The organism is Campylobacter concisus (assembly GCF_002913545.1).
GTDB lineage: Bacteria > Campylobacterota > Campylobacteria > Campylobacterales > Campylobacteraceae > Campylobacter_A > Campylobacter_A concisus_AV.
Window position 1 is genome coordinate 1 of record NZ_PPBR01000007.1, and the last position, 57,671, is coordinate 57,671.

Below are 57,671 nucleotides of genomic sequence, written 5' to 3' on the forward strand. Positions count from 1 at the left end.
TAGCTCAATCAATAAATGAAATGAGTGAATCAATCAAAGAGCAAAGTGAAGGCATAAATATGATAAATCAATCAGTTGCTCAAATAGATAATCTAACAAAAGAAAACGTGGTAATTGCTAATAAAGCCAATGAAGTAACATCAGAAGTAGATGAGATGGCTAAAGCTATAGTTGAAGAGGTTAGGAAGAAGAAATTCTAGCTTTTTTATCCAAAGGGGGACAAGGGGACTCGAGTTACGAAGCCGTCCCCTTATCCCCCTTTTTAAATCCCCTAAACCCCTCGCACGTTCAAGGTGCATGCGATAGCACTATCGTGCCGCATGCGTTTTAAAATCTCTGATAAATTTTAGATACGCTCGCTCATAAATTTTAAAATTTGATTGAAATCTTTCTAGAGCACTTGCCTATACACTTTACAAGCTTGTGTAAATTTCTGTCATTGCGCTAAATTTAAACAAATTTTAATAGATAAATACCGATAATTAGGGCTTTAAATCACCTTAAAGGATAGACATGAAAAAGATCTTTGCTCTTTTACTGACAGCGTTTGTTGCTCTTTGTGCAAACGAGCTAAAATTTGGTACAGCGGCAAACTACCCGCCATTTGAATACATCGATGAAAACAACAAAATAACAGGCTTTGACATCGATCTGATAGACGAAATTTCAAAGCGTGCTGGCTTTTCATATAAGATCATAAATATGAGCTTTGATGGCCTCATCCCAGCGCTTAAAGCTGGCAAGATAAATGGCATCATAAGTGCGATGAGCGCGACTCCTGATAGACTAAAGTCGATTGACTTTACAAAGCCATACTACCTAACTGAAAACATCTACCTAAAGAAAAAAGGCAACGACGCTTTAAAAGCTAAAGAAGAGCTAGCTGGCAAAAAAGTAGGCGTGCAACAAGGCACCATCCAAGAGCTAGCTGCAAATGCGATAAATGGCGCAAAAGTAGTGCCTTCAGAAGATACTGTGCCACTCATCATGGGGCTAAAAGTTGGCAAATTTGACGCAGTCATCCTTGATAGCTCGATCGGCTATGGCTTTATCAAGAAAAACCCTGAAGTAGAGGCATTTTTCAAAGAGGTTGATGGTAGCGAGGGCTTTTCAATTGCTTTTGACAAAAATAAAGAGAGCGAGCTTATCGCTAAGATAAATCAAATTTTAGATGAGATGAAAAAAGACGGCAGCTACGACGCACTGCTTAAAAAATACGAATTAAAATAACACCTCCCAACTAGCCTGCAAATTTAGCAGGCCAGCTTTATCTTGCATTTTAAAATTTATACTAAAATCCGCTTTTACATAGAAATTTAAAGGACGGATTATGAGAAAAATTCTGCTACTTTTATGCCTAGCACTTAGCCTCTTTGCCTTGCAAAATGACAAAGACATGCTAAGTGGCGAGCTAGAAAATGGGTTAAAATACTATATAAAAGAGAATAAACTCCCGCAAAAAACGGCCATCTTTTACCTAGTCGTAAATTCAGGCTCGACTGATGAGAGAGATGGCGAGCAGGGGCTTGCGCACTTTTTGGAGCACATGGCGTTTAATGGCAGCCGCGACTTTAGCAAAAATGAGCTTATCAAGCAGCTTGAGAGCCTCGGGGTCAAATTTGGCGCTGATCTAAACGCACAAACCAGCTACGATCAGACGAGCTACACGCTAAGCATAAATGTAAATGAGAAAAATTTAAAGGATGTTTTTAAGGTCTTTTCAAACTGGATCGATGGCGTAAAGATCGATGCAGGCGAACTTGATAAGGAGCGTGGCGTCATAATGGAAGAGGAGCGCCAGCGAAACACGCCAGCTTATAGGCTCTATCTTACCCAGAGCAAGGACATCTTTGCAGGTAGCATCTATCAAAAAAGAGTGCCTATAGGCGACATGAACGTGATAAAAAGCGTAGATGCTAAGCACATGCAAGAGTTTTACGAGAGGCTTTATCAGCCAAGATTTATGAGCTTTGTGGCAGTTGGCGACTTTGATAAAAACGAGATAAAAGCCCTGATGGAAAAAAGCTTTAGCGCAGCAAAAAATAGCAACTCTTACGCTCATCCAGACAAAAGCATCGCTTTTAAAGATGGGCTAAACATCTTTAGCTACGACGCAAACGAGACGGCGGCTCAGTTTGTAAGACTTAGCTTTTTTGATAAATTTAAGCCAGTCTTGGATGAGGCTGACGTGAAGAGAAATTTAAAAGATGCGCTAATAGCTAGCCTTATAAATATGCTTTATGAGCAAAAAAATGCAAATAATTCATCAAATTTAAGCGTTGATTTTATGGCGCAAACGCTTCAAGCAAAGCAAAAAATTTATAGCTTTGAGGCAAATGTGATCGGAGATGATTTTAACGATAGCCTTAAAGATATGTTAAGCGTTTTAAAGGGCATTGAGAAATTTGGCTTTAATAAAGGCGACTTTAGCGATGTTAAAAAGGCGTTTGTGGCAAACGTAGAGGCTAAATTTAAACGCTCAAAAACTAAAAAATCAAGCGTTTATGCAAGTGAAATTTTAAATATGATCGAAAATGGCGGCTTTGTGCTAAGCGATGAAGATAGCAAAAACCTTAGCCTAAAGCTCTTAAACGAGATCACGCTTGAAGAGGTAAATGCTAGATTTAAGCAAATTTTAGCCATACCCGATGAGCGCGTGAGGGTCTTTAGCAAAGATGGCTTTAAACTTAGCAAAGATGCCTTTTTAAAGCTAAAAGATGAGGCTAACCCTTACGATACAAATTTAGTTAGCCAGAGCCTAAATAAGAGCCTTGGCAATGAAAATTTAGAGCCAAAAGATACCCTTTCTAGTGAATTTGATCAAAAGCATGGCATCTACACTTATAAGCTGCCAAACGGCTCGCAAGTCATCTTTAAGCCGCTAACTACCAAAAAAGATAGCATCTTGTTTGCAGCCATTAGCAAGGGTGGCACTTCAGATCTTGCTGATCCTAAGCTTGGTGGCTTTGCGGTTGCGCTTACAAATGAAAGTGGCGTTGGCAAATTTAACAACTACGAGCTTTCAAAGGTGCTAAACGACAAGATAGTAAGCTACGAAAAGAGCATAGAGGCGCTTACGCAGGGCATTTACGGCTCTTCAAGCAGTGGCGATCTTGGCTCACTGCTAGCTGTTATAAATTTAGAGTTTAACTCCCCAAGAGCCGATGCAAACGTGCTTGAGAGGATAAAACAAAGAGCAAAAGATGAGCTAGCTAAAGAGCAAAATTTACCTGAATATAAATTTAGCACTGAATTTAGCAAATTTTTTTATGAAAACAACAAGCGTGTAGCGCCCATTGAGATGGCGCAGATCGATGCGCTAAAGCTAAATGAGCTAAAAGCTATCATCAAAGATAAATTTACAAACGCAGCCTCATACACCTTCGTAATCATCGGCGACACCGACGAGCAGAGGCTTTTGCCACTTGTTAAAAAGTATATCGCTACCTTGCCAAAGCTTGGCGAGGCTGAAAATTTTAAAGATGATGGCGTGCGAAGCATCAAGGGAGAGCACACCTTTAAAAGGGAGTATCAAAGCACAAAAAGAAGCGATGTGAGCGTGGATATCGTAAATTTAGATACAAAATACAGCTTCAAAGAGGTGGTCAAACTAAGAGCGCTAAGCTCGGTCCTAAAAACGGCGCTTCGTGAAAAGATCAGAGAGGACAAAGGCCAAACATACGGCTTTAGCCTAAACGCTAGGCTCGCTCGCTATCCGTATGAGCACTCAAAGGCGGTGATCGGCTTTACTTGCGACCCTGCAAACACGGACAAGATCATCGCCGAGATAAAAGAGATAATAGCTAGCATCAAGCGTGATGGCGCGCTCTTGCCAAAGCATTTGGAGGATTTTAAGGCGCAGAGTGAAATTTCTATAAAAAAAGATTACGAAAAGCCTGAGTTTTGGCAAAATCTCATCATCTCAAATAAAATTTTTAACACGCCACTTTACACGGCTGATGAGTATATAGATGCGGTCAAAGCGCTCACAAATGACGATATCAAAGAGGCTGCTAGGCTATATCTTGATGAGAAAAATATGGTGATAAGTATAAATAATCCGAAGTAGAAATTTTTTTTGGGGGGGTAGCTGGCTCTTTAAATTTTAAACCTGAGTAGAAATTTTGGAGCTAAGCTAGCTCTTTAAATCTAAGCCTGAATAAAATTTAGCGCGCTAAGCCAGCCCCAAAATTTAAACCCTAAAGCTAAGCCAGTATATCCTTTGGCTTTAGCTTGTTTAGCTTTTGCACCAGATCATCAAAGCTTGCGCCATTTTCGACCTCGCGCCTGATAAATTCTTCAAAAAATTCGCGTTTTATATCCTTATCCGTGTAGGTCACGCTCTTTTTGGTAACTTGCATAGGCTTAAATTTCTCTTCTTCTATCTCTTCACCGCCATCTTCTCTAACTGGCGTAAGAGCGATATTTTGCAGCACATCAGCGATATTTTCGCCCTTTTCATAGCTTGTTTTTAGAAATTTCAAAAACTCATCTTTGCTATTTTTATCAGCGTAGCTTACACGATGCGGCATCGCTTGACCTAGGACTTCTATGCGTTTTTTAGCCGATGTTTGCTCGTAGTGTAAAGCCCCGTCTTTAAAAGAAATTTTCACATTTGCATGCTCGCCAAGTATCCTTTCGGCGGTAAATTCCAGCCATTTGTCTTTAAATTTATCGATACTTAGATCAGAGTCTAGTAAATTTGTAGCCTCACGGTTTAGATAAAGTATGCCGTTGGTGTGGTTGATTAGAATTTTCAGGTTGTCGGTGGCAATAGCATATATATTGTAAGTTTTGTTAAACTCATCTACGCTAAAGCCGTTTTTCTCGCTGGTTAGAATGGAGCTTGCTCGCCAAAGCTTCGTGCTATCAACGAAATTTTTAAGGCTAGCAACTTCATCTTTACCCATAGAGCTATCAAGCCCGTTCATCTTGCCCCAGATAGAAATTTTATCATTTGACGAGTAGCCAGAAAGTGATAGATGCTTGAAGTCTAGGGCATTGGGAGAAATTTTTACTCTGTCTAAATTTTCAATAGTTGTTGGCTGCTTATTAAAAGTGTCTTGGTAGTTAAAGCTTTGATTAAATCCATTTAGTGCGTTTATCATGTCAAATCCTTTAACACTATATCGGCAAATAAATTTAAATTTTAAGTTGGATTATTTTTTATTGCGGTATTTTTCGAAAATGGCGATCATCTGGTGCGAGTCTTGCGCGACTTTGAGCTTGTTTGGGTTTTTGCTAAGCAGCTCTTCTCTTAGGGCGTCTATAAATTCCTTGTCCTTTTTGCAGGCTTCAAGGCTCACACGCCCTCTAAGTATAGCCATAAACATAATATCGGCAGTCGCGTTTATCATCTCAAGCATCTTTTCTTCGCTCATTTTTCTAAATTTTGCCCCTTTTTAAGCAAATATTATTCCTTTACGCTTACAAAATTTATTATTTTCACCTCTTGGCTCTCTTTGCAAGCCTCCAGCGCAGCCGCATTTTTCACCATGTGAGCGCTCTTCATATGCTCTTTTTGGCTCTCTAAATTTTCCCAGCTCTCCATAAAGCAGTATTCGCTTTTAGTGCCCGCAACTACGCCACACTCGTAGCTTATGCAGCCTTTGTCTTTTCTTGAAGCTGGCACGATCTCTTTTAAAATCTCTTCAAATTTCGCCTCACATCCAGCTTTTAACTTTACATTTACATAAAATCCTACCATTTGTCTATCCTTTAATATTTTTTGGCTAAAATAACGCAATTTAGACGCAAGTTTGCGTATCACATTACAAGGCCTTTTCATGACAAGATGATACAAAATACTAAATTTATAACTCATAAAACCAACCAAAAACAGTAAATTTAACCAAAATCGGAGAGAAAATGAAAAGACGAGACTTTTTAAAGCTTGGTGCCTTAAGCGCAGCAAGCCTTCAAGCAAAAGAGCTTGACGGAGCAGCTCAGGCGCTCTTTGACAAGCAAAGCGGACTAAGTGCAAACAAATTTGGCCCATTTTATGTAAAAACTATCGCAGGGCGCGTTGTAGAGACTGAGCCATTTGAGGGCGATGCGTGCCCAAATGAGCTAAACAACGCACTTCTTGATCATATCCAAAATGAAAGCCGTGTAAAATATCCATTTGTTAGAAAGAGCTTTTTAGCTGACCCAAACAACCCAAAGCCAGAGCTTCGTGGCAAAGAGGAATTTGTGCGCGTTAGCTGGGATGAGGCGATAAAACTAAGTGCGAAAATTTTAAAAGAAAATTTTGATAAATACGGCGCTGAAGCGATATATGGACAGGTTTATCAGTGGGGTAGCCTTGGCAAAGTTGGTCACAGCCAAAAGACCGCAAAGAGGCTACTTAACGTGCTTGGCGGATATGTAAATGAGCTTGGTGGCTACTCATACGGCGCAGCGACTGTCATCTTGCCTCACATCACAGGCTCGATCGATCCAACGCTCGCGCCAACAAAGTGGGAGGCTATCTTAAAAAATGCTAAAACGATCGTATTTTGGGGCACAAACCCAGTCGTTTCGAACAAGATCGCCATTGGCGTGCCGCTTCACAACTCATATAAATACTACGATGAGATCAGAAAAAAAGGCGAAAGCGGCGAGATGAAAATTTATAGCGTCGATGTTTATCACAACGAAAGCGCAAGATATTTTGGCGCAAAGTACCTTGAAGTCGTGCCTTGCACCGATACGGCGATGATGATAGGTATGTGCAACTACCTTTTTGAAAAGGGGCTTTATAGCAAAGAATTTATAGAAAAATACACTGTTGGCTTTGATAAATTTAAAGAGTATATGCTTGGCACAAAAGACGGGGTCAATAAAAACCTAGCTTGGGCAAGCAAAATTTGTGGCGTCAGCGAGCAAGAGCTGGCGAAATTTAGCGAGGATCTAGCCAAAAGCGACTCAGTCATAGTTAGTGGCTACGCCATCCAAAGGCAAGATCACGGCGAGATGGCCTACTGGGCGCTAGTGACGCTAAATGCGATGCTTGGACACATCGGCAAAGAGGGTTGTGGCTTTGTCACAAATGACGGCATGCACAAAAACGCTGATGAAAGCTTCATAGCGCCTAAACTAGCGGCTTTTGAGACAAAGGTGCCACAAAAATTCATTGATAGCGGGCTAGTGCCAAAGACTAAGGGCTACGAGCTGCCAAACTCAAGGCTAATAGACGCGCTTTTAAGCCCTGGTAAGGAGATAACTAGAAATGGCAAGAGCTACAAGCTACCAAAGATCAGAGTGATGTTTAACGCCAACGGCTCGACATTTACAAGGCATCCAGAGACCAACAGGGCGATAAAAGCTATGCAAAAAGTTAGTGCGATCATCACTTGCGAGCCATTTTGGACGAGCACGGCAAAACTAAGCGACATCGTCCTGCCAGCTGCGCTTGAGTGCGAGCGAACGGACATCGAGATGGCAAACTCAACAAACGAATATCTCTTTGCCATTAAGCCGCTTGTCGCGCCATTTGGCGAGAGCAAGAGCGACTTCGAGATCGCAAGGCTCATCGCAAAAGAGTGGGGCAGAGAAGAGGCATTTAGCGAGGGCAAAAGCGAGCTAGAGTGGGTTAAAGAAATTTACGAAGATGCCGTTAAAAAAGCTGCTGGGCTTGGGTATGAGAGCATGCCAAGCTTTGATGAGTTTTGGGATAAGGGTTATTTTAGATTTGACAAGGTCGATGAGAAAAAACGCTACTTTACAAACTACAAGAAATTCCGCGACGACCCAGTGGCAAATCCGCTAAAAACGCCATCTGGCAAGATAGAAATTTACTCTGAAACGGTCGCTGGCTTTGGCTACGACGACTGCCCACCGCATGCGACGTGGCTTGAGCCATTTGAGTGGCTGGGCGCAAAAAATAAAAAATACCCTATCGCCATCAGCGGCGCGCACTCTAAATTTAGACTTCACTCGCAGCTAAATAACTCTGTGCTTCGCCATTTTAACGAGATCGCAGAGCGCGAGCCAGTGCTCATAAACCCAAAAACAGCCGAGGCTAGAGGGATAAAAATGGGCGACGTGGTGAAAATTTACAACGACAGGGGCGAAATTTTGTGCGGTGCCTTTGTGACCGAGGACGTGCCACAAAACGTCGTCATCGTGAGCGAAGGCGCTTGGTACGACCCAGATGTGCCAGGCGAGAAGAGCCTTTGCTTGCACGGAAATTTAAACGTGCTCACAAAAGACGTGCCATCAAGCAAGATGAGCCAGAGCAATACTGCTCACACAAGCCTTGTTGATGTCGAGAAATTTAAAGGGTTGCCAAAGCGTGTAACGGCGTTTGACGCACCAAAGATCGGCGTAAGAAAGGCCTAAAAGTAACACTTTGAAAATTTAAAGTGCTAAAAGCTATCCTTTTTTAAATAATTAGAGTTAAAATCTAAGAAAAAATAAAGGATAGCTCATGAAAATCGCCGAAATAGACACTCCAGCACTGCTCATAGATAGGGAGATAGTGCTAAAAAACTTAGACAAAATGCAAAAATATGCTGATAAATTTAACGTAAGCTTAAGACCACATACCAAAACGCACAAGATGCCATACTTTGCAAAACTGCAAGTAGAGTGCGGCGCAAAGGGCATCACGGTGGCAAATTTTTAAAATCTAAATTACTTATTTGTAGGTGTACAGTTAGTATAACTTTTTATAATAAATTTGTGCTTTGGGTTTATGAAATTAATGATTTGTAAAAATATAGACTTTTTATCAAAGTTACTACTATGCTATGAATTACACTTCTTTTGTGATTTCTCGTTCTAGCCTTTGAAGCTCAGCGATCCTGTCGCTAGTGCTAGGATGCGTTCTAAAAAGTACGCCAAGCTTGCTAGTTAGCGAGCCAAATGGATTTACGATAAACATATGTGCGCTTTGCTCGTTTGCGTTTTGCATAACGTAAGAATTTGAGTAGTTCTCAAGCTTTCTTAGTGCGCTGGCTAGCCACTCTGGGTGTCCTGTGAGATAGGCTGCGCCTTTGTCCGCCTTGTACTCGCGCTCCCTTGAGATCGCCATTTGGATGATCGTAGCAGCTAGTGGCATCACAACGGCGATGATTAGCATAATTACTGGGTTGGCGTTTCTTTGTGAGTTTTGATTTTGCCCTGCTACGGTGCCTATCTTGGCGAAATTTGCGACCATCGCGATAGCCCCAGCTAGTATGGCAGCGACTGAGCCAGTTAGGATGTCGTAGTGTCTTACGTGACTTAGCTCGTGAGCTAGCACGCCCTCGATCTCGTTTTCATTTAAAATTTTTAAAAGCCCCTCGGTTACTGCGACGGCTGCGTGGCTTGGGTTGCGGCCTGTGGCAAAGGCGTTTGGCACCTCTTCTGGGATGATGTAAATTTTTGGCATCGGCAAATTCGCCTTTTGTGTGAGGCGTGAGACGATCTCGTAAAGGCCGTGAGCGTTGCTTTCATCGACTGGGATGGCGTTATATCTTTTTAGCACGAGCTTGTCGCTAAAAAAGTAAGAAAATAGATTCATGCCAGCTGCCATCAAAAAGGCGATCATCATGCCTTGCTCGCCGCCCACATAGCCGCCAACAGCGATAAAAACTAGCATTAAAGCAACCATTAAAAAAGCGGTTTTGAAAATTTCCATTTTTGTCCTTATTCTTTTATAGCATTTGGCAGGATCGCCGCGTCGATCTCAAATTTCGCAAGCTCGCAAAGGCTTGTTTCACTTTCTATCAAAACAGCAATAAGCGCGTCAAATAGGTAGTTTTGCGCAACTTTTGCCAGATCTTTTGCAAGCGTAATATCGGCAATAATAAATTTTGCTCCAGTGGCATTTGCGATGATAGCTTCGTTTATGTCATTTGCGATGATGCTAAAGTTTGCTCCAGCTTCTAGCGCTCTTTTTATCAAATTTCTATCAAATTTAAAGAGATTTTGCCTGCCATTTAAAATTTCATCTTCGCTTTTGCAAAGAAATAGCGGCTCAAATTTGATCAGTTCATCACCCAAAATTTTCATCTCTCACCCTTTATACACTCTTTACAGATGTATTTTCCGTCTCGCAGCACCATTTGGTCGATGTCGCTAAAGACACCGCATTTGCTACACTCTTCGAAGTTACTGATGCTTATTTTGTCGCTTTTTTTTCTATTTTTAAAAAATATGATGTAAATCGCAACCAAAATCGCTACAAAAAGCAAGTATTTCAACGTATCTCCCCTTGATTTTTGAGATTAAAATATATGTAGTTTCTATTTTTTTCATTATAAATTTGCGCGTCGATGCCTGAAATTTCATCCATGACGCTTGAGCCCTTGTAGATGAGAAATTTGGTGTTTTCATCATAAAATCCGTCGCAAATTTTTATGAGCTCTTTTGTCTTGCTAAGCGCCCTTGAGGTGATGAGATCAGCCGTAAATTTATCTGCAAGCTCGATCTTTTGGCTATGAACTTCTAAATTTTGCAAGCCAAGCTCGATCTTAGCGTAGCTTAGAAATGACGATTTTTTGGCTATCGGCTCAAAAAGGTGCCACTTAGTGCGCGGCATCGCAAGGGCTAAAAATATCGCTGGAAAGCCAGCTCCACTGCCCACATCGATCGCCGTTTTGGCACTTAGGTCAAAAATCTCAAGCGGTCTAATACTATCAAGCACCTGCTCGCTTATATCTTTATAGTTGCTTAAGCTATGGACTTTGTTAAATTTAGCAAAAATTTGAACGTAAGCCTTTAATTTTTCGTCAAAAACTGCTGGCAAGCAGAGCTCATTTTTCATCACAAGATGTGTCCCATTTGCTCTTTTTTGACCTTTAAGTAGCCTTCGTTAAATTTATTTGGTTTGATGACGATAGGCACGCGTTTTACGATCTTTACTGAGCTTAGTCCGTGAAGTTTTAAAGGGTTGTTTGTGAGTAAATTTACCTCTTTTATGCCGTAGTGATTTAGGATAAAATCAACCACTTCGTAAGTCCTCTCATCAGCCTTAAAACCTAGCTGGTGATTGGCTTCTATCGTGTCAAAGCCCTTGTCTTGGAGGTTGTAGGCATTTATCTTGTTTAAAAGCCCGATATTTCTGCCCTCTTGACGTAGGTAGATGACCATACCGCCATTTTCTTCGATATATTTTAGGCTCGCTTCAAGCTGGTCGCGGCAGTCGCATTTTAGGCTCCCGATAGCATCGCCAGTTAAGCATTCGGAGTGAATTCTAAGATTTACTACTTCACTTAAAGGCTCTTTGTATATCACAAGGTGCTCTTTTGCCCCTTCTTTGAAGGCTTGAACCTTATAAGTGCCAAATCTCGAGGGTAGATTTGCGGCGTTTGAAATTTCTATTTTCATTTTAAATTTACTCCAACTGTGCTAAACTAGCTAAAAATCACGCATTTTAACAAAGAAAAGGCAAAAATATGTTTAAACGTTTTAGAAGATTAAGAATAAATCCAGCTTTAAGAGAGATGGTAAGAGAGACTAGCCTTAGCGTAAATGACTTCATCTATCCGCTCTTTGTAGTCGAGGGCAAAGGCGTTAAAAACGAGATCGCTTCGATGCCGGGCGTCTATCAAATGAGTATCGATGAAATTTTAAAAGAGTGCGAAGAGATAGTAAATTTAGGCATAAAATCGATCATTTTATTTGGCATACCGAGCCTAAAAGATAGCGTTGGCAGCGACGCACTAAGTAACGACGGCATCATCGCAACCGCACTTAGAGCTATAAAGGATAAATTTCCAAATTTAGTAGTCATCACCGATCTTTGCTTTTGCGAATATACAGACCACGGCCACTGCGGCATAATCGACCACGTGCATAACACCATCGACAACGACGCAACGCTTGAAATTTCAGCTAAACAAGCTTTGATACACGCTCAAAATGGCGCCGACATGATCGCACCAAGCGGTATGATGGATGGCATAATTGCAACACTAAGAGAGGCGCTTGATAGCAATGGCTTTGAGAATTTGCCAGTGATGGCGTATTCGACTAAATTTGCCTCAGCTTACTACGGACCATTTCGCGACGTAGCGCAAAGCGCACCAAGCTTTGGCGATAGAAAGAGCTACCAAATGGACAGCGCAAACCGCTTGGAGGCGATCAACGAGAGCTTGCAAGACGAGACGCAAGGCGCTGACATCTTGATGGTAAAGCCAGCACTTGCCTATCTTGACATCGTTAGAGAGCTTAGGAATTTGACACTTTTGCCACTTTGCGTCTATAACGTAAGCGGCGAGTACGCACTGCTAAAAGCTGGCGCAAAAGCCGGCATCATCGACTATGAGCGCGTCATGATGGAGACATTAATCGGCTTTAAAAGAGCAGGTGCAAATTTGATCATCACCTATCACGCAAAAGAAGCGGCTAAAATTTTAAGGGGCTAAGATGAGGCACTTTTTGACGCTAAATGACTTTAGCAAAGATGAAATCGAGCAGATGATAAATTTAGCCCGCAAGATCAAAAAAGAGGCGAAGGCTAGAGAATTTAAGTCATATCTTAAAGACCAAAAGCTTGCGATGATATTTGAAAAAAGCTCGACTAGAACTAGAGTGAGCTTTGATGTGGGCATGCATGAGCTTGGTGGATATGCGCTATTTTTAAGCAAAAACGATATACAAATAGGCCGCGGCGAGCCTATCCGTGACACCGCTAGAGTGATAAGCAGGATGTGCGACATGGCTATGCTAAGGGTCGATAAGCATGAAACGCTAGAAGAATTTGCTAAATTTTCAAGCGTGCCAGTTATAAATGGCTTAAGTGATAAATTTCACCCAGTGCAGCTCATGGCGGATTATCTCACGATGCTAGAATTTAGCGCAGGAGAGAAGGTCGCGTACGTAGGGGACGGCAACAACATGACTCACTCGTGGCTCATGCTAGCAAGCAAACTTGGACTTGAGCTAAGGGTCGCTACGCCAAAAGGCTACGAAGTGGATGCAAAAATTTTAAAAATGGCTAATGAAAACGCAAAAATTTCAGGGGCGAAAATTTTTATCACAAATGATATAAAAGAAGCGGTAAATGGTGCCGATGTAGTGACTACAGATACTTGGGTATCGATGGGGCAAGAGGCCGAGAAAGAAAAGAGGCTAAAAGACTTTGCTGGATACTGCGTGGATGAAAATTTGATGAGTCTAGCTAAAAAAGACGCGATATTTTTGCACTGTTTGCCAGCTTATAGAGGCTATGAGGTGAGTGAGGCAGTTTTTGAGAAGCACGCGGATGAAATTTTTAGCGAGGCTGAAAACAGACTTCATGCCCAAAAAGGTGTGATGGTCTGGCTGGATGAGAGAAGAAGATGAGCAAAGATAAAAATATATATGATGAGATAGATGAGATCGGCAATAACCTTGGGCTGAGTAGCCCTGAAAAAACGATCTTTGAGATAGTTTCAACCAAAAATCCAAATGAGCATATTTTAAATTTAAAAAGTGGCTCTTGGGACTCAAAAGAGCCGTGGTTTGGTATTGATGAAAATCAAAATTTACACACGGTAATCTCTGTAAAATCGCTTTCGGCTTTGATCGAGGCCTTAAAAGAGTCTCAAAAAGAAAATTTTGATCTAAGGCTTGAAAAGACGATCTGGCAAAACATTCCAGTTGATTTTAGCGATGTTTGGGTGGTTGCTATGGATGAGATAAAAAAGATCGCAAGCGATAAAAAAAGTAGACAATTTAATATTGATCTTGACAAGCTGGTAAAAAATATCAAAAAAGAGCATCCAAATTTATTTGTAGACATAAAAGAGGTGATTCAAATGGCAAGGAGTAGGGCAGATGATTGATTTTAGTGCTTATGTGAAGTATTCAAGGCCAGGGCCAAGATATACGAGCTATCCGACAGCACCAGAGTTTAGCGATAAATTTAGCTATGAAGCTTATATAAAAGAACTTGAAAATCGAGATAAAAAAAGGCCGCTTTCGCTTTATTTACATTTGCCATTTTGCAGAAGCGCTTGTTATTTTTGTGGCTGTAATGTCATTTACACGAGCAAAGAGGATCGCAAAGAGAAATATATAAGATATGTAGAAAAAGAGCTTGAAATTTTAGCTCGCCACCTGGATACTAGCGCTGAGGTCTTACAGATGCACTTTGGTGGTGGTACACCAACATTTTATAATGCCGCTCAGCTTGATGAGATCATCAAACTTATCAAGGCTAAATTTAAAAATTTCTCAAAAGAGGCTGAGATAAGCTGCGAGATTGACCCTAGATTTTTGACAAACGAGCAGCTTGATGTGCTCATATCTCACGGCTTTAACCGCATAAGCTACGGTGTGCAGGACTTTGATGAGAAGGTGCAAAAAGAAATTCATAGAATTCAGCCCTACGAGATCACTCAAAATGCCGTAAAAATGGCTAGAGAGAAAGGCATAAAATCAATAAATATGGATCTAATTTATGGCCTACCATATCAAAGTCTGGAGAGCTTTAAAAAGACGCTTGAGCTTGCTCTTACGCTTGATCCTGATAGGCTCGCAGTATTTAACTACGCTCACGTGCCGTGGATAAAAAAGTCGATGCGTAAATTCGATGAGACAACCCTGCCAAATCCAGAAGTGAAGCTTGAAATTTTAAAATTTACAGCTGAGTTTTTAACTAAAAATGGCTACAAAATGATAGGAATGGATCACTTTGCAAAGCCAAATGATGAGCTTTTTGGCGCTTTGGCAAATGGCACTTTGCATAGGAATTTCCAAGGCTATACGACAAAGGGCGGCGCTGATCTCATTGGTATTGGCGTGACGAGTATTGGTGAGTGCAAAAGACACTACGCGCAAAATCATAAAGATATGGATGAGTATGAAAAAGCGATTGATGCTGGAAAATTGCCATACGCAAAGGGAATTTATCTAAGCGATGAAGACTTGCTTAGGAAAAGTGTTATTATGAGTTTGATGAGCAATTTTGGGCTTAATATCAAGGCAGTCGAGGATGAATTTCATATAAATTTCTTTGAACATTTCAAAAATGAGCTTGAAGAGCTAAAGAATTTAAGTGAATTTGTCGATGTTGCGACAGATAAAATCAGTGTAAATGAGACAGGAACGCTGATAATACGAAATATTGCAATGTGTTTTGACGAATATCTAAAGAAAATTCCAGAGAATTTAAGGCGATTTTCTAAGACAATATAATTTTTTATTGCAATATGCTTAAGCCGCATTTAATATTTCTTAGTATATATTAACCTAAGAGGATATTTAAGCATTAAGCTTGATTACAAAATTTTAATTAAAGTAAAAAGGAAATTTATTTATGAAAAAAGTATTAGCAATCAGTGCGTTAGCTACAACAGTATTATTTGCTCAGGATAATTCATATAGAATTTTTTTGACTTCCTTTACTAAAGAAGACAGTCAATCAAAAATTAATAGTGCTATTGAAAATGTAAAAAATAAAAAAATAGATAAAAAACTAACTATAGGTATTTATGAAGTCGGTGGAAGAAGATTTTTGTATATTGATACAGTTCCAGTCTCTGAAGATAGGGCCAATGAGTTACTAGTGACATTAAAAAATCAGCCAGATTACAAAGATGCTGTAATGGTAGCGAAAACTTCAGCAACAAATGTTCAATTAGATCAAAAATCAAAGATAGAACAAACTATATCGGCTGAGTCTAAACCAGTAGCACAATCTGATAATAATGTTTTAACTCTAGAACAAGTTGTAAAAACTATTTTAAATGAAAATCCAAGCTTAAAAGCTACAGAATTTAACTACTTACAAGTTGGTAAAGATCTAAAAATATCTAAAAATGCTTATTATCCAACACTTGATGCAGCTGCTAGAGTGGGATATGAGAGAAAACGTCTTGATGACGGAATTTCAACGAGAAGAGGTGATGGTAGAGTATCTGGTGCATCTTTAACTTTAGTTGAGAACCTTTATAATGGTGGTGCCGATAAAAATAGAATCAACTCTCAAAGTGCAAGGCTTGATTCAGCTGCTTACACAGTGGCTCAAGCTGCAGATAGACTATCGCTTAGTGCTGCGAACGCCTACTTGCAAGTTCTTCAAACAAAGAGAATTCTTGAGATCGAAGAAGAAAATGTAAAAAGTCATGAGGAAATTTATAACCAAATTAAAGATAGAGCCACATCAGGCTATGGTATTGCTTCTGAGGAGAGACAAGCTGGATCACGTTATACTCTGGCTCAATCAAACTATATAGCTGCTAAAAATAACTATGAAGATGCACTTTCTACATTTGAAAAACTATATGGGAAAAAGGTTGATGCTAAAAATTTAGTAATGCCTGAGTTTAATCTACCATTACCAAATACTAAAGAGGCTGTTTATGACAAAGCTCTTCTTTGTAATCCAACGCTTCTAGTTCAAAGATCAAATATTGCTATGGCTGAGTCAGTTGTAAAAGAGAAAAATGCACCTTTCTTGCCAAAACTAGATCTTGTTGTATCAGGTGCTTATGATCACTCAAATGTTTTATATGATGATTATGAAGAGCAAACATTTGATGCTCTTTTAAGACTAAACTATAACCTTTACAACAAAGGTAACGATAAACTAGACAAAGAGAAAAGCCAACTTGCTGCCCAACAAGAGCAACAAACCATGGATAACCTTGTAAGAGAGCTTAAAGAGTCTTTAGAATTCTCATGGCAAAACTATGTTCTTAACCAAGAGAAAATGGGGTATTTAAACCAACATGTTGAGTATTCTAAGGCTACACTCGACGCATATCAAGATGAGTTTAGAATCGGTCGCCGCGACCTTATCAATCTACTTGATGCAGAAAACGAGTACAACACAGCTTTAAAAGAGATTGCTACAACTGAGACTGCACTATCTTATGCAAAATATAGATTGTTAGATAACATGGGTATGGTTTCAGATAGTTTTGAGCCAGGCTTTGCTAAGAGATATATTCAAGGCGCTTGCAGTATTCAAAACGACTTAAGATAAAAATTTAAAAAGTGATATGACCATGAGGGTCAAAGCAAAATTCTGGACGCTTACTTTAAGCGTCTTTTTTTCGTTATTAGCATTAAATGCTGTCGGGGATTTTATAAAACAAACAACGATAGCAAAGGTGGCTAAAATTTATGGAGAAGATGCAAGAAGAAGGGCATCGGCATTAAATTCTTTAATGACTTCATTGCAAGATGCAACCGAACAAGAGAAATTAATAAAAGTAAATGATTTTTTTAACTCTTTTAGGTGGGTTGATGATATGCAAATTTGGCACAAAAAAGATTACTGGGCTACCAGAATGGAATTTGTAGGCAAAGGCGCTGGTGACTGCGAAGACTACGTTATCGCAAAGTATTTCACCCTAAAGCAACTTGGAATTCCAACTCAAAAATTATACTTCACATACGTTAAAGCCTTAAGATACAACCAAGCACATATGGTTTTGGCATATTATGATACACCAAAGTCTATTCCATTAATTTTAGACAACATAAATGGTAAAATAAAAATCGCAACTCAAAGAACAGACCTCGTGCCAGTTTATAGTTTCAACGGTGATTCGCTATACTTGGCAAAACAAGAAGGTCTTGGTCAGGCAATACCAGGTGGAAATAAAAAACAAAATCCTAAGTGGATGGAACTAATAGATAGGATAGGAAAAGAGGATTTATGACGCTATTTAAACAGATTATGATCGCTGTGATAGCTTTTGGCATCGTGATTTTTATGGCTGTTGGCTACTTAAATTTTAAGAGCCTAAATGGATACATCAACGACCAGCTCGGTGAAAACGCAAGGCACACAGCAAACTCACTTGGACTTGCTTTAAAGCCGATTGTTGATCCTGAGGATATGTCTTTGGCACAAACGATGATAAATTCTATGTTTGATAGCGGCAGATATAAGCTCATTAAACTTGAAGACGTCGATGGTAAGGTGCTTATAGAAAATTCTCAACAAACTATCGTTAAAGATATCCCTGAGTGGTTTTACAAGATTGCTAAATTTGAAGCTCCTGTTGCGACTAGCGAGATCATGACTGGCTGGGCTAAATTTGGTACTCTCTATGTTCAAGGCAGCACAGCACTTGCCTATAATGAGCTTTACTCAAACTCAAAAAATATTTTTAACTTTCTAGCTTTAATGATCATCATCGCTCTTGTCGTGGCGTTTTTCGCCCTTAAGGCGATATTTAGACCACTTGTTAAGGTTCAGGATCAAGCTGAAGCGATACTTGATAATAAATTTATCATCCAAAAGAGAATTCCATTCACAACCGACCTTAAAAAGATGGTGCTCGCCATGAACTCGATGGTTAGCAAGGTTCAAGACATATTTGAAAGAGAGGCGGCTACGCTTAGCAAGTATCAAGAGCTTTTATATAAAGACTCTATGAGCGGCACTTACAATAGAAGATTTTTCCAAACTAAATTTAGTGAGTATCTAGCAAGCGAAGAGTATTCAAGCGGTGTTGCATCACTTGTTAGCTTTAAAGATCTAGTAGGGCTAAAAGGCGTTCTTGGTTTTGAAAAATGGCAAAGTGTCATCATAAAAATAGCCCAAATTTTACAAGAAAAATCAACCGAAAATGACCAAAATACGATTGTTGCAAGGCTAAATGACAACGACTTTATCTTGCTTTCTTACGGTAAAAACTCGTCAAATTTCTCAGCTTTAGACGATAAGATCATGGCTGAGTTTAAAAAACTCTATGCAAATTTCTCTATAAACGATAGCGAATGCCCAGTCAATGCTGCTATTGTCGAGTACTCACCAAGTACTGACATGAGGACGCTACTTACATCGGCTGACGTTACTTTGGCTAGTGCAAGACTGGCTGGTTGCTTTACTTGCAAGGAATTTAATGCAAATCAAAACACCTTAGTCATCGGTAAAGAGAAATATAAAGAGCTTATCTTTGACTCTATAAAAGAGGATAAATTTAAATTTGCAGCTCAAAAAGTAGTTGGTTTTGACTCAAACTTTGAGCAGTACGAACTTTATCTAAGACTCGTTGATAGCGAGGGCAAATGGCGTATGGCATCATACTTTATGCCAATGGTAAATGAGCTAAATTTAGGTGCGATGCTCGATCTTCATATCCTAAATAGAATCGCTAGAATTTTGCCTGAAAATATCTTGCCTCAAGGAAGCTTGGCGATAAATTTGGGTAAAGAAATACTAAGCTCGGATGAAAATTTCTCAAAATTTGAAGCTACACTTAAAAAAATCGCTCAAATTTCAAAATCTAAAAACTATATAGAAATTCCAAACAAAGACGATATTAGTATCGAAAGTATAGTTAGACTTACTAAAAAATTAAAAGAACTCGGCTTTGGTTTTGGATTTGACCATTTTGATCTTAATGCAAAAGGCATTGAGAAACTAAAAGAATTTAATCCAGACTACGTAAAGATCCAGTCAAGCGTCTTAATCGACTTTTTAAGTGATAAATCAGGAGCAAACACAAAACAATCACTAGATGTTGTTTTAAGCTCAAAAGATATCATTTTGATTGCGATTGGTGTTGAGAGTGAAGAGCAAAAGAGTAAGCTAATTGAGCTTGGCATTAAAAATATGCAAGGAATTTACATAGATGAAATCAAAAATATTGGATGATAGATGCATAGCGATAAGATAAAAGACGAACTGCTTCAATGTTTGGTGATCTTTACCAAACTTCATAATAACCCATATAGTGCCGATGCTTTGACTATCGGTCTGCCTGTAAAAGATGGCGAAGAGATCGAGCTTTTTTCACTAAAGAGCTCGAAGTCTTTATTTTCTCGTGCAGCTTCACGTGCTGGCTTTGCATCGACGCTTGTCAGAAAAGACCTTGATCAAATTTCGCCTTTAGTTTTACCTTGCATCTTGATGCTTAGAGGCAAAAAAGCGTGCATCTTGCAATCTTTCAGCGAAGACAAAAAGATGGCAAACATCATCACGCCTGATCTTTCAACTGGCACTAGCACGATAGAAACAAGTAAGCTAAAAGATGAGTATCTAGGCTATGCTTACTACCTAAAACGTGAATTTGTCCCAGAAGATACAAGCTCGACAAAGCTTATCGACGCTGGCAATGACCACTGGTTTTGGGGCACTTTAAAGCGCTCTAAGAAAATTTACTTTGACGTCGTGATAGCAAGCTTTATCATAAACTTATTTGTCCTTGCAAGCCCGCTCTTTACGATGAACGTCTATGACCGCGTTGTGCCAAATAACGCAGTTGAGACACTTTGGGTTCTAGCGCTTGGCGTGAGCGTCGTTTATGGCATCGATCTATTTTTAAAATTTGTTCGTTCATATTTTCTTGAGATCGCAGGTAAGAAGAGCGATATCATTATGAGCTCTATCTTGTTTGAGCGCGTAATGGATATGAAATTTAGCAATAAGCCAAAGTCAGTTGGTTCATTTGCTAGTAACTTAAAAGAATTTGATACAGTTAGAAATTTCTTCTCATCTGCGTCGCTTGCTGCCATTGTGGATCTACCATTTGCGTTAATCTTCTTGATAGTTACCTATTTTATAGGAAGCTATCTTGTGCTTGTGCCTATCGTTATCATGATAGCTATTTTGTGCTACACATTTTTTATAAAAGACCCACTTCAAAACGCGATCAAAAGCACATTTGAGGCTTCAGCTATGAAAAATGGAATTTTGATAGAGAGCCTTAGTAGCTTGGAGACCATTAAAACTCTTGGTGCTAGCGGTCACGTGCAGTGGAACTGGGAAGAGGCGACTGGCGAGATAGCAAACAGAAGCATCAAATCAAAAATAATCACTACTTCAATCACAACTGTGACTTCATTTTTGGTTCAGTTAAACACTATCGCTATCATCGTTCTTGGCGTTTATATGATACAAGATACGCACCTTACAATGGGCGGTTTGATCGCTGCTGTTATGCTTAGCTCTCGTGCGATCGCCCCTATGGGTCAAGTAGCCTCACTAGCTGCAAATTTTGAGCAGACAAAGACAGCTTATCAAAGCCTTAGCAAGATCATGCAGATGCCAGTTGAAAGACCTGAAGGCAAGAAATTTGTTAGAAGAAATTCTTTTGAGGGCAAGATAGAGTTTAAAAACGTTAGCTTTACATATCCAGATACTACAAAAGGCTCACTTGATAGGATAAATTTTGTCATCCAGCCAGGCGAAAAAGTAGGCATCATCGGTAGAAATGGCTCTGGTAAGACAACCTTACAAAAGATAATCCTAGGCCTTTATGCACCGACTGAAGGCTCAGTGCTAATTGATGGTATAGATATCAACCAGATAGACCCAGCTGACCTTAGAAGAAATATCGGCTATGTGCCACAAGATGTTGTGCTATTTAAAGGAACGGTTAGAGAAAATATCGTTCAAAAAGCTCCTTATGTCGATGATATGCAGATCATTAAAGCTGCTAAGGTAAGTGGCGTCGATGAATATGTCAATGCTCACCCACTTGGTTTTGATATGCCAGTATTTGAAAGAGGTGATGGCATTAGCGGCGGTCAGCGTCAAAGTATAGCCGTGGCTAGGGCATTTTTGCTTGATAGTCCTATCATCTTGCTTGACGAGCCTACAAATTCACTAGACAACACAGTTGAGAGCAAGCTAAAAGCAAATTTAAAGGTAAATACCGTAAATAAAACTATGATTTTAGTAACTCACAGAACATCGATGCTCGATCTTGTTGATAGACTCATAGTGATGGATAACGGCAAAATTTTACTAGATGGTCCAAGAGACGAAGTTTTAGCTAGACTTAGTGGGAAGTGATTATGCAAGAAGATATAAAAAATCAACAAAATGAAAATTTAAAGCCAGACGAAAAGCCAGTCCAAAAAAGCGACATAAAAGAGCAAGAGAGCGCTGGAGATCAAATTTTAAATAGCGTAGATGGCATCAAGTCAAACATTCAGGCTAAAAACTACGATGCTTATGACTTGAAATTTATGTCAAGCCTCTCAGAAGCAGTTTTGGCAAAAGCTCCATCAACCTCTAAAAAGATACTTTACGCAGTTAGCATAACTGTATTTTGGCTACTTCTTTGGGCTTCGTGGGCGCAGATAGATGAGATAACAAGAGGTAGCGGCAAGATCATCCCATCAGGCAAAAACCAAGCGATACAAAACCTTGAAGGTGGTATCGTGGATCAAATTTTTGTAAAAGAGGGCGATGAGGTTAAAAAAGATCAAATTTTAATCAGGCTTGATAATAAAAACTTTACAAGTAGCTACGGCGAGTCAAAGCTAAGACTTGATGAGCTTCAGGCCAAATTTATGAGGCTTGATGCTGAAGCTAATGATAAAGAATTTGACTACAACGAAACAAGAGATGCCAACAATAGCAAGGCCGTAAGATACGAGATAAGCTTGCACAACTCAAACATCGATCACCTAAATGAGCAAATAGGAATTCTAACAGAGCAGATCCATCAACGCCAAAGTGAGCTAAATGAGCTTAGAAATAAAATTTCTCAAACTCAAAATAGCTACAACCTTGTTTTAAAAGAAAAAGCGATCATGGAGCCTATCTTTAAAAAAGGTCTTGTTAGTGAGGTCGAGTATATCCAACTTCAAAGACGTGTAAATGACCTAAAGGGCGAGCTTGACGCATCTGTGCTTGCTGTGCCAAGGGTCGAATCAACCATAAAAGAGGCAAAAAATAAGATAGAAGAGGCAAAGCTGGCATTTAAAAACAATGCAAAAAAAGAGCTGAATGAAGTCTCTGCTGAGATCGCAAGGATAAACGAGTCGCAAATCAGCCTAAGCGATAGGGTTGAAAGAACTTATGTAAGATCTCCGGTAAATGGTATCGTTAGTAAGATGATGGTGCATACTGTCTCAGGCGTTATCAAGCCTGGTGAAAACATAGCTGAGATCGTCCCACTAGAAGATAAGCTCATCGCCGAGGTAAAGGTTAAGCCAGCTGACGTTGCATTCTTAAGACCTGGACTTGATACGATGGTTAAATTTACGGCGTATGATTTTAGCATTTATGGCGGCTTAAAAGGCAAAGTAACGCAGATCAGTGCCGATACTGAGACAAATGAAAAAACAGGCGAGAGCTACTATCTAGTCAGGATAGAAACCGAGAAAAACTATCTTGGTAGCGAAGAGAAGCCACTTAGGATAAAAGTTGGTATGATAGTTTCAGCTGATATCATCACTGGTAAAAAGACGATACTTGACTATCTGCTAAAACCTATCTTAAAAGCAAAACAAAACGCTTTAACGGAGCGATAATGCAAAAGTCAGCTAGCTTTGAGCGAAATTTTAGCGAATATCAAATTTCAAGAGCAAAGCTGGCTGAGGAATTTGTCATTTTAAATGATGGCAAAATATGCGATCTAATCGGAAGAGGGGTCGTTAAATTTCTCTTTAAAGACTGTGAAAAAAGCTTTGATGAGATGATAAATTTAAAAAAAGAAGAGCACATCAGCTTTGCTGGGCTAAAGATAGAAGATGAGCTAGTAAGCAGCATCAAGATATCAATTAGTGGCTATGATGAGAGCCATGATAGCTTGGACTTTAATCTAAATTTACTATCTCTTAGTGTGCCATATAGATACGCCATATCAAATGGTTGTTTTGAGATGAGTATCTTTTTAAAAGAGAGCAAAGAAGTGGTTGAGAAATTCTTATCTACTTTTAGTTATAAATTTGTGGCAAATAGTGGCAAGGAGCGCCACTTGGTCGTTTTCGTAAATGAGTCAAAAATTTACGAGCAAACCTATATATGATATAAGGAAATAAGGTTATGAATGTGGTTTTTTTTACTCAAAATGGTTCGCTTAATAATCTTTGGCGAGGGTATTTTTCAGATGATAGTGTGAAATTTACTCACAATAAAAAGGATTTTTTTGCAAATTTAAACGACGAGGTCGATATCGTCGGTATCGATACAAATGCCTTTAAAGATAGCCTTGATGAAAATATTAAAACCATTCATGAAAGTTTTCCAAATATAAAATGTCTAATCCTTGCAAACGAACCAAAATTTAGTGAAGGCAAACATCTGCTGGCTCTTGGTGTCAAAGGATATGCAAACTCACACATGAGAAAGACACACTTTGAAGATGCCTTTGAGACGATTTTAAATGGCAAAGTTTGGCTTTATCCAGAATTTATCCAAGCGATGATCGGAGAACTAACTGGCTCATATATAAATAATGAAAGTGAAACTTTGGAGAAAAAGTCTGATCTAAGTGAGCTTAGCTCACGTGAAAAAGAGATCGCAAACTTAATCTACCAAGGTCTAACAAACAATGAAATTTCAGAGCAAACAGGCATTACTTTAAGGACGGTAAAGGCGCACACTACGTCGATTTACAGCAAGCTAAATGTGAAAGATAGAATAGGTCTTGTGCTTTTGATGAAGCAGCTGCATGCGTAAAATTTTGCTTCTTCTCTTTTTTGCTTCTTCTCTTTTTGCAAATAATTTTGAAATTTCTCCAAAAAATATATCTCAATGCAAAAATCAAATTTGCAAAAATATCCTAAATCACTATGCAAATTTTATGAAAAAAATAGAATACGAAAGCTTTATTAGAAAGCTAGAGCTCATAAATTCATACTTAAATTCTTTGATGCCAAGATATGATGATTTTTACAATACAAATGTAGATGTGTGGAGCACTAGAGGCGAGTTTTTAAGGCGAGGTGGCGGAGACTGCGAAGAGTACGCGATATCAAAACGCGATAGCCTAAAAGATCTTGGCGTGGATAATCAAAAATGCCTTCTAGTTGTTCAGGAAAAAAATACGAAAAAATATCATATGGTGCTAGCGGTTTGGGAAAATTTACACAAAGAGCCTTTGATACTGGATAATCTAAGCTTTAGAGTTTTGCCACTTTCAAAGCGCTACGACTTGGTGCCAGAGTATTGCTTAATGGATGGGAAATATTTTAAGATAAAAAAAGATGGCATAAATTTAGAGCCAGTGAATATAAGAATGCAAACTTACGAAAATTTAATAAAAAAGGAAAAAGAAGAGAAATTTTGGAAGAATTAATCTTCCAAGTCAATGTCTATTTTTTCAACATTTGTTGTAATATCTTTAGTATTTTTCTCAATGTTGTGTTTATTTTTCTCGATTAGTGATCTGTTTTGACCTATAAGGTCTCTATTTTCTTTGATACCATCACTGTTTTGCTCGATCATTTTGCTTAGTGTCGCTATCTTTTTTTCATAGCGGATCATTAAGAAATAGATCACGTAAATTAGCAGTAAAATTACCGCCCAAGGTAAAAATTGCATATTAAATCCTTTGTAATTTTTCGTAATTATAGAAATTTTAGCTTTTAAAAAAAATAAAACTATGATAATATGAAATTTTATATATGTAAAATTTATCTTTGTTTTTTTGTAAAAGCGGCTCAGATTAGTGGGCTATTTTTGAAATTTTTTATAAATTCTATAGATTTTTGATTGCAAAAAAATTAGATAAAATATTTTTCAAAATCTCCTTGACTTTTATTTTATTTTGGGCTATAATTGCCACTTCACAAAACAGGTGCTGGTGTAGCTCAGTTGGTAGAGCTACTGCCTTGTAAGCAGTGGGTCGGCGGTTCAAGTCCGTTCACCAGCTCCATTTTGTAACAGTGTTTGACCAGAAAATACCAAAATAACTTATTAATGTTTAAGGTGAGATACTCAAGCGGCCAACGAGGGCAGACTGTAAATCTGCTGACTATGTCTTCCGTGGTTCGAATCCACGTCTCACCACCATTGTTATGCGGGAGTAGCTCAGTTGGCTAGAGCATCAGCCTTCCAAGCTGAGGGTCGCGGGTTCGAGCCCCGTTTCCCGCTCCAAAATTTGGGAAAGTAAACTGGGAGCTGTATCTAGATTTTACTAAACACAGTTATTCCATCTTTATTTTCATGAATTTTTAGTTGTTTGTATGTTGATTAAAATCATCTCAGCCAAGCGTTTTTCGCTCATATGGCTCAGAGGTAGAGCACTTCCTTGGTAAGGAAGAGGTCGCGGGTTCAAGTCCCGCTATGAGCTCCACTGGTTTATATGATTTTATATTACTATACGAATTTGAATTAGATAAAGACACATATCATAACGGAGGAAAAGATGGCTAAAGAAAAATTTTCACGCAACAAGCCACACGTAAACATAGGCACTATCGGTCACGTTGACCATGGTAAAACTACTTTAACAGCTGCAATATCTGCTGTTCTTTCACGCAAAGGTCTTGCTGAGCTAAAAGATTATGATAATATTGATAATGCTCCAGAAGAGAAAGAGCGCGGTATTACAATTGCTACTTCACACATTGAGTATGAGACAGAAAAACGTCACTATGCTCACGTTGACTGCCCAGGCCACGCCGACTATGTAAAAAACATGATTACAGGTGCTGCTCAAATGGACGGCGCTATTCTAGTTGTTTCTGCAGCAGACGGCCCAATGCCACAAACTAGAGAGCACATCTTGCTATCTCGCCAAGTTGGTGTTCCTTATATCGTTGTTTTCATGAACAAAGCAGATATGGTTGATGACGCTGAGTTACTTGAACTAGTTGAAATGGAAATTCGCGAACTACTTAACGAGTACAACTTCCCAGGTGATGATACTCCGATAGTTTCTGGTTCAGCGCTTAAAGCTCTTGAAGAGGCAAAAGCTGGACAAGATGGCGAATGGTCAGCAAAAATTATGGAACTAATGGATGCGGTTGATAGCTATATCCCAACTCCAGTTCGTGCTACGGACAAAGATCTTCTTATGCCAATCGAAGATGTTTTCTCAATTTCAGGTCGTGGTACAGTTGTAACAGGTAGAATTGAGAAAGGTGTTGTTAAGGTTGGTGACACAATAGAAATCGTTGGTATCAAACCTACACAAACAACAACAGTTACTGGTGTTGAGATGTTTAGAAAAGAGATGGATCAAGGTGAAGCTGGCGATAACGTTGGTGTTCTTCTTCGTGGTACTAAAAAAGAAGACGTTGAACGTGGTATGGTTCTTTGCAAGCCAAAATCAATCACACCTCATACAAAATTTGAGGGTGAGGTTTATATCCTAACTAAAGAAGAGGGCGGTCGCCATACTCCTTTCTTTAACAACTATAGACCACAATTTTACGTAAGAACAACTGACGTTACTGGTTCTATTACATTACCAGAGGGAACAGAGATGGTTATGCCAGGTGATAACGTAAGAATTTCTGTTGAGCTTATAGCTCCAGTTGCGCTTGAGGAAGGTACTCGTTTTGCTATCCGTGAAGGTGGTAGAACTGTTGGTTCAGGTGTTGTTTCAAAAATACTTGGTTAATTTATAAAATTATGCCAAAGGGGAAACCCTTTGGCTTTCTATAAGGAATATATATGAGAATTAAAATCGGTTTAAAATGCTCTGAGTGTGGTGATATTAATTACACTACTACAAAAAACAGCAAAACCACTACAGATAAGGTTGAGCTCAAAAAATATTGCCCAAGATTAAAAAAACATACTGTTCATAAAGAAGTTAAGTTAAAAAGCTAATTAAGAATAAGTAGCTATTAGGGCAATAGCTCCAACGGTAGAGCGCTGGATTCCAAATCCAATGGTTGGGGGTTCGAATCCCTCTTGCCCTGCCACAATTAAGGTTAAGATTATGGAAAAATTTATAAATTATATAAAGCTATCTAAATTGGAAATAATGAAAGTTATCTTTCCTACTAAAGAACAAATTAGAAATGCTTTTATTGCAGTTTTTATCGTGGTCGCTGTTGTTTCACTTTTTTTAGCTCTTGTTGATGTTATTATGTCCTTTGTTCTTTCTAAAGTTATATAGGATAAGGAAAAATAATGTCACATAAATGGTATGCTATACAAACTTACGCTGGTAGCGAAATGGCAGTAAAAAGAGGAATTGAAAATTTAGTTAGAGATCACGGTATCGAAGATCAACTAAAAGAAGTTATCGTTCCTACAGAAGACGTAATAGAGATAAAAAACGGTAAGCAAAAAATTAATGAAAGAACTCTTTATCCTGGATATGCTTTTGCATGTTTAGATCTTGATACGGCTCTTTGGCATAAAATTCAGTCTTTGCCAAAGGTTGGACGTTTTATCGGTGAGGCTAAAAAGCCTACACCATTGACTGAAAAAGATATAAATACTATCTTGGAGAAAGTTCAAAAAAGAGCGGCACCAAAACCTAAAATATTTTTTGAGGATGGTGAAAGCGTTCGCATAACAGAAGGTCCTTTTGCTAACTTTACAGGTATCGTTGAAGAATATGACATGATACACGGCAAGCTTAGACTCAATGTTTCTATTTTTGGTAGAAGTACCCCTGTTGATATTTTGTATTCACAAGTTGAGAAGATAATTTAAGGAGCAAGAAATGGCTAAAAAAGTTATAGGTGAAATAAAATTACAAATTGCCGCAACAAAAGCAAATCCTAGCCCGCCAGTTGGTCCAGCATTAGGACAAAAAGGCGTTAATATTATGGAATTTTGTAAAGCCTTTAATGAAAAAACAAAAGATATGGTTGGATTTAATATCCCGGTCGTTATAACAGTTTATGCTGATAAAAGTTTTACATTTATCACAAAACAACCACCTGCTACAGACCTTATTAAAAAGGCTGCAGGTATAACAAAAGGAACAGATAATCCTTTAAAAAATAAGGTAGGTAAATTGACAAAAGCTCAAGTTTTAGAAATTGTTGAGAAAAAACTTGTTGATTTAAATACAAATGATAAAGAGCAGGCAGCTAAGATTATTGCTGGTTCAGCTCGTTCAATGGGTGTCGAAGTAGTAGACTAAAACCTTTACCGTCAGGTTGATTTTCAAAAGACGGAAGCAATTTATATGCGGAGAAATTTATGGGAAAAACTAGTAAGAGATTTCAAGAATTGCTCAAAAAAGTAGAGCAAGATAAAATTTATAACCTTAGCGAGGCTATCGATACAGTTAAAACTCTAGCTTCTGCTAAATTTAATGAGACAGTTGAGATTGCGTTAAAATTAAACGTTGATCCAAGACATGCTGATCAAATGGTTCGTGGTTCTGTTGTTTTACCAGCTGGTACAGGCAAAGTTGTAAGAGTTGCTGTTATAGCAAAAGATGCTAAAGCTGATGAGGCAAAAGCTGCTGGTGCTGACATAGTTGGTGCTGATGATCTAGTTGAGGATATCCAAAAAGGTATAATGAACTTTGATGTTCTTATAGCTACTCCAAATTTAATGGGTCTTGTAGGTAAAGTTGGTAGAATTTTAGGACCTAAAGGTTTAATGCCAAATCCAAAAACTGGAACAGTTACAATGGATGTTGCACAAGCTGTCAATAATGCAAAAAGTGGTCAGGTAAATTTCCGTGTTGATAAGCAAGGAAATATACATGCAGGTCTTGGTAAGGTTAATTTTACTAAAGAGCAATTAAATGAAAATATTTCAACATTTATTAAAGCTATTAATAAACATAAACCTGCGACTGCAAAAGGTAGATATGTAAAAAATGCTTCATTGTCTTTAACAATGAGCCCTTCTGTAACTCTTGATACTCAAGAAGTTATGGACTTAAAATAAGAATTTAGAGAAATTTATATCTTAGATTGGAGATAGCCGAGGCCATTGGGCTTAATTGATTCGACCCGCTCTGCTTGAAATTACCGGTCGGAAAGGAGAAAAAGTGACACGTAACGAAAAAACTGAAGTTGTTGCAAAATTAGAGAGTGAATTTAAAACTGCTGAAGCTATTGTAGTTTGTGACTATCGTGGTCTTTCAGTTAAAAAACTTGAAGTTTTAAGAAATTCTGCAAAAGAACAAAATGTAAAAGTTCAAGTTATTAAAAATACTCTTGCAAATATTGCTCTTAAAAATTCTGATAAAGTCGGAATGGAACTCAAAGATACAAATATCTATCTTTGGAGTGAAGATCAATTAGCAGTAACTAAAGTAGCCGCAAAATTTGAAGAGTCAAATTCTGATTTTTTCAAAATTAAAACAGCTTATATTGATGGCGAAGTTGCAAGCGTTGATAAAGTTAAAGCTCTATCTAAAATGCCTAGCCGTGATGAGCTTATTGCGATGCTTTTGCAAGTTTGGAATGCGCCAATTCAAAATTTCACAATTGGTTTGAATGCGCTTAAAGAGAAAAAAGAACAATCAGCTTAATTAAATTAAAAAAATAATAAGGATAAAAAATGGCAATTACAAAAGAAGACGTATTAGAGTTTATATCTAATCTTTCTGTACTTGAACTTAGCGAACTTGTAAAAGAGTTTGAAGAGAAATTCGGTGTTAGCGCAGCTCCTGTAATGGTAGCTGGTGGTGCAGCTGCTGCTGCTGGTGCAGCTGCTGCTGAAGAAAAAACAGAATTTAACATCGTTCTTGTTGATTCTGGTGATAAGAAAATCAACGTTATTAAGGTTGTTAGAGCACTTACTGGTCTTGGTCTTAAAGAGGCTAAAGACGCAGTTGAAGGAACTCCATCTGTTCTTAAAGAAGGCGTTAGCAAAGATGAAGCTGAAGCAGCTAAAAAAGAGCTTGAAGAGGCTGGTGCTAAGGTTGAACTTAAATAATTTTTTATTATTTAGGCTTAATATTTCAAGAGAGGGCAGAGGCTCTCTCTTTTTTAAATTTTAGATGCCTTGTAAAAGGCTATACTTTTCTTTCAAAATTACCACGAGGTAGATGCAATGTTAAATAGCTTATACTCAGGAAATCGTCTTAGAGTTGACTTCTCTAATGTCGTTAAGGAGATAGACGTTCCGAACCTACTACAACTACAAAAAAAGAGCTTTGATAATTTTTTAAATCTAAATAACAATCAGACAGAAAGCGGTATCGAAAAAGTTTTTAAGTCGATTTTCCCTATACATGATCCGCAAAATCGTTTGACTTTAGAATATGTTAGCTCAGAGATTGGAAAACCAAAATATACAATCAGAGAGTGCATAGAAAGAGGTCTTACATACTCTGTAAATTTAAAGATGAAAATACGCCTTATCGTCCATGAAAAAGACGATAAGACTGGTGATAAAGTTGGCGTTAAAGATATAAAAGAGCAAGAAATTTTCATACGTGAAATTCCGTTAATGACAGATAGAATTTCATTTATTATAAATGGCGTTGAGCGTGTTGTTGTAAATCAACTCCATAGAAGCCCTGGTGTTATCTTTAAACAAGAGGAGAGTGCGACTGTTGCAAATAAACTTATCTATACAGCTCAAATAATCCCAGATCGCGGATCTTGGTTGCACTTTGAATATGATACAAAAGATATTTTATATGTTAGGATAAATAAGCGCAGAAAAGTGCCTGTAACTATCTTGTTTAGGGCATTAGGATATAAAAAACAAGACATTATTAAGCTATTTTATCCGATACAAAATTTAGTTATTAAAAATAATAAATTTTTAACTCTTTTCAATCCAGAGGATTATCTAGGAAGAGTTGAGTATGATATAAAAAATGAAGATGGAGAGGTTCTTCACCAAGCTGGCAAGCGCCTAACAAAGAAAAAAGCTGATAAATTAATCGAAGATGGCGTTAAATTTGTCGAGTATCCGATCGAAGCACTTATAGGTAGATATTTGGCAAACCCTGTGATAAACACAGAAAGCGGTGAAATTTTATATGACACGCTATCTGCTCTTGATGAGAATAAACTTGCAAAAATTTTAGCTGAGCATGAAAGTATTGACATTATAAACAACTCTGCAGCTGGTGTTGATGACGCTATAATAAATTCATTTATCGCCGACAACGACATGCTTAAAGTTTTAAAACAAACTGAGGGTGTAGATGATGAAAATGACCTTGCTGCGATTAGAATTTACAAGGTCATGAGACCTGGCGAGCCGGTAGTTAAAGAGGCTGCAAAAAGCTTTGTAAATGATATATTGTTTAACCCTGAAAGATATGACTTAACAAAAGTTGGTCGTATGAAGATGAACCACAAGCTCTCGCTTGATGTGCCAGAGTACGTTACCTTACTAACTAGTGAAGACATCATCAAAACTGCAAAATATCTTATAAAAGTTAAAAACGGACAAGGTCACATTGACGACCGCGACCACCTTGGTAACCGCCGCATAAGATCTATCGGTGAGCTACTTGCTAGTGAGCTTCACCTTGGTTTTGTTAAGATGCAAAAGGCTATCCGTGATAAATTTACAAGCCTAAGCAACAATACTGACGAGATCATGCCTTATGATCTTATCAATCCAAAAATGATCACAGCAACAATTATGGAATTTTTCACAGGCGGTCAGCTAAGCCAGTTTATGGATCAGACAAACCCACTTAGTGAGGTTACTCATAAGCGCCGTCTATCTGCACTTGGCGAGGGTGGCTTGGTAAAAGAGCGTGCTGGATTTGAGGTGCGTGACGTTCACCCAACTCACTACGGCAGAATTTGTCCGGTTGAGACTCCAGAAGGTCAAAATATCGGTCTTATCAACACCCTTTCAACTTATGCAAAAGTAAATGACCTTGGCTTTGTTGAGGCGCCTTATAAAAAGGTCGTCGATGGTAAAGTGACTGATGAGATAGTCTATCTAACAGCGACACAAGAAGAGGGCAATGTTATCGCTCCAGCATCAACCAAGCTTGATGAAAACGGACATATTGTTGAAGACTTGATCGAGGTTAGAAAAGAGGGCGAGATGATGCTTGCTCGTAGAGAAGATGTTACCTTGATCGACCTTTGCTCTGGTATGATAGCCGGTGTTGCAGCTTCGCTTATCCCTTTCCTAGAGCACGACGACGCCAACCGTGCGCTTATGGGCTCAAACATGCAGCGTCAAGCAGTGCCACTACTTCGTTCAACTGCTCCTATCGTTGGAACAGGTATGGAGAGTGTTATCGCAAGAGATGCTTGGGAGAGCGTAAAAGCAAAACGAGGTGGCGTGGTTGAAAAGGTTGATAATAAAAACATCTTTATCCTTGGTGAAGATGAAGCTGGTCCATATATCGATCACTACTCTTTAGAGAAAAATTTAAGAACAAACCAAAATACTACATTTTCACAACATCCGATCGTTAAAAAAGGCGACGAGATCGTTGCTAATCAAATCATAGCTGATGGCCCAAGCATGGAAAAAGGCGAGCTAGCTATTGGTAAAAACGCACTAATCGCATTTATGCCTTGGAATGGCTACAACTACGAGGATGCGATCGTTATTAGTGAAAAAATGATACGTGAAGATGCCTTTACAAGCGTTCATATCTATGAAAAAGAGATCGAGGCTCGTGAGCTAAAAGACGGCGTTGAAGAGATAACAAAAGATATACCAAACGTCAAAGAAGAGGAGCTTATGCACCTTGACGAAAGCGGTATCGTTAAAATCGGTACAGAGATCAAGCCTGGCATGATCCTTGTTGGTAAAGTATCTCCAAAAGGCGAAGTTAAACCAACCCCAGAAGAAAGATTACTTCGTGCTATCTTTGGTGAAAAAGCAGGCCATGTTGTAAATAAATCGCTCTATGCTTCAGCTTCAATGGAAGGCGTGGTTGTTGATGTTAAAATTTTCACTAAAAAAGGCTATGAAAAAGATAGCAGAACAAACAAGGCTTACGAAGAAGAGAAGACACTTTTAGAAAAAGAGCATCACGATAGACTGCTTATGCTAGACCGCGAAGAGATGCTAAAAGTTACAGCGCTTCTTTCTAAAAACCCACTAGCGAGCGATCAAGAGGTAAATAAAAAAGAGTATAAAAAAGGCTCAAAGATCAATAAAGCTGACTTTGAGAATATCAATAGATTTACCCTAAATGCTATCGTAAAGAGCTTTTCAAAAGATATCCAAAAGAAATATGATGAGCTAAAAAATTACTTCCAAAATGAGAAGAAAAAGCTTAAAGAAGAGCACGACGCTAAGATAGAAATTTTAGAAAAAGATGACATTTTACCAAGTGGTGTTGTAAAACTTGTAAAAGTTTATATAGCTACAAAACGCAAACTAAAAGTTGGCGATAAGATGGCTGGACGTCACGGTAACAAAGGTATCGTTTCAAATATAGTTAGAGAAGTCGATATGCCTTACCTTCCAAGCGGTCAGATCGTTGATATCGTGCTAAACCCACTAGGCGTTCCAAGCCGTATGAACATCGGTCAAATTTTAGAGAGCCACCTTGGTCTTGTTGGTTACCGTTTAGGTGAGCAGATTAATGAAATTTTTGAGACCAAAAAAGGCGAGTGGATAAAAGAGCTAAGAGCTAAGATGATAGAGATCGCAAGCGTTGCTAAGCTAATGGATGCTAAAAAAGCTCTTGGTAAGATGAGTGATGAGAAGCTTCTTGAGTATGCAAAAGATTGGAGCAATGGCGTAAGATTTGCGACTCCGATTTTTGAAGGCGTTAAAGCTGACGAATTTGCAAAACTATTTGAGATGGCAAAGATAGATAGTGACGGTAAAACTGAGCTATATGATGGACGCACAGGTTCAAAGATAAGAGAACGCGTTAATGTTGGTTGTATGTATATGCTAAAACTTCACCACTTGGTTGATGAAAAAGTTCACGCAAGAAGTACTGGACCATACAGCCTTGTTACACAACAACCTGTCGGCGGTAAGGCGCTATTTGGTGGTCAAAGATTTGGTGAGATGGAGGTTTGGGCACTTGAGGCTTATGGTGCTGCTCATACACTAAGAGAGATGCTAACTGTAAAATCAGATGATGTTGAGGGAAGACTTTCTGCTTATAAAGCTTTAACAAGAGGTGAAAACGTTCCTGAGACTGGTATCCCTGAGACGTTCTTTGTTCTAACAAACGAGCTAAAATCACTAGCTCTTGATGTGGAAGTATATGATGAGGATGAGACAAATGAAACTAACTAATTTAAAACCAGTTGAGATAAAAGAAGAGCATAGACCTCGTGATTTTGAAGCTTTTCAACTTCGTTTAGCAAGTCCTGAGAAGATAAAATCTTGGAGTTATGGTGAGGTTAAAAAACCAGAAACTATCAACTACCGCACGCTAAAACCTGAGCGTGACGGTCTGTTTTGCGCCAAAATTTTTGGACCGATCCGTGACTATGAGTGTCTTTGTGGCAAATATAAAAAGATGCGTTATAAGGGCATCAAGTGCGAAAAGTGCGGCGTTGAAGTAACAACATCTAAAGTTCGTCGTTCTCGCATGGGTCACATAGAGCTTGTAACTCCAGTGGCTCATATTTGGTATGTAAATTTCTTACCAAGCCGTATTGGTGCGCTTCTTGGTATCAAGATGAAAGATCTTGAGCGCGTACTTTACTATGAGGCATACATTGTTGATAACGCTGGCGAGGCTTATTATGACAATGAAAATTCTAAAAAAGTTGAAAAATATGACGTTTTAAACGAAGAGCAATATCAAAGCCTAGCTTCAAGATATGAAGAGAGTGGCTTTAGTGCTAGAATGGGTGGCGAGGTCATCTATGATATGCTAGCTGAGCTTGATCTAACTCAAATTTTAAATCAGCTACAAGAAGAGATGGAGGCTACAAATTCTGAGGCCAAGAAAAAGACTATCGTAAAACGTCTAAAGGTTATCGAGAGCTTTTTAAATTCAGGCAACCGCCCAGAGTGGATGATGATAACAAATTTACCAGTTCTTCCGCCTGATCTTAGACCACTTGTTAATCTTGATGGCGGTAAATTTGCTGTTTCAGACGTAAATGATCTATATCGCCGTGTAATAAATAGAAATAGCCGTTTAAAACGCCTACTTGAGCTTGACGCACCTGAGATCATTATCAGAAACGAAAAGAGAATGCTTCAAGAGGCTGTTGATGCGCTATTTGATAATGGCCGTAGAGCAAACGCAGTAAAAGGTGCAAATAAACGCCCTCTAAAATCACTAAGCGAGATCATCAAAGGTAAGCAAGGCCGCTTCCGTCAGAATTTGCTAGGTAAGCGTGTTGACTTCTCTGGACGTTCTGTTATCGTCGTTGGTCCAAAGCTAAAGATGGATCAGTGCGGTCTTCCAAAGAAGATGGCTTTAGAACTATTTAAGCCACATTTGCTTGCTCGCCTTGAAGAAAAAGGCTATGCGACAACCGTTAAGCAAGCTAAAAAGATGATAGAAGATAAGACAAATGAGGTTTGGGAGTGCTTAGAAGAGGTCGTTAAAGACTATCCAGTTATGCTAAACCGTGCTCCGACACTTCACAAGCTCTCTATCCAGGCGTTTCACCCAGTTCTTGTTGAAGGTAAGGCGATCCAGCTTCACCCGTTAGTTTGTGCGGCTTTCAACGCTGACTTCGACGGTGACCAAATGGCTGTTCATGTGCCACTATCTCAAGAGGCTATCGCTGAGTGCAAAATTTTGATGCTTAGCTCAATGAATATCTTGCTTCCTGCAAGTGGTAAGGCTATCACGGTCCCTTCACAAGATATGGTTTTGGGAATTTATTACCTAAGCCTAGAAAGAAATGATGAAAAAGGTGCAAATAAAATTTTCTCAAGCGTTGATGAAGTAATGATCGCTGAAGAGGCTAATACTCTTGGTCTTCACGCAAAAATTAAGACAATGGTTGATAACAAGATCATCTTTACAACTGCTGGTCGCTTGATATTAAGAGCGATACTTCCTGATTTTGTCCCTGAAAATATGTGGAACAAGATCATGAAGAAAAAAGACATTGCAAATTTGGTTGATTATGTTTATAGAAATGGCGGCCTTGAAGTAACGGCTGACTTCCTTGATAAGCTTAAAAATTTAGGCTTTAGATATGCTACAAAAGCGGGAATTTCTATCTCTATCGCAGATATCATCGTGCCAGATAGCAAGCAAAAATATATCGACGAAGCTAAGAAAAAAGTTCGTGAAATTCAAAAGCAATACGGCGCTGGTCTTTTAACAGATAGTGAGAGATACAACAAGATCATCGATATCTGGACAGATACAAACAACAGCGTTGCAAGCGAGATGATGAAGCTTATCCAAAGTGACAAGGGCGGATTTAACTCAATTTATATGATGGCTGACTCAGGTGCGAGAGGTAGTGCTGCGCAAATTCGCCAGCTAGCTGGTATGCGTGGTCTTATGGCAAAACCGGACGGCTCGATCATCGAAACACCGATCATTTCAAACTTCCGTGAAGGTCTAAACATAATGGAGTACTTCAACTCAACCCACGGAGCTAGAAAAGGTCTTGCTGATACCGCGCTAAAAACTGCCAACGCTGGTTACCTAACAAGAAAGCTAATCGACGTTGCTCAAAACGTTAAAGTCACAATGCACGACTGCGGTACACACGAGGGTGTTGAGATCACAGATATCACAGAGAGCGGCGAGCTAATCGAAAGCCTTGAAGAGAGGGTCTTGGGCCGTGTTTTGGCAGATGATGTGATCGATCCTATAACAAATGAAATTTTATTTAGTGAAGGCACATTGCTTGATGAAGAAAAAGCCAAAGCTATAACAGAAGCTGGCATAAAATCAGTAAGCATTAGAACTCCTATCACGTGCAAGGCGCCAAAAGGCGTTTGCGCAAAATGCTACGGCTTAAATTTGGGTGAGGGCAAACTCGTAAAACCAGGCGAGGCTGTCGGTATCATCTCAGCTCAATCAATTGGTGAGCCAGGTACTCAGCTAACGCTAAGAACATTCCACATTGGTGGTACGGCTTCTACTGAACAACAAGACCGCCAAGTCATCGCTCAAAAAGAGGGCTTTATTAGATATTACAACCTTAGCACATACGAGAACAACGGCAAGAAAATTGTTGCAAACAGAAGAAGTGCAGCTGTACTACTTGTTGAGCCAAAGATAAAATCAACAATCGATGGTAAAATCGAGATCGAATATGCTCACGAAGATGTAAATATTGTGATTAAAGGCAAAAAAGAAGAGGTTAAATATACAATTAGAAGAAACGATCTTGCTAAGCCAAACGAACTAGCTGGCGTTAGCGGCAAGATCGAAGGCAAGATGTATATCCCTTATGCAAATGGCGATAAGGTAAAAGAGAATGAGAGTATCGTCGAGATTATAAAAGAGGGCTGGAACGTTCCAAATCGTATCCCTTATGCTAGTGAGCTTAAAATTTCAGACGGCGATCCAGTAACTAGAAAGATCACAGCAGATGCAAATGGTGTGGTTAAATTTTTCATACTAAAAGGTGACTTCCTTGATAGACTAAAAGATATCAAAAAAGGTCACAAAGTAACTGAAAAAGGCTTCTTTGTTGTCGTTTCTGACAAGGATGGACGTGAGGCAGTTCGCCACTACATCCCAAGAAATTCTATCATCCAAGTATCAGATAATGATGCGGTAGAAAGAGTGACAGTAGTCTCACTACCTGAAAAAGATGACAAGCTAATAATCGCTGAGTGGGATCCATACTCAACTCCAACTATCGCAGAAGAAGCTGGTGTGGTTGGCTTTGAAGATGTCGAGCCAGGATATAGTGCGACTGAGCAAGCTGACGAGGCAACTGGTCAAAGACGTCTTGTTATCAATGAGTACTTGCCAAGTGGCGTAAAACCAGCGATCATTATCACTACAAAGAGCGGACATTTGATCAAGTATCCACTTGATCCAAAAACTGCGATCTTTGTTTCAAGTGGCGATGAAGTGGCCCAAGCTGACATTTTGGCCAAGACTCCAAAAGCTGTTGCTAAGTCAAAAGATATTACCGGCGGTCTTCCAAGAGTTAGTGAGCTATTTGAAGCAAGACGTCCTAAAAATACAGCTATTGTTGCAGAGATCGACGGCGTTGTTAGATTTGACAAGCCACTTCGCTCAAAAGAGCGCATCATCATCCAAGCAGAAGATGGCACGACAGCTGAGTATTTGATAGAAAAGAGCCGCCAGATCCAAGTAAGAGACGGCGAATTTGTCCATGCTGGCGAGAAGCTAACAGACGGACTTATCTCAAGTCACGATATCTTAAGAATTCTTGGCGAAAAGGCACTTCACTACTATTTGATCAGTGAAATTCAGCAAGTTTATCGCCGCCAAGGTGTTGCGATCGCTGATAAGCACATCGAGATCATTGTCTCTCAAATGCTTCGCCAAGTCAAAATCGTCGATAGCGGAAATACAAATTTCATCGTTGGCGACATGGTTTCAAGAAACAAATTTAAAGAAGAGAACGAGCGCATCATGAAAATGGGTGGCGAGCCAGCTATCGCTGAGCCGATCCTTCTTGGTGTCACAAGAGCGGCTATTGGAAGTGATAGTGTGATCTCTGCTGCGTCATTCCAAGAGACAACTAAGGTCTTAACAGAAGCGTCAATCGCTGCTAAATTTGACTATCTTGAAGATCTAAAAGAGAACGTCATCCTTGGACGTATGATCCCAGTTGGTACTGGTTTTTATAAAGATAAAAAGATAAAGATCAAAGAAAACTAATATATTAAGCCCCGCTTTTGGGGCTTAAACCTCTTATAAATTTACCCACTTAAATTTACAAAATTTCAAAATTTACAAGCCATTAATCAATATTAAATAAAATCCATAACTAAAAATATGTAACGGAGATATTATGAAAAATGTCGATCTTGGACTTTTATTTCTGCGCTTAGGCCTTGGAATTTGCCTTTTTATGCACGGCTTTGGCAAAATTTTACACGGAGTTGGCGGCGTAAAGAGCATTTTAGTTGATGCTGGACTACCTAGTTTTCTGGCGTATTTTGCCTATCTTAGCGAGGTTTTAGCCCCTATAATGATCGCTGTTGGTTTTTACTCAAGGCTTGGCGCGCTCCTAGTTTTTGGCTCAAGTCTTGTCATTTTGTATTCATATTTTGGCTTGTCAAATTTACTTGAGCTAACTAATGTAAATGGCTTTAAAGCAGAGCTTATATATCTTTATATCGCTATGTCACTTTGTATCATCTCGACTGGCAGCGGCAAATACGCTATCAAGCAAGACTGATCTAAATTTAGCACATATCAGATGTGCTAAATTTTCACACGTTTTGTTTAAATTTTAATTTTATTTTATTTTTTTATAACAATTTAAGTTTGTAGCCTTTAAATTCAAAAATATCTCAAATCTAAAGGACACATGATGAACTCTATAAAAAAAGAGCCTTCGTTTCTGCTAGCCCTTACGCCTATCTTGGTTATGATCGTAGGCCTTGCGCTTGGCGTTGGTTATATGAAACTAAAGGTTGAGCCGATCATTTTGATAGCTGCCCTCGTGGCTGGTGGCATCGCTTGGAGACTAGGATATAGTTGGAGCGAACTTCAAGAAGGGGTGATAGAGAAAATTTCAAGCTCATTGCCAGCACTTATGATACTTTGGGCAGTCGGTCTGCTTATTGGCTCGTGGGTATTTTCAGGCACTATCCCTATGATCATCTACTACGGCGTAGATCTTATAAGTCCGCAGTATCTAGTCCTAACAGCTTTTGTCATCGCAGCTATCATCTCAACCGTAACTGGCACATCTTGGGGTTCTGCTGGCACAGTCGGTGTTGCCATCATGGGCATAGCTCAAGGTCTTGATGTAAATTTAGCAGCAACTGCTGGTGCGGTAGTCGCAGGAGCATACTTTGGCGATAAGCTCTCCCCGCTCTCAGACACGACAAACCTGGCTCCGATAGCAGCTGGCTCAGAGCTTTATGAGCACATCAGACATATGTTTTATACAACTATCCCGGCAACTATCGTTGCGATAGCGGCTTATCTATTTTTTGGTAGCGAGGCGGCAAGTAGTGGTGCAAATGTTTCAGAGTCGGTTTTGGCGCTTCAAGGTCAGCTTGATAAAATTTTTCACTGGAACATCATCTTGCTTTTGCCTGTGCTTTTTGTCTTGGCTGGCTCGGTGCTAAAGTGGCCAACGATACCTGTCATGATCATAGCTTCGCTATTTTCAGTGCTTCTTGGTGTTATCGTTCAAGATTTTAGCTTTAAAAATGGCTTTATCTCAGTGATGACTGGCTTTAACGTCACGATGAGCGGCATTAATATGGAGTTTTCAAAAGATATCACTAAGCTTCTAAACAGAGGTGGCGTGAGCTCGGTAAATTCAACCACTATCCTAGTCATCTGCGCTATGGGCTTTGCTGGCATCATCTCAAAAACTGGCATGCTTACAAAGGTACTTCACACCATCATGGCAAGGGTTAAATCAACAGCAGGCGTCATCATCTCGACTATCGGCTCATGCCTAACTGTCGCATTTGTCACAGGTAGCTCATATCTTTCTATCCTCATCCCTGGCGAGATGTTTAAAGACTTCTATAAAGAGAAAAATTTAGCAGCCAAAAACCTATCAAGAACACTTGAAGACTCTGGCACTGTGATCGTCCCACTTATACCTTGGTCAGCAGCAGGCGCATATATGACAGCCACACTTGGAGTGCCAACGGTAGATTATTTGCCATGGGCTATTTTAAACTACATGGGCGTTGTCTTTGCTATCATTTTAGCACTCACAGGCATCGGCATAGCTAAGATAAACAAGGACGCCAAATGATACTTATAAAAAACGTCAAAATTTACTCGCCAAAATTTCTTGGTCAAAAAGATATATTTATATGTAATGGCAAGATCGTCTGCATAGCTGAAAATTTAGAGCCAAATTTACCAAATGTAAAGGTGATCGACGCTTCAAATTTCACGGCGATACCAGGTCTTATAGATAAGCATGTGCATATCACTGGAGGCGGCGGCGAGGGTGGCTTTAAGACTAGGGTGCCTGAGATCATGCTATCAAATTTAATAGAAGCTGGCATAACGACGGCTGTTGGCTTACTTGGAACTGACAGCACAACAAGAAGTGTTGAAAATTTAGTCGCAAAAGCACACGCGCTAAACGACGAGGGTATCACATGCTACGCTCACACCGGCGCATACAGCTCTAAAACGCCAACCATAACTGGCGAGATCGAAAAAGATATCGTCTTTGTTGATCCCATAATTGGCACCAAACTAGCCATAAGCGACCACCGTTCATCAAGTGTAAGCAAAGATGAGCTAGCTCACATAGTTTCAGCTGGCAGGGTGGCTGGTATGATCAGCTCAAAGTCAGGACACACCACGCTTCATATGGGTGATGGCAAAAAGGGCATAAATTTGATCTATGAAGTGCTAAATGAGTATGACATGCCAATCACGCTATTTCAGCCAACGCACGTAAATAGAAACGAGGAGCTTTTTAAACAAAGCTTTAAATTTATAAAAGATGGCGGATATATCGACTTTACCTGCATGCCAGGACTTACGCCACTTGAGGCTGTAAAGCGCATCAAAAAAGAAAATTTACCGACAAATAAGATAACCATTAGCTCAGACGGCTTTGGTAGCTACTCTAGCTATGATAGCGACGGCAATTTACTAAAAATTGGCATCGCTAGCGTCAAGAGCTTATATGAAGAGTTTATAAATTTCGTAAAAGATGGCTTTAGTATCGAAGAAGCGTTGCCATATTTTACGACAAACGTGGCAAAAAGTGTGGCCTTGCAAAATAAAAAAGGCGAGATAAAAGAAAATTACGATGCAGATATTTTGCTAATAGATGATAAATTTGAGATTAAATTTGTCGTTGCAAAGGGTGAAATTTTAAAAGATGACAGCGGTTTTATAAAAAAAGGAACGTATGAATAAGTCCAACTTATTAACCGTTATTTAAGCTTTTTTTAAATAAAATTAGGTCTTTTTAATAAATTTAGTTGAAAGGAATTATTGTGCCAACCATAAATCAATTGGTCAGAAATGAACGCAAGAAAGTGACTGTTAAGTCAAAATCTCCAGCGTTAAAAGAGTGCCCTCAAAGAAGAGGAGTTTGCACTAGGGTTTATACTACAACTCCTAAAAAACCAAACTCAGCTTTGAGGAAAGTTGCCAAAGTTAGGCTTACAAGCGGTTTTGAAGTCATCAGCTATATCGGCGGTGAAGGTCACAACCTACAAGAACACAGTATCGTTTTAGTTCGCGGCGGTAGGGTTAAAGACTTACCAGGTGTTAAATATCACATCGTTCGTGGCGCACTTGATACTGCTGGTGTTGCAAAAAGAACAGTTTCTCGTTCTAAATATGGTGCAAAACGCCCTAAAGCTGGCGCTGCTGCTCCAAAAAAGTAAAAAATTAGGTTCGCAGACGTTGCTTAAATTTGCAAACGTTTGAGTAAAATTTCATAAAAATTTGAAGGAAAAATCAAAATGAGAAGAAGAAAAGCTCCTGTAAGGGAAGTTTTACCTGATCCGATTTACGGAAATAAAATAATCACTAAATTTATTAATTCTCTTATGTATGATGGCAAAAAAAGCGTCGCTACAGAGATAATGTATGGTGCTATCAAAGCTATCGAAAAGAAAAATGCTGAGGTTAAAGGCATCGACGTTTTTAATGACGCTATCGAAAATGTAAAACCTATTTTAGAAGTTAAATCACGCCGTGTTGGTGGTGCTACTTATCAAGTGCCAGTTGAGGTTCGCCCAGCTCGCCAACAAGCTCTTGCTATCCGCTGGCTTATAACTTTTGCTAGAAAAAGAAGTGAAAGAACAATGGTTGATAAACTAGCAAATGAGCTTTTAGATGCGGCAAATTCAAAAGGTGCATCTTTCAAGAAGAAGGAAGATACTTACAAGATGGCAGAGGCTAATAAAGCATTTGCTCACTACCGCTGGTAAGAAAGAATTAGCATGGCAGAGAGAAAAACGCCTTTACATAAGGTAAGAAATATCGGTATTGCGGCTCACATTGATGCTGGAAAGACAACCACTAGTGAGAGAATTTTGTTTTTCACTGGTATGAGCCATAAGATAGGTGAGGTTCATGATGGCGCTGCTACTATGGACTGGATGGAGCAAGAAAAAGAGCGTGGTATTACTATTACATCAGCTGCAACTACAGCGTTTTGGAAGGGCTACCAAGTAAACCTAATCGACACTCCGGGACACGTTGACTTTACTATTGAAGTTGAGCGTTCTATGCGTGTTCTTGACGGCGCTGTTGCGGTATTTTGTTCTGTTGGTGGTGTTCAGCCACAGTCTGAAACTGTTTGGAGACAAGCAAATAAATATCACGTACCAAGAATTGTTTTTGTTAATAAAATGGACAGAATTGGTGCAAATTTCTTTAGAGTTGAAGAGCAGATCAGAGAAAGATTAAAAGCAAATCCAGTGCCTATCCAAATTCCAATCGGCGCAGAGGATAACTTTAAAGGTGTGGTTGATCTTGTGAGAATGAAAGCATACGTTTGGAATGACGAGAAAAAGCCAACTGACTATGTAGAAGAAGAAATTCCAGCTGAAGTTAAAGATAAAGCTGAAGAATACCGCGCAAAACTAATCGAAGCTGTTTCTGAGACAGACGATAGTTTGATGGAGAAATTCTTTGCAGGCGAAGAGCTAACTGAAGAAGAGATCAAAAAAGGTATAAAAGCAGGTTGCTTAAGAATGACTATCACGCCTATGCTTTGCGGAACTGCGTTTAAGAACAAAGGTATCCAACCTCTACTTGATGCTGTTGTTGATTATCTACCAGCTCCAGATGAGATCGCAGCGATAAATGGTGTTTATGAAGATGGCACTGAAGTGACTGTTGAAAGTACAGATGATGGCGAATTTGCCGCTCTTGCGTTTAAAATTATGACTGACCCATTTGTTGGACAGCTAACATTTATCCGTGTTTATAGAGGAAGCCTTGAAAGTGGTAGCTATGCTTACAACACAGTTCAAGACTGCAAAGAGAGAATTGGCCGCTTACTAAAAATGCACTCAAATAAACGTGAAGAGATTACAGAACTTTTCGCTGGTGAAATCGGCGCCGTTGTTGGTCTAAAAAATACCCTAACTGGTGATACTCTTGCAAGTGAAAAAGATAAAGTTATCCTTGAGAGAATGGACTTCCCAGAGCCAGTTATTAGTGTTGCGGTTGAACCAAAAACAAAAGCAGATCAAGAGAAGATGGCGATAGCTCTTCAAAAACTTGCTCAAGAAGATCCAAGCTTTAGAGTTAGCACTGATGAAGAGAGCGGACAAACTATAATTAGTGGCATGGGTGAGCTTCACTTAGAGATCATTGTCGATCGTATGCTTCGTGAATTTAAAGTTGATGCTGAAGTTGGCCAACCACAAGTTGCTTACCGTGAGACTATCCGCAAGGCAGTTGAACAAGAGTATAAGTATGCTAAACAATCAGGTGGTCGCGGTCAATACGGTCACGTGTTCTTACGCATCGAGCCACTTCCAGCTGCTAGTGGATTTGAATTTGTTAACGACATCAAAGGTGGTGTTGTTCCAAAAGAGTACATCCCAGCTGTTGAAAAAGGTTGTAAAGAGGCACTTCAAAGCGGTGTTCTTGCTGGATATCCAGTTGAAGATGTTAAAGTTACACTTTTTGATGGTAGTTACCACGAAGTTGACTCATCTGAAATGGCATTTAAACTTGCTGCTTCTATGGGCTTTAAAGAGGGCGCTAGAAAAGCAGGTGCGGTTATCCTTGAGCCTATGATGAAAGTTGAAGTTGAGACTCCAGAAGAGTATATGGGTGATGTTATCGGTGACCTTAATAAGCGCCGTGGCCAAGTAAATTCAATGGATGATAGAAATGGTGTAAAAATCATTGCAGCTTATTGTCCACTTGCTCAAATGTTTGGCTACTCAACAGATCTTCGCTCAATGACTCAAGGTCGTGCGACTTACTCTATGGAATTTGATCACTACGAAGAAGTTCCTAAAAACGTAAGTGAAGAGATCATTAAAAAGAGAAATGGCTAATTAGCCAAAATAGGGCAGAGTGATCTGCCCTATAAAATTTAACTACTTGAGTAAAAATTTAAACTAACTTGCAAATTTGTCCTCATAGCTCAGCTGGATAGAGCGCAGAATTCCTAATTCTGAGGTCGTGAGTTCGAACCTCGCTGGGGACACCACTCCTGCTTTAAATACTATCTCATAAAAATCTTGCATAGAGTGCTTTAAATCATTTATATTTAAAATTCTTATTTTTATAAGTAGTTGTGTTTGGCATATAAATAAATTTATTTTTTAATGAATTATTTGTATGACCTTACTATCAATAAAATTTATCAACAAAAATTTTATATATTTAATAATCTATGCTAATATTTCAAAAATTTATTTAAGGAGAGTAGATGAAAAAAATTTTACTTTTAGGAGCCGTTTGTTGCATGTTGTCAGCTGATGTTAAAACTGTTAATATAAGTCCAGATGAGATCAAAAAATATGATCAGATCGTCGACATTAGAACCCCATCTGAATGGCAAGAGACTGGCATCATAGCTGGTGCGAAGACCATCACTTTTGATCCAAGCAATAAGAGTGCATTTTTAGATGAGCTTTCAAAAGCGGTTGATATCAAAAAGCCTATCGCTCTTGTTTGTAGAAGTGGTAGAAGAAGCACAGCAGCAGCTGCAGCGATAGATAGCACAGATCTTAAGATTATAAATTTAGATGGTGGCATGAGTAGTTTGATCGAACAAGGCTACAAAACTACACCTTATAAAAAATAGACAAATTTCTAAATTCTACATTTGACTACAAGATAAATTTATTTTGTAGTCAAAATTTATACTAAATAATAAATTTTATTATTTGATTAACTACTGATTAACTCTAACTACATATAATTTCATCACATTTAAACAATAAAAAAGGAGACAAAAATGTCAAAAGTTATTTTACAGTTAAACACAATTCAGGCTGATGCGAATGCACTTTACATCAAATTTCACGATCTTCACTGGAATGTAAAAGGTATTCAATTTTTTAGCGTCCATGAATACACAGAAAAAGCCTATGAAGATATGAGTGAGATATTTGATGCGGTTGCAGAAAGAGCTCTTATGCTTGGCGGCAGACCTATCGCAAAGGCTGAGGAGCTAGCAAAAGTTGCTCACATCAAGCATGAGCCAAAAGAGAGCTACACTCCAACTGAAGTTTTGGATATTGTTTTGGCTGATTACAAGCACCTTTTGGGCGAGTTTAAAAAGCTTGATGAGCTTGCAGAGGGCGACACAACAACTCAGATGTACGCACAAGATCAAATAGCGAAATTTGAAAAAGCCATCTGGATGCTAAACGCAACACTTGGCAAATAATCACAGCGGGAGCTCTCCCGCTTTATCCTAAATAAATTCTACTTTTTGGCGATATAGTTTTTATAAACCTAGAGGAGCCAAATATGCAAATCAGTCAAATCGCAAGTTCATATAACACTTCAAGTGTAAAAGAAAATGTAAAATCAGAAATTTCACTTCACAAAGATGAAAAAGAGGTTTCTAAAAAGCAGCCTGATGTTTCAAATTTAAGTGCAAAAGAGATCTCAAATAGCTATTTTTTGCAGTATCAAAAAGAGATCACTCAAAGCGCTAGCTCAAATTTACTAGCACAAGGCGGCCTAAGCTTTAACGTACCTGAAAATTTATCAGACATCTTATCTGGTCTTGATCTAACAGGCATCGGCTACAACGGCAAAGCTCTAGGAGAGCTAAGTAGTGATGAGGCGAGTGAGCTAGTTAGTGAAAATGGCTTTTTTGGCATCGCAAATACAGCCGAGAGGATAGCTGGCTTTGTGCTAAATGGCGCAGGTGATGATGTAGAGAAGCTAAAAGCTGGTAGAGAGGGCGTGGCAAAAGGCTTTGAGGACGCAAAGAAAATTTGGGGCGGAGAGCTACCTGAAATTTCACAAAAAACTATCGAAAAGACGCTTGAGACGCTTGACAAAAAAATCGCCGAGCTTGGCGGTAACGTTTTAAACGTATCAGCTTAAATTTCTTGGGAGCTCTCCCAAGAAATTTAAATATATTAATGTAAGCACAAAACTCAAATTTTAAAAACTCGCAAATTTTATTTAATCTTAAAAGCTATACTTTGCTCTTTATATTAAGGAGAAAAGATGAAAGCTAAAATTTTACTTCCCTTAGCAGTAGCCACTATGTTTTTGGGATGTTCATTTTTTGATGATAATCCACCAGTTCGCAAGCAACCAAGGCAAGCTACTAAAACTACACCTGCAAAAAGCTCCATCAAAGGCTTCATAAAAGATGTCAGCTATAAAGATTCGAAATACTGCTACGAGATAGTAGCCAGCGATGTGAAAAATCACAAACTAAACAAAGCAAATTTTTGTGCAAACAGATATTATTACGATAAGGGCGATCTTGTCTATGCGACTTTTTACGCAGATAAGCTCATAGACATGCTTCTTATAAAAGAGGGTGGCTCCAGAGGTGCATTTAATGGCATAAGAAAACCACAAAATGAAGTAGTCGTTAAAAGAAAAAATATAAAAACAAATATCGAAGTACCAAAAGAGGAGAAAATTTCTTTTTAGATTACCGTTGATTTACTGCTAGCATATATAATTTCATTAGCAATCAAAACTAGAACTCCTTTTAAGGGGCAAATCAACGGCCCCTTTTTCTTTTTATCCCCATTTTAAAAGTCTCATTTGTGAAAGATAAATTATCAAAATATACCTCTTTTTGGTCAAAATCGGTAAACAATCAGTAACAAAAGTGCAAAATTTTATGATTTTTTAAGCTTCATCTTAAAATTTATTGATTATAATCGTCATCACAAAACCTTAAAAGGAGAAAAAATGAAACTAACAAAAATTAGTTTAGCTGCATTGGTTGCTTTAGGTGCATTTTCAAGCGTTGCAAGTGCAACTCCACTTGAAGAAGCTATAAAAAACGTAGATCTTTCAGGATTTGCAAGATATAGATATACAAATACTAACAAGAAAAAGAGTGAAACAAATAAGCCTGATGTAAAAAGCCATAAAGCAGATCATCAATTTAGAATGATCACTAACTTTAAGGCTGCTATCGATGATAACTTCTTTGGCGTTATTGGTTTTAGATACAACACTGCAGACAATTCAGGCGATGGTGTAAAAGACGGAACTGATAATACAAATGCATCTGGTACTTTTGGTGTTCACCAATTCTACCTTGGCTATAAAGCTGGTAACACTACTATAACAGCTGGTAAACAAATCATTGGTTCTTACTTTACTGATGATGAAGTAGGCACTGGTATAAGAGTAGTAAATAAAGACATCGAAGGCCTTACACTTACGGCCTTAGCATTTGATGCACTTGAGGGAACAGCTGGCTTCAGTAATGGTGCATTATATGAAGGTGATGATAAAAAACATAAAGTAACGAATTATTTAGCAGACTACGATGTTGGTAATCTATATGCAGCTGGTATAGCTGGTTCATACGATCCTATCAACTTCCAACTATGGTATGGCACATTAACTAACCTAGCTGATGTTCTTGCAGCTGATGTTTCAGGAAATTTCGCTATAACTAACGATGTATCTGTCGGTGCAAGACTTAACTATGCACATAGCCAAGCTGATACAAGTGCAAAAAATAATATTGGTAATGCTAAAGGTTATGATGACGGCAATTTCTATGCTGGCGAGCTTTCAACTTCACTATTTGGTCTTGATTTAGCTGCTGGCTACATCGGCTACAAAACTCAAAACTATCAAGATGGTAAATATTCAGCATTTACATTTGAAGATCAAGGTGGCTTAATCGACGCTGGCGAAGATGTACTTGACTGGACACGTGCAGAAGGCAAAGGTAGTTACTTCTATGCAACAAGTGCATATACATTTGATAAATTTACAGCTGGTTTAGACTACATCAAAGGTAGTTATAAAACAGATGAAAAGACTAAAGTTCAACAATTTGTTCCAAGATTTGCTTATCAATACAACAAAAAGTTGAAATTTAGCTCATTCTATGCCTTTACAACAGAAAAAGAGCATGACGGAGATAAAAACAAAGCTGACAAATTTAGATTTGAAGCTAAATACTCATTCTAATATTAGCTCGTTAATCAACTTATGATATAATCCCGGGTCGGAGCAATCTGATCTGGGATTTTTAAATTTAGAGCAAAATTTCAAGGAAAATTATGAAAAGTATTAAAATTTCTTTTTTGGCGTGTTTTTTGGTGGCAAATGCCTTTGCAGCTTCTCAGGTTTATTATATAGAAGCTCGTGGCGAGTTTGGTAAAGAACTTGCTGAAATGGCAAAAAAGCAGGCTAATGATAGAAATGAAAAAGTAAATGTCTATGTCGATGAAGATCCAAGACGCTATAAAGATAATAGAATTTTAAAATTTGGTGTTGATAGAAAAGGTAGATATAGTGTCTCTTTAGGAAAAGAGCTTTATGAAAAACAATGCGCTAGCTGCCATGGCGAAAGCGCAGATAAAAGACCATTTGGCTCAACACCACTTAAAAACATGGATGCTAAAGATATAGAAGATAGCATCATCTCTTATAGAAGCGACTCAAGCTTTGGTGGTAGCGGCAAAAACGTAATGCAAAACCAGGCTAAGATCGTCTCAAACAATGATCTAGGTGCAATACTAGCTTATCTAAAAGGCAAAGATGCACTTGCAGATCAAGATACAAACGAAAATAAACCAGTTTCAACCGAAACAAAGCAAGGCAGTTATTTAAGATAAATTTCACTTCGGTAGCTTTGCCACAATATAAATAAAAGGAAGCAGATGTTAAATCCAAAAACATTATTTTTAAGTATGGGCTCAGCTATCGTTTTGATGATAATCTTTGCCGTAGCTAGTGGAGCCGCCACAATAATAGAGAGCAAAACCAGCACCGAAGCAGCTTGGTACTATGTTTATGGTGCTAGCTGGTTCGCGCTTATCCAACTACTTCTTGGCATAAATTTAGCCTTTAACATCTTTAGATACAACCTAATCGATCCTAAAAAACTGCCATCGCTCATCTTTCACTTAGGTTTTATCGTCATCTTAATCGGTGCTGGCATCACAAGATACCTTGGCTTTGAAGCTGATATGCATATACGTGAAAACACTGCTTCAAACGTTGTTAGCACGAAGGTTTCATATATAAATTTAACAGCGCTTAACTACAAAGGCGAGGAGATCAGCTCGGCTATGCCTTTAGGACTTGCTGATGTTAAAAAAGGCTTTGATCTAAAGCTAAAAACAGCAGACGGTGAGGCTAGTTTAAAATTTAAAGAATTTGTACCCAATGCAAGTTATAAATTTGTAAATGATGATAGCGGAAAGCCTGTCGTTGAGTTTGTAGTCTCAAACGAGAGCGAAAGCGAAGAGATATTTTTGCTTGAAGAAGAAGAGGCGAGAGTTGGGGATATCAGTTTTATCTTTAATGCCAAACCAGATGAAAAGAAAAAATACGTTCTTTTTAGACTAAATGATGGAAATTTCACAGTTACTTCAAATGCCGATCTTTCAAAATTTACTATGGCGGATAGCTCTAAAACTGAGCTAAAAGCTGGCAGCGTGAATGAATTTGGCACAGGCAGCTTATATACTATCTCAAATATAAATTTTGCCCCAAGGCTAGTCTCAGCGCACGCTTCAAGAAAGCTAGTTAGCTCGAAGGATAGCGAGTTTAATGCGTTGATAGCTGAGCTAAACTACAAAGGTGAGAGTAAAGAGATGCATGTATTTTACAACTTAATGGAGCCTTCACGTATCGCCGTGGCTGGACAGAAATTTAACGCCTCATGGGGAGCTCAGCAGATAAAACTCCCATTTAGCCTCTACTTAAAAGACTTTGAGCTAAAAAGATATCCTGGCTCAAATTCTCCTATGAGTTACTCAAGTGAGGTTGTAGTAAAAGACGGCACGAATGATCCTGGGTTTGACTATAGAATTTATATGAACCACGTGCTTGATTACGATGGATATAGATTTTTCCAAAGCTCATACGATACTGACGAAAAAGGCACGATCCTCTCTGTCAATAAAGACCCTGGCAAGATCCCGACATATATCGGCTACTTTTTGCTAGGACTTGGCTTCTTGTTAAATGTCATAAACCCTAACAGCCGCTTTAGAAAGCTCGCAAAACTAATAGATAACGAATCAACAAAAGGCGGTAAAAAAGTGGCTGCACTCATAGCGGTCTTACTTTTGGGCTTAAATTTTAGCTCGCTAAAGGCTGAGGACTTCTTGCCACGTATCAGCAAAGAGCATACAGACAAGCTTGCTAGACTCATCGTGCAAAGTCCAGACGGCAGGATGAAGCCATTTGATACGCTTAGTAAAGAGGTTTTAAACAAAATTCACAGAGGCGAGAGTATAGGTAGTCTAAATTCAAACCAAGCTATGCTTTCTATAATGGTAACGCCTGATTTTTGGCGAAATGAGAAGATCATCGCGCTTGGTCAGAGCAAGGAGCTAAAAAAAGAGCTAGGCGTTGATGAGAATGCAAGATACGCAAGCTTTGATGAATTTTTTAAAGCGACAAAAGATGGTGGAAGCGAGTATAAACTAACAAAATTTGCCGAGATAGCAAACCGCAAACACCCAGGCTCACGCAATACATTTGACAAAGATGTGATAAAGATCGACGAGAGACTAAATGTATTTTATATGATATTTATCGGTGAAATTTTTAAAATTTTCCCAAAACAAGATGATCCGTCAAATTCTTGGTATTCGCCAGCTAGCGCGATGATGTACTTCTCGCCAAAAGAGGCTGAGCTAGTCGTTGGCATGATGAGAGAGTACTTCTCAGCTGTTGATGCAGCCTCAAAGGATAATGACTGGAGCAAGGCGGATGCGGCGCTTGAGAAAATTTCAGCCTATCAGCACAAATACGGCGCTGCTGTCATGCCAAGTGAGAAAAAGATAGATATAGAAATTTTATTTAATAAATTTCAAGTATTTGACCGCTTGACACCGATATATCTTTTGGCTGGACTTGCACTTTTGCTATTTGTTTTTGTCAAGATGCTAGCACCAAAAGTGCAGATAAATGGCATAGTTAAAGCTGTATATATTATAAATTTACTAGCCTTTCTTGCGCATACAGCTGGCCTTGGACTTCGCTGGTACATCGCTGAGCACGCCCCTTGGAGTAACGCCTACGAGTCGATGGTCTATATCGCTTGGGCGCTTGGTCTATCTGGCATCATCTTTGCAAAACGCAGTCCGATCGCACTTGCGCTTACGTCTATATTAGCTGGCGTTACGCTATTTGTCGCGCACCTTAGTTGGATGGATCCGCAGATCACGACACTTGTGCCTGTGCTTCAGAGCTACTGGCTAACCATCCACGTCTCTATCATAACCGCAAGCTATGGATTTTTAGGTCTTTGTGCGTTGCTTGGTGGATTTACTTTGCTGCTTATCATCTTGCAAAATAAGAAAAAACCAAATGCAGAGATCGCACGCAATATCACTGAAGCGACACGTATAAATGAGATGGCGATGATACTTGGTCTTAGCTTACTCACGCTTGGAAACTTTTTAGGTGGCGTCTGGGCAAATGAGAGCTGGGGTAGATACTGGGGCTGGGATAGCAAGGAGACTTGGGCGCTAGTTTCGATCCTTGTCTATGCGGCGGTGCTTCACATGAGATTTATACCAAAGCTTAATAATCAATACGCATTTGCCGTTGCCTCATTTTTTGCCTATTGGTCGATCATAATGACCTATTTTGGGGTAAATTTCTATCTAGCTGGCATGCACTCTTACGCAGCTGGAGATCCGCTTCCAGTGCCTGATTTTGTCTGGATAAGCATCGTAGTGATGATAGCGATGAGCGTTCTTGCATTTACGAAACGCTCTCTTTGCACAAGGCTATAGATGCTTCTTAAAGGCTTGATAGTCTTTTTTGTCTTTTTGCTTATAGTGGCCATTTGCGCGCTAATCTATCTTTTGCTAAAGAACAAAGATCATCAAGTCTTAACAAGAGGACTAGAAGCTGAGAGTGAAGAAGAGATCACGATCGAAAAGCTTGAAGAACTTGCTAGTGATAAGACTATAAGCAAAAACGAGCTTTTCGAGCTTATACAAATTTTTGGAGAGAAATTTATAATACCAGCGAAAAAAAATCAGGTCGCTCCAAAAGAAGCTAGCAACTACATAAATTTTATAATCCTAATCTGCTCTCATCAAAATGCCGACGCAAAGCTTATTAGCTTTTTAGACAAAGAGGCTAAAAAGAAAAATCCAAGCTATGTTGCAGAGATCGAAGACAGTGAGAGAATCGGCATAGAAAACCGCAAAAATCGCAGGTAAATTTAGCTTTTTTAAATTTAAGAACGCAAAACGTCGTTAGCAAAACTCAAATTTACAAAGCAAAAATAGGAGCGCAATTTGGATATCAATGATCTCAATGCTAGTTTGGTCTTTGCACCGATAGCGCTAGCTATTTTGTTGATGATCTTTGCTGGCAGGCGAAATATCAAAGTCTATCTGAGTAAATTTGACCTAGTTGGACTGCATCTAGTTTTCCCATTTATAATATTTCCCATCCTTGTAGCTATCTTTTGTGCAGTATGTGAGTATTTTGACGTTTCTAATAATGATGGGTTATCTTATATTTTTTACACTATGCTTTTTATAATAGCCACTTACGCTGTTTTTGGTTTTTATGTTTGTATTAAATACAATCACGGCTTTTTAAACTGCTTTTGGGCGCTTCTTTTAAGATTTAACTTCATGACCACGCTTGTTTATTTGCTATTTTTAGGTGGTAAAGGACGTGACAAAAATGGCACTGAGATAACTCCTGAAAATGCAAAAAAATTAAGCCTTTTTGGAAAGCTTAGATTTTCACTTTATAATATGATCGTCTTTAGAAAAAATTATGACAAAGAGAAATTTACAGGCAGGGATGAGATAAATTCTAACGATAAAGCTCTCATCTAAAAAGAGGTCTAAAATAAAAGCAGGGAGAGTTAAATTTAAAAAGAGCCAGCAAGATCGCTAGCTCAGCTTACGGCAAAACTACACCAAATTTTATAGCTATGCCATATATCATCGCGCTAATAATGCCAGCGAAAAATCCAGCAACCATATCATCGCCCATGACGCCAAGTCCGCCCTTTACGTTGCGGTCGATCCTGCCAATGATCGATGGCTTTTTGATATCAAGTACTCTAAAAAGCACGAGCGAGAGAACTAGCTGTGAGATAGTCGCTCCGCTAATGGCGATAGCGAGCCAAACGCCAGCAACTTCGTCGATCACGATAAAGCTCTCGTCGTGCGAATTTACCTTTTTTTCAAAATCATCAATGACGCTGATGCTCACCAAAAATAGCAAAATGCTAGCTAGCAAAAGCGTGGTAGATGAGAAAAAATATAACACAAAATAAGCCACCACAGCTCCAGCTACCGAGCCCCAAGTGCCAGGTGCCTTTGGTAAAAGTCCAAATCCAAAAAATGTCAAAAATAGCTTTTGCATAAATTTCCTTAAGTGAGTGATGATGTCTGGTAGAGCTTCATGAGCTCCTCGTAAAAGTCGCGGTCGGTTTTGTTTTCAAGCAGTCCAGAATTTACAAAGAGATCGTCGCAGAGCTTTTGTATATCTTTAAAGCGATTTACATAGAGCTTGCTTAAGATGAGTGCTGAAATTTCAGGCCTAACGAGTATGGCTGGTGGCATGATGCCGTTAAATAGCAGCTCTTTGATCACATCTGGGTGGTATTTGATCTGATGATGCTGTCCGTGTGGGCAGCTTTTGGTGCTAACTAGCGTCTTGCACTTGTTGCAATAAACCAGCTCTGGCAGGACGATCACGTCTAAATTTAGATCGTGTTTGTAGATGTCAAGGATCGTGTGTGCCTCGTTGTGGTCAAAAAACATGCCAATGCCAGAGTGGTTTTGTCCGATGACTAGCTTGTTTGCGCCAAGTCTTGAAGCCGCGATGCACTCAAGCGTTGGGTTAGCGTGCGAGCTAAAAAGGGTCGTGTTTTTTAGCGCAAAGACAAAGACCTTTCTTGTCGGCAGATAGTTTTGGTTAAAAAAGTCAAGCACTTGCTTTCTGATCTCGTAATCAATATGTCTCTCTTCACGCGTTCTTATTAGAAAAACGACCACGAGATCGGCCTTGTCGATAGTCATTCTAACTAGGCGTTCATGCGCGCGGTTAAATGGATCAGCCGTTAAAAAAACAGCCGTTATCTTCTTGGCGCCGCTCTCTTTTATCAGCTCATTTAGCGCGTCTTTGCTTATCTGTAAGCTCTCATCATATAGCTCAAACTCGCCGCTTATACCGTATTTGCCCAAATTTAGTGACATTTCGCTGTTTGATTCATTTGCTAAAAATATATTTTTAGCTCGCATGCTCTCATCAAATTTAAAGACCTTTGCCACGTCGATATGCCCAACGATCTTGCCGTCCATATTTAAATTTACTCTTTGGCCAGCATGCAGCTTGCTAGCGATATTTTGATTGACCTCGCCAAATGGAGCAAAGCCAAAAGAGTAGGGCATCGGCTCGCCGTTAAAGTAGCCCTTTTTCGCCACCTCTTTGATCTGCTCGTCGTCCATCAGGGCGCTAAAATTTGAGAGAATTTTGTTTTTGATAAGCTCTAAGGCGCCATAAACTTCGGTGTTTATAGAAATTTCACTATTTTTTCTTGCTGACGTCATATTTCTTTCTCTTTTCCCAAAGTGATTTTCTAGAAATTCCAAGCTTTTTGCTTAGCTCGGTGTCGGGGAATTTATCTTGATAATTAACGATGATATATTTTATATATTCATCGATCGTGACGATCTCACCGATGTCAAAGTTTTTATCTCGGATGGAGAGTTCAAGCTCCTCAAATGGTGCACTTTGCGCAAAATCGCTAGTTTGGATAGCCACTTTTTTCTTTTTGCAAAGCTCTAAAATTTTCTCTTTTTCGTCCTCTTTTAGCTCTTCAAGATTTGTGATGTATATTAGCTCGTCGCCACTTTGAGCAAGTGCTTTTTCAAGTTCGCTAAAACAGGCTTTGCCTAAAAACAAAAATGGCGTTTTGTTTGCCTTTACATAGTTAAAGATAAATTTATCGCTGTAGCCATTTTTGCTTGATTTTAAAAGAAGTGGAAATTTGATCTTTTTAGCTTCAAAACAAGGTATCTCGTAGTCTTTTAGGGCGAAATTTATATAGTTTTCGTAGTTTTTTATCTCGTTTTTAAAGCCTCTAAACTCTTCAAAATGCCTTATCTTTCTAACTAGCTCTTCTATCATAAATGGCTTTTGTATGTAATCTACCGCGCCCGCTTGTATCGGCTTTAGCACAGTGTCGCTGTTGATGTAGGCGATGAGTAAGATAATGATAGAGCTTTTAAATTTCTCTATGACTGGGTAGAAGTCCTGCCCAGGGAGTGTGGTAGAAAGTAACACTACGTCAAAATTTTCAAATTTCAAAGCCTCTTTGACGCTCTTTGCGATCTCGCAGTCGTAGCCAAAGTCAGCTAGTTTGCTAGCCATCGAGCCAGCTAGGTAAATTTCGTTTTCTACTATTAAAATTTTCATATTTGTGTCCAGTTGTAAAATTTAAGGCTAGCACTTGCCATGACAGCGATCCCCTCGCATCTGCCCACAAAGCCAAGCCCTTCAGTTGTCGTCGCCTTTACATTTATGCGGCTCTGGCTTAAATTTAGAGCCTGCGCGATGTTTGCCTCCATTTTTGATTTTAGCTTTGAAAGTTTTGGCTTTTGCGCCATTATCGTGATATCAGCGTTTGTTAGCACAAAGCCCACGCTTTGCACCCTTTTATAAGCTTCTTGCAGCAAATAAATAGAGCTAATATCTTTAAATTTATCGTTCGTATCAGGAAAGAGCTCGCCTATGTCGCCAAGCCCAGCAGCTCCCAAGATAGCGTCAGTTAGCGCATGAAGTGCCACGTCGCCGTCGCTGTGCGCCTTTAGCCCAAACTCGTAGTCGATCTTTTCGCCACAAAGCACAAGCGGACGGCCCTTTTCAAACTCATGCACGTCAAAGCCGTTACCAACAAAGAGCTCATTTTCTGGTGCTTTCAGGGCTGAAATTTTGGCAAGATCCTCTTTAAAAGTGATCTTTCTAGCCATCTCATCGCCCAAAATGTGCCAAACGCTTGCGCCAATGGCTCTCATAGCCGAGCTATCATCTGTGTAAATTTCGCCGCTACTAAGAGCCTTT

At 39.0% G+C, this 57,671-nt stretch carries 54 protein-coding genes, 6 tRNA genes and 1 pseudogene (1 of these 61 running past the window's edge); 48 read left to right on the forward strand and 13 right to left on the reverse strand.

What is annotated here, in order from left to right; translation table 11 throughout:
* From CYP05_RS00270 to CYP05_RS00280, 3 genes and pseudogenes are all read left to right on the forward strand, one after another.
* Window positions 1-200 (forward strand): annotated as a pseudogene (locus CYP05_RS00270) (methyl-accepting chemotaxis protein); the annotation flags it as partial.
* A 313-nt stretch (window positions 201-513) separates the two neighbouring features.
* Window positions 514-1,230, forward strand: a complete 717-nt coding sequence (locus CYP05_RS00275; RefSeq protein ID WP_103602472.1) for a basic amino acid ABC transporter substrate-binding protein — start codon at window positions 514-516, stop codon at window positions 1,228-1,230.
* Between the two features lie 100 nt (window positions 1,231-1,330).
* Entirely contained in the window at window positions 1,331-4,069 is a 2,739-nt protein-coding gene (locus CYP05_RS00280; RefSeq protein WP_103641646.1) for a M16 family metallopeptidase, read from the forward strand.
* Window positions 4,070-4,205: 136 nt separating this feature from the next.
* On the opposite strand, the gene CYP05_RS00285 is transcribed toward CYP05_RS00280, so the two are convergent.
* The 3 genes from CYP05_RS00285 to CYP05_RS00295 are packed head-to-tail and all read right to left on the reverse strand — an operon-like array spanning window position 4,206 to window position 5,707.
* Window positions 4,206-5,108 (reverse strand): hypothetical protein, encoded by a 903-nt coding sequence (locus CYP05_RS00285; protein ID WP_103641647.1) that lies wholly within the window; start codon window positions 5,106-5,108, stop codon window positions 4,206-4,208.
* Between the two features lie 51 nt (window positions 5,109-5,159).
* A complete protein-coding gene (locus tag CYP05_RS00290; protein WP_002941152.1) occupies window positions 5,160-5,381 on the reverse strand; it encodes a hypothetical protein in 222 nt (73 codons plus the stop codon).
* A gap of 32 nt (window positions 5,382-5,413) precedes the next feature.
* On the reverse strand, window positions 5,414-5,707 hold the full coding sequence (locus CYP05_RS00295) for a putative quinol monooxygenase (RefSeq protein WP_012140151.1): 294 nt from the start codon (window positions 5,705-5,707) through the stop codon (window positions 5,414-5,416).
* A gap of 161 nt (window positions 5,708-5,868) precedes the next feature.
* Here CYP05_RS00295 and CYP05_RS00300 point away from each other — a divergent pair, with 161 nt between their 5' ends.
* Both CYP05_RS00300 and CYP05_RS00305 read left to right on the forward strand, forming a co-directional pair.
* Entirely contained in the window at window positions 5,869-8,322 is a 2,454-nt protein-coding gene (locus CYP05_RS00300) for a molybdopterin-dependent oxidoreductase (RefSeq protein ID WP_103641648.1), read from the forward strand.
* 88 nt (window positions 8,323-8,410) lie between these two features.
* On the forward strand, window positions 8,411-8,608 hold the full coding sequence (locus tag CYP05_RS00305) for a threonine aldolase (protein WP_103578215.1): 198 nt from the start codon (window positions 8,411-8,413) through the stop codon (window positions 8,606-8,608).
* Between the two features lie 129 nt (window positions 8,609-8,737).
* Here CYP05_RS00305 and htpX read toward each other — a convergent pair whose 3' ends face one another.
* The 5 genes from htpX to ribA are packed head-to-tail and all read right to left on the reverse strand — an operon-like array spanning window position 8,738 to window position 11,295.
* Entirely contained in the window at window positions 8,738-9,604 is an 867-nt protein-coding gene (htpX, locus tag CYP05_RS00310) for a zinc metalloprotease HtpX (RefSeq protein ID WP_103641649.1), read from the reverse strand.
* An 8-nt stretch (window positions 9,605-9,612) separates the two neighbouring features.
* A complete protein-coding gene (locus CYP05_RS00315; protein WP_103641650.1) occupies window positions 9,613-9,978 on the reverse strand; it encodes a hypothetical protein in 366 nt (121 codons plus the stop codon).
* The gene (locus CYP05_RS00320) at window positions 9,975-10,169 is read right to left on the reverse strand and encodes a hypothetical protein (RefSeq protein WP_103641651.1); all 195 of its coding nucleotides are present in this window, start codon (window positions 10,167-10,169) and stop codon (window positions 9,975-9,977) included. The genes CYP05_RS00315 and CYP05_RS00320 overlap by 4 nt, the downstream gene beginning before the upstream one ends.
* On the reverse strand, window positions 10,166-10,732 hold the full coding sequence (gene rsmG, locus CYP05_RS00325; protein WP_103641652.1) for a 16S rRNA (guanine(527)-N(7))-methyltransferase RsmG: 567 nt from the start codon (window positions 10,730-10,732) through the stop codon (window positions 10,166-10,168). Before rsmG ends, CYP05_RS00320 begins: the two co-directional genes overlap by 4 nt.
* Complete coding sequence (gene ribA / locus CYP05_RS00330) at window positions 10,732-11,295, reverse strand: GTP cyclohydrolase II (RefSeq protein ID WP_103572161.1); 564 nt, start codon at window positions 11,293-11,295, stop codon at window positions 10,732-10,734. Before ribA ends, rsmG begins: the two co-directional genes overlap by 1 nt.
* Window positions 11,296-11,363: 68 nt before the next feature.
* Between ribA and hemB the strand changes: the two genes are divergently transcribed.
* From hemB to CYP05_RS00390, 12 genes are all read left to right on the forward strand, one after another.
* Window positions 11,364-12,335 carry a porphobilinogen synthase gene (gene hemB / locus CYP05_RS00335; RefSeq protein WP_103641653.1) on the forward strand — a complete coding sequence of 324 codons (972 nt, stop codon included), beginning with the start codon at window positions 11,364-11,366 and terminating at the stop codon, window positions 12,333-12,335.
* Between the two features lies 1 nt (window position 12,336).
* Entirely contained in the window at window positions 12,337-13,254 is a 918-nt protein-coding gene (gene argF / locus CYP05_RS00340) for an ornithine carbamoyltransferase (protein ID WP_103641654.1), read from the forward strand.
* Entirely contained in the window at window positions 13,251-13,736 is a 486-nt protein-coding gene (locus tag CYP05_RS00345) for a DUF2603 domain-containing protein (protein WP_103641655.1), read from the forward strand. The genes argF and CYP05_RS00345 overlap by 4 nt, the downstream gene beginning before the upstream one ends.
* Window positions 13,729-15,090, forward strand: a complete 1,362-nt coding sequence (gene hemN / locus CYP05_RS00350; protein WP_103641656.1) for an oxygen-independent coproporphyrinogen III oxidase — start codon at window positions 13,729-13,731, stop codon at window positions 15,088-15,090. The genes CYP05_RS00345 and hemN overlap by 8 nt, the downstream gene beginning before the upstream one ends.
* A 121-nt stretch (window positions 15,091-15,211) precedes the next feature.
* Window positions 15,212-16,882, forward strand: coding sequence for a TolC family protein (locus CYP05_RS00355; RefSeq protein WP_103641657.1), 1,671 nt, complete (start codon window positions 15,212-15,214; stop codon window positions 16,880-16,882).
* Window positions 16,883-16,904: 22 nt separating this feature from the next.
* A complete protein-coding gene (locus CYP05_RS00360; RefSeq protein WP_103641658.1) occupies window positions 16,905-17,564 on the forward strand; it encodes a transglutaminase-like cysteine peptidase in 660 nt (219 codons plus the stop codon).
* Window positions 17,561-19,510, forward strand: coding sequence for a bifunctional diguanylate cyclase/phosphodiesterase (locus CYP05_RS00365; RefSeq protein ID WP_103641659.1), 1,950 nt, complete (start codon window positions 17,561-17,563; stop codon window positions 19,508-19,510). Before CYP05_RS00360 ends, CYP05_RS00365 begins: the two co-directional genes overlap by 4 nt.
* Window positions 19,511-19,513: 3 nt before the next feature.
* A complete protein-coding gene (locus CYP05_RS00370; protein ID WP_002941147.1) occupies window positions 19,514-21,652 on the forward strand; it encodes a type I secretion system permease/ATPase in 2,139 nt (712 codons plus the stop codon).
* 2 nt (window positions 21,653-21,654) lie between these two features.
* Window positions 21,655-23,121 (forward strand): HlyD family type I secretion periplasmic adaptor subunit, encoded by a 1,467-nt coding sequence (locus CYP05_RS00375; protein WP_021089988.1) that lies wholly within the window; start codon window positions 21,655-21,657, stop codon window positions 23,119-23,121.
* Window positions 23,121-23,618 (forward strand): DUF5416 family protein, encoded by a 498-nt coding sequence (locus CYP05_RS00380; RefSeq protein ID WP_103641660.1) that lies wholly within the window; start codon window positions 23,121-23,123, stop codon window positions 23,616-23,618. Before CYP05_RS00375 ends, CYP05_RS00380 begins: the two co-directional genes overlap by 1 nt.
* Before the next feature lie 17 nt (window positions 23,619-23,635).
* Complete coding sequence (locus CYP05_RS00385) at window positions 23,636-24,271, forward strand: response regulator transcription factor (RefSeq protein ID WP_002941084.1); 636 nt, start codon at window positions 23,636-23,638, stop codon at window positions 24,269-24,271.
* 124 nt (window positions 24,272-24,395) lie between these two features.
* Window positions 24,396-24,890, forward strand: coding sequence for a transglutaminase-like cysteine peptidase (locus CYP05_RS00390; RefSeq protein ID WP_258031482.1), 495 nt, complete (start codon window positions 24,396-24,398; stop codon window positions 24,888-24,890).
* Here the strand turns inward: CYP05_RS00390 and CYP05_RS00395 are convergent.
* Window positions 24,887-25,135 (reverse strand): hypothetical protein, encoded by a 249-nt coding sequence (locus CYP05_RS00395; protein ID WP_002941090.1) that lies wholly within the window; start codon window positions 25,133-25,135, stop codon window positions 24,887-24,889. The genes CYP05_RS00390 and CYP05_RS00395 overlap by 4 nt on opposite strands.
* 258 nt (window positions 25,136-25,393) lie before the next feature.
* Here CYP05_RS00395 and CYP05_RS00400 point away from each other — a divergent pair.
* The 31 genes from CYP05_RS00400 to CYP05_RS00550 all read left to right on the forward strand — a co-directional run bounded on the left by CYP05_RS00400 (window position 25,394) and on the right by CYP05_RS00550 (window position 54,433).
* Window positions 25,394-25,469: transfer RNA gene (locus CYP05_RS00400), tRNA-Thr, on the forward strand.
* A 52-nt stretch (window positions 25,470-25,521) separates the two neighbouring features.
* A tRNA-Tyr gene (locus CYP05_RS00405) sits at window positions 25,522-25,606 on the forward strand.
* 7 nt (window positions 25,607-25,613) lie between these two features.
* Window positions 25,614-25,690 (forward strand) — tRNA-Gly (locus CYP05_RS00410).
* 124 nt (window positions 25,691-25,814) lie between these two features.
* Window positions 25,815-25,889: transfer RNA gene (locus CYP05_RS00415), tRNA-Thr, on the forward strand.
* A 72-nt stretch (window positions 25,890-25,961) separates the two neighbouring features.
* Window positions 25,962-27,161: an elongation factor Tu gene (gene tuf, locus CYP05_RS00420; protein WP_002941132.1), complete on the forward strand. Its 1,200-nt coding sequence runs from the start codon at window positions 25,962-25,964 to the stop codon at window positions 27,159-27,161.
* Between the two features lie 53 nt (window positions 27,162-27,214).
* On the forward strand, window positions 27,215-27,373 hold the full coding sequence (gene rpmG / locus CYP05_RS00425; protein WP_002941157.1) for a 50S ribosomal protein L33: 159 nt from the start codon (window positions 27,215-27,217) through the stop codon (window positions 27,371-27,373).
* A 19-nt stretch (window positions 27,374-27,392) separates the two neighbouring features.
* Window positions 27,393-27,468: transfer RNA gene (locus CYP05_RS00430), tRNA-Trp, on the forward strand.
* A 17-nt stretch (window positions 27,469-27,485) separates the two neighbouring features.
* Window positions 27,486-27,665 (forward strand): preprotein translocase subunit SecE, encoded by a 180-nt coding sequence (gene secE / locus CYP05_RS00435; RefSeq protein WP_002941070.1) that lies wholly within the window; start codon window positions 27,486-27,488, stop codon window positions 27,663-27,665.
* Between the two features lie 11 nt (window positions 27,666-27,676).
* Complete coding sequence (gene nusG / locus CYP05_RS00440) at window positions 27,677-28,210, forward strand: transcription termination/antitermination protein NusG (protein ID WP_180385147.1); 534 nt, start codon at window positions 27,677-27,679, stop codon at window positions 28,208-28,210.
* Between the two features lie 10 nt (window positions 28,211-28,220).
* Window positions 28,221-28,646 (forward strand): 50S ribosomal protein L11, encoded by a 426-nt coding sequence (rplK, locus tag CYP05_RS00445; protein WP_002941145.1) that lies wholly within the window; start codon window positions 28,221-28,223, stop codon window positions 28,644-28,646.
* A 59-nt stretch (window positions 28,647-28,705) separates the two neighbouring features.
* On the forward strand, window positions 28,706-29,407 hold the full coding sequence (rplA, locus tag CYP05_RS00450; protein ID WP_002941167.1) for a 50S ribosomal protein L1: 702 nt from the start codon (window positions 28,706-28,708) through the stop codon (window positions 29,405-29,407).
* Window positions 29,408-29,510: 103 nt separating this feature from the next.
* On the forward strand, window positions 29,511-29,996 hold the full coding sequence (gene rplJ, locus CYP05_RS00455) for a 50S ribosomal protein L10 (protein WP_103572171.1): 486 nt from the start codon (window positions 29,511-29,513) through the stop codon (window positions 29,994-29,996).
* 29 nt (window positions 29,997-30,025) lie between these two features.
* The gene (rplL, locus tag CYP05_RS00460) at window positions 30,026-30,403 is read left to right on the forward strand and encodes a 50S ribosomal protein L7/L12 (protein ID WP_021085544.1); all 378 of its coding nucleotides are present in this window, start codon (window positions 30,026-30,028) and stop codon (window positions 30,401-30,403) included.
* A gap of 117 nt (window positions 30,404-30,520) precedes the next feature.
* On the forward strand, window positions 30,521-34,666 hold the full coding sequence (gene rpoB / locus CYP05_RS00465) for a DNA-directed RNA polymerase subunit beta (protein ID WP_103608434.1): 4,146 nt from the start codon (window positions 30,521-30,523) through the stop codon (window positions 34,664-34,666).
* A complete protein-coding gene (rpoC, locus tag CYP05_RS00470) occupies window positions 34,653-39,167 on the forward strand; it encodes a DNA-directed RNA polymerase subunit beta' (RefSeq protein ID WP_103641662.1) in 4,515 nt (1,504 codons plus the stop codon). Before rpoB ends, rpoC begins: the two co-directional genes overlap by 14 nt.
* 133 nt (window positions 39,168-39,300) lie before the next feature.
* Window positions 39,301-39,690 (forward strand): DoxX family protein, encoded by a 390-nt coding sequence (locus CYP05_RS00475; protein WP_009294512.1) that lies wholly within the window; start codon window positions 39,301-39,303, stop codon window positions 39,688-39,690.
* 135 nt (window positions 39,691-39,825) lie between these two features.
* Window positions 39,826-41,238 (forward strand): Na+/H+ antiporter NhaC, encoded by a 1,413-nt coding sequence (nhaC, locus tag CYP05_RS00480; protein ID WP_103641663.1) that lies wholly within the window; start codon window positions 39,826-39,828, stop codon window positions 41,236-41,238.
* A complete protein-coding gene (gene iadA / locus CYP05_RS00485) occupies window positions 41,235-42,368 on the forward strand; it encodes a beta-aspartyl-peptidase (protein ID WP_103641664.1) in 1,134 nt (377 codons plus the stop codon). Before nhaC ends, iadA begins: the two co-directional genes overlap by 4 nt.
* 80 nt (window positions 42,369-42,448) lie before the next feature.
* Window positions 42,449-42,844: a 30S ribosomal protein S12 gene (gene rpsL, locus CYP05_RS00490; RefSeq protein ID WP_002941121.1), complete on the forward strand. Its 396-nt coding sequence runs from the start codon at window positions 42,449-42,451 to the stop codon at window positions 42,842-42,844.
* A gap of 78 nt (window positions 42,845-42,922) precedes the next feature.
* Complete coding sequence (rpsG, locus tag CYP05_RS00495) at window positions 42,923-43,393, forward strand: 30S ribosomal protein S7 (protein ID WP_002941142.1); 471 nt, start codon at window positions 42,923-42,925, stop codon at window positions 43,391-43,393.
* 12 nt (window positions 43,394-43,405) lie between these two features.
* A complete protein-coding gene (gene fusA / locus CYP05_RS00500) occupies window positions 43,406-45,484 on the forward strand; it encodes an elongation factor G (protein ID WP_021090006.1) in 2,079 nt (692 codons plus the stop codon).
* A 78-nt stretch (window positions 45,485-45,562) separates the two neighbouring features.
* Window positions 45,563-45,639, forward strand: a tRNA-Arg gene (locus CYP05_RS00505).
* 222 nt (window positions 45,640-45,861) lie between these two features.
* Window positions 45,862-46,239 (forward strand): rhodanese-like domain-containing protein, encoded by a 378-nt coding sequence (locus tag CYP05_RS00510; RefSeq protein ID WP_087582022.1) that lies wholly within the window; start codon window positions 45,862-45,864, stop codon window positions 46,237-46,239.
* Window positions 46,240-46,392: 153 nt separating this feature from the next.
* Window positions 46,393-46,827, forward strand: a complete 435-nt coding sequence (locus CYP05_RS00515) for a Dps family protein (RefSeq protein WP_103598912.1) — start codon at window positions 46,393-46,395, stop codon at window positions 46,825-46,827.
* Between the two features lie 83 nt (window positions 46,828-46,910).
* Window positions 46,911-47,498 (forward strand): hydrogenase-4 component G, encoded by a 588-nt coding sequence (locus CYP05_RS00520; protein ID WP_103641665.1) that lies wholly within the window; start codon window positions 46,911-46,913, stop codon window positions 47,496-47,498.
* A 126-nt stretch (window positions 47,499-47,624) separates the two neighbouring features.
* The gene (locus CYP05_RS00525) at window positions 47,625-48,062 is read left to right on the forward strand and encodes a hypothetical protein (RefSeq protein WP_103641666.1); all 438 of its coding nucleotides are present in this window, start codon (window positions 47,625-47,627) and stop codon (window positions 48,060-48,062) included.
* A gap of 267 nt (window positions 48,063-48,329) precedes the next feature.
* Window positions 48,330-49,574, forward strand: coding sequence for a major outer membrane protein (locus CYP05_RS00530; RefSeq protein ID WP_103641667.1), 1,245 nt, complete (start codon window positions 48,330-48,332; stop codon window positions 49,572-49,574).
* A gap of 92 nt (window positions 49,575-49,666) precedes the next feature.
* Window positions 49,667-50,224, forward strand: coding sequence for a c-type cytochrome (locus CYP05_RS00535; RefSeq protein ID WP_103609820.1), 558 nt, complete (start codon window positions 49,667-49,669; stop codon window positions 50,222-50,224).
* A gap of 45 nt (window positions 50,225-50,269) precedes the next feature.
* Complete coding sequence (gene ccsA / locus CYP05_RS00540) at window positions 50,270-53,365, forward strand: cytochrome c biogenesis protein CcsA (protein WP_103641668.1); 3,096 nt, start codon at window positions 50,270-50,272, stop codon at window positions 53,363-53,365.
* Window positions 53,366-53,800 (forward strand): fatty-acid--CoA ligase, encoded by a 435-nt coding sequence (locus CYP05_RS00545; RefSeq protein WP_103641669.1) that lies wholly within the window; start codon window positions 53,366-53,368, stop codon window positions 53,798-53,800.
* 78 nt (window positions 53,801-53,878) lie between these two features.
* A complete protein-coding gene (locus CYP05_RS00550; protein WP_103641670.1) occupies window positions 53,879-54,433 on the forward strand; it encodes a hypothetical protein in 555 nt (184 codons plus the stop codon).
* A 67-nt stretch (window positions 54,434-54,500) separates the two neighbouring features.
* Here the strand turns inward: CYP05_RS00550 and CYP05_RS00555 are convergent, their stop codons facing one another.
* The 4 genes in view from CYP05_RS00555 to CYP05_RS00570 are tightly spaced (at most 8 nt apart) and all read right to left on the reverse strand, a layout consistent with a single transcriptional unit that may run on beyond the window.
* Entirely contained in the window at window positions 54,501-54,968 is a 468-nt protein-coding gene (locus CYP05_RS00555; RefSeq protein WP_103641671.1) for a phosphatidylglycerophosphatase A family protein, read from the reverse strand.
* 8 nt (window positions 54,969-54,976) lie between these two features.
* Window positions 54,977-56,158: a sulfate adenylyltransferase gene (locus CYP05_RS00560; RefSeq protein WP_103641672.1), complete on the reverse strand. Its 1,182-nt coding sequence runs from the start codon at window positions 56,156-56,158 to the stop codon at window positions 54,977-54,979.
* Window positions 56,136-57,026 carry a response regulator gene (locus CYP05_RS00565; RefSeq protein ID WP_021085856.1) on the reverse strand — a complete coding sequence of 297 codons (891 nt, stop codon included), beginning with the start codon at window positions 57,024-57,026 and terminating at the stop codon, window positions 56,136-56,138. Before CYP05_RS00565 ends, CYP05_RS00560 begins: the two co-directional genes overlap by 23 nt.
* A protein-coding gene (locus CYP05_RS00570; protein WP_103641673.1) for a bifunctional 2-C-methyl-D-erythritol 4-phosphate cytidylyltransferase/2-C-methyl-D-erythritol 2,4-cyclodiphosphate synthase crosses the window boundary here: on the reverse strand, window positions 57,023-57,671 show its 3' portion. 470 nt of this gene lie beyond the right edge of the window; 649 of the gene's 1,119 nt are visible here — the last part of the coding sequence; its start codon lies off the right edge, out of view; the stop codon is at window positions 57,023-57,025. The genes CYP05_RS00565 and CYP05_RS00570 overlap by 4 nt, the downstream gene beginning before the upstream one ends.

What these genes read in the sequence shown, in the direction of transcription:
- CYP05_RS00475 (WP_009294512.1), top strand. Translation starts at nt 39,301, where the DNA reads ATGAAAAATGTCGATCTTGGACTTTTATTTCTGCGCTTAGGCCTTGGA.
- iadA (WP_103641664.1), top strand. Translation starts at nt 41,235, where the DNA reads ATGATACTTATAAAAAACGTCAAAATTTACTCGCCAAAATTTCTTGGT.
- CYP05_RS00275 (WP_103602472.1), top strand. Translation starts at nt 514, where the DNA reads ATGAAAAAGATCTTTGCTCTTTTACTGACAGCGTTTGTTGCTCTTTGT.
- CYP05_RS00520 (WP_103641665.1), top strand. Translation starts at nt 46,911, where the DNA reads ATGCAAATCAGTCAAATCGCAAGTTCATATAACACTTCAAGTGTAAAA.
- rpoC (WP_103641662.1), top strand. Translation starts at nt 34,653, where the DNA reads ATGAAACTAACTAATTTAAAACCAGTTGAGATAAAAGAAGAGCATAGA.
- CYP05_RS00285 (WP_103641647.1), bottom strand. Translation starts at nt 5,108, where the DNA reads ATGATAAACGCACTAAATGGATTTAATCAAAGCTTTAACTACCAAGAC.
- fusA (WP_021090006.1), top strand. Translation starts at nt 43,406, where the DNA reads ATGGCAGAGAGAAAAACGCCTTTACATAAGGTAAGAAATATCGGTATT.
- nhaC (WP_103641663.1), top strand. Translation starts at nt 39,826, where the DNA reads ATGAACTCTATAAAAAAAGAGCCTTCGTTTCTGCTAGCCCTTACGCCT.
- CYP05_RS00535 (WP_103609820.1), top strand. Translation starts at nt 49,667, where the DNA reads ATGAAAAGTATTAAAATTTCTTTTTTGGCGTGTTTTTTGGTGGCAAAT.
- hemB (WP_103641653.1), top strand. Translation starts at nt 11,364, where the DNA reads ATGTTTAAACGTTTTAGAAGATTAAGAATAAATCCAGCTTTAAGAGAG.
- rplK (WP_002941145.1), top strand. Translation starts at nt 28,221, where the DNA reads ATGGCTAAAAAAGTTATAGGTGAAATAAAATTACAAATTGCCGCAACA.
- CYP05_RS00360 (WP_103641658.1), top strand. Translation starts at nt 16,905, where the DNA reads ATGAGGGTCAAAGCAAAATTCTGGACGCTTACTTTAAGCGTCTTTTTT.
- CYP05_RS00555 (WP_103641671.1), bottom strand. Translation starts at nt 54,968, where the DNA reads ATGCAAAAGCTATTTTTGACATTTTTTGGATTTGGACTTTTACCAAAG.
- rpmG (WP_002941157.1), top strand. Translation starts at nt 27,215, where the DNA reads ATGAGAATTAAAATCGGTTTAAAATGCTCTGAGTGTGGTGATATTAAT.
- rpsG (WP_002941142.1), top strand. Translation starts at nt 42,923, where the DNA reads ATGAGAAGAAGAAAAGCTCCTGTAAGGGAAGTTTTACCTGATCCGATT.
- CYP05_RS00385 (WP_002941084.1), top strand. Translation starts at nt 23,636, where the DNA reads ATGAATGTGGTTTTTTTTACTCAAAATGGTTCGCTTAATAATCTTTGG.
- CYP05_RS00315 (WP_103641650.1), bottom strand. Translation starts at nt 9,978, where the DNA reads ATGAAAATTTTGGGTGATGAACTGATCAAATTTGAGCCGCTATTTCTT.
- rpoB (WP_103608434.1), top strand. Translation starts at nt 30,521, where the DNA reads ATGTTAAATAGCTTATACTCAGGAAATCGTCTTAGAGTTGACTTCTCT.
- CYP05_RS00375 (WP_021089988.1), top strand. Translation starts at nt 21,655, where the DNA reads ATGCAAGAAGATATAAAAAATCAACAAAATGAAAATTTAAAGCCAGAC.
- CYP05_RS00515 (WP_103598912.1), top strand. Translation starts at nt 46,393, where the DNA reads ATGTCAAAAGTTATTTTACAGTTAAACACAATTCAGGCTGATGCGAAT.
- tuf (WP_002941132.1), top strand. Translation starts at nt 25,962, where the DNA reads ATGGCTAAAGAAAAATTTTCACGCAACAAGCCACACGTAAACATAGGC.
- CYP05_RS00560 (WP_103641672.1), bottom strand. Translation starts at nt 56,158, where the DNA reads ATGACGTCAGCAAGAAAAAATAGTGAAATTTCTATAAACACCGAAGTT.
- secE (WP_002941070.1), top strand. Translation starts at nt 27,486, where the DNA reads ATGGAAAAATTTATAAATTATATAAAGCTATCTAAATTGGAAATAATG.
- CYP05_RS00295 (WP_012140151.1), bottom strand. Translation starts at nt 5,707, where the DNA reads ATGGTAGGATTTTATGTAAATGTAAAGTTAAAAGCTGGATGTGAGGCG.
- rsmG (WP_103641652.1), bottom strand. Translation starts at nt 10,732, where the DNA reads ATGAAAAATGAGCTCTGCTTGCCAGCAGTTTTTGACGAAAAATTAAAG.
- CYP05_RS00565 (WP_021085856.1), bottom strand. Translation starts at nt 57,026, where the DNA reads ATGAAAATTTTAATAGTAGAAAACGAAATTTACCTAGCTGGCTCGATG.
- CYP05_RS00280 (WP_103641646.1), top strand. Translation starts at nt 1,331, where the DNA reads ATGAGAAAAATTCTGCTACTTTTATGCCTAGCACTTAGCCTCTTTGCC.
- CYP05_RS00525 (WP_103641666.1), top strand. Translation starts at nt 47,625, where the DNA reads ATGAAAGCTAAAATTTTACTTCCCTTAGCAGTAGCCACTATGTTTTTG.
- rplA (WP_002941167.1), top strand. Translation starts at nt 28,706, where the DNA reads ATGGGAAAAACTAGTAAGAGATTTCAAGAATTGCTCAAAAAAGTAGAG.
- htpX (WP_103641649.1), bottom strand. Translation starts at nt 9,604, where the DNA reads ATGGAAATTTTCAAAACCGCTTTTTTAATGGTTGCTTTAATGCTAGTT.
- rplL (WP_021085544.1), top strand. Translation starts at nt 30,026, where the DNA reads ATGGCAATTACAAAAGAAGACGTATTAGAGTTTATATCTAATCTTTCT.
- CYP05_RS00365 (WP_103641659.1), top strand. Translation starts at nt 17,561, where the DNA reads ATGACGCTATTTAAACAGATTATGATCGCTGTGATAGCTTTTGGCATC.
- CYP05_RS00395 (WP_002941090.1), bottom strand. Translation starts at nt 25,135, where the DNA reads ATGCAATTTTTACCTTGGGCGGTAATTTTACTGCTAATTTACGTGATC.
- CYP05_RS00355 (WP_103641657.1), top strand. Translation starts at nt 15,212, where the DNA reads ATGAAAAAAGTATTAGCAATCAGTGCGTTAGCTACAACAGTATTATTT.
- CYP05_RS00380 (WP_103641660.1), top strand. Translation starts at nt 23,121, where the DNA reads ATGCAAAAGTCAGCTAGCTTTGAGCGAAATTTTAGCGAATATCAAATT.
- CYP05_RS00510 (WP_087582022.1), top strand. Translation starts at nt 45,862, where the DNA reads ATGAAAAAAATTTTACTTTTAGGAGCCGTTTGTTGCATGTTGTCAGCT.
- CYP05_RS00290 (WP_002941152.1), bottom strand. Translation starts at nt 5,381, where the DNA reads ATGAGCGAAGAAAAGATGCTTGAGATGATAAACGCGACTGCCGATATT.
- CYP05_RS00345 (WP_103641655.1), top strand. Translation starts at nt 13,251, where the DNA reads ATGAGCAAAGATAAAAATATATATGATGAGATAGATGAGATCGGCAAT.
- CYP05_RS00300 (WP_103641648.1), top strand. Translation starts at nt 5,869, where the DNA reads ATGAAAAGACGAGACTTTTTAAAGCTTGGTGCCTTAAGCGCAGCAAGC.
- CYP05_RS00390 (WP_258031482.1), top strand. Translation starts at nt 24,396, where the DNA reads ATGAAAAAAATAGAATACGAAAGCTTTATTAGAAAGCTAGAGCTCATA.
- argF (WP_103641654.1), top strand. Translation starts at nt 12,337, where the DNA reads ATGAGGCACTTTTTGACGCTAAATGACTTTAGCAAAGATGAAATCGAG.
- CYP05_RS00545 (WP_103641669.1), top strand. Translation starts at nt 53,366, where the DNA reads ATGCTTCTTAAAGGCTTGATAGTCTTTTTTGTCTTTTTGCTTATAGTG.
- CYP05_RS00305 (WP_103578215.1), top strand. Translation starts at nt 8,411, where the DNA reads ATGAAAATCGCCGAAATAGACACTCCAGCACTGCTCATAGATAGGGAG.
- CYP05_RS00530 (WP_103641667.1), top strand. Translation starts at nt 48,330, where the DNA reads ATGAAACTAACAAAAATTAGTTTAGCTGCATTGGTTGCTTTAGGTGCA.
- CYP05_RS00370 (WP_002941147.1), top strand. Translation starts at nt 19,514, where the DNA reads ATGCATAGCGATAAGATAAAAGACGAACTGCTTCAATGTTTGGTGATC.
- ccsA (WP_103641668.1), top strand. Translation starts at nt 50,270, where the DNA reads ATGTTAAATCCAAAAACATTATTTTTAAGTATGGGCTCAGCTATCGTT.
- ribA (WP_103572161.1), bottom strand. Translation starts at nt 11,295, where the DNA reads ATGAAAATAGAAATTTCAAACGCCGCAAATCTACCCTCGAGATTTGGC.
- hemN (WP_103641656.1), top strand. Translation starts at nt 13,729, where the DNA reads ATGATTGATTTTAGTGCTTATGTGAAGTATTCAAGGCCAGGGCCAAGA.